General features: G+C 68.2%; 51 protein-coding genes and 1 pseudogene (2 of these 52 cut by a window edge). 35 read left to right on the top strand and 17 right to left on the bottom strand.

Translation table 11 applies throughout. The features are described from left to right. Both ispG and KZX46_RS10320 read right to left on the bottom strand, forming a co-directional pair. Positions 1-88: the beginning of a flavodoxin-dependent (E)-4-hydroxy-3-methylbut-2-enyl-diphosphate synthase gene (gene ispG, locus KZX46_RS10325; RefSeq protein WP_219776505.1), read on the bottom strand. The gene continues 1058 nt to the left of window position 1, outside the view; only the first 88 of its 1146 coding nucleotides appear in the window; the start codon lies at positions 86-88; the stop codon falls past the left edge of the window. A 52-nt stretch (positions 89-140) separates the two neighbouring features. Then, positions 141-1220, bottom strand: coding sequence for a PEPxxWA-CTERM sorting domain-containing protein (locus KZX46_RS10320; protein ID WP_226896213.1), 1080 nt, complete (start codon positions 1218-1220; stop codon positions 141-143). Between the two features lie 120 nt (positions 1221-1340). Here KZX46_RS10320 and dapF point away from each other — a divergent pair, with 120 nt between their 5' ends. The 5 genes from dapF (at position 1341) to KZX46_RS10295 (ending at position 5862) form a co-directional block, all read left to right on the top strand. Next, on the top strand, positions 1341-2132 hold the full coding sequence (gene dapF, locus KZX46_RS10315; protein WP_216709108.1) for a diaminopimelate epimerase: 792 nt from the start codon (positions 1341-1343) through the stop codon (positions 2130-2132). Next, complete coding sequence (mtaB, locus tag KZX46_RS10310; protein WP_219776504.1) at positions 2129-3511, top strand: tRNA (N(6)-L-threonylcarbamoyladenosine(37)-C(2))-methylthiotransferase MtaB; 1383 nt, start codon at positions 2129-2131, stop codon at positions 3509-3511. Before dapF ends, mtaB begins: the two co-directional genes overlap by 4 nt. Continuing rightward, a complete protein-coding gene (gene ftsY, locus KZX46_RS10305; protein WP_219776503.1) occupies positions 3508-4446 on the top strand; it encodes a signal recognition particle-docking protein FtsY in 939 nt (312 codons plus the stop codon). The genes mtaB and ftsY overlap by 4 nt, the downstream gene beginning before the upstream one ends. Before the next feature lie 89 nt (positions 4447-4535). Beyond that, positions 4536-4940, top strand: coding sequence for a hypothetical protein (locus KZX46_RS10300; protein WP_216709105.1), 405 nt, complete (start codon positions 4536-4538; stop codon positions 4938-4940). A 79-nt stretch (positions 4941-5019) separates the two neighbouring features. Next, complete coding sequence (locus KZX46_RS10295; RefSeq protein ID WP_219776502.1) at positions 5020-5862, top strand: formate/nitrite transporter family protein; 843 nt, start codon at positions 5020-5022, stop codon at positions 5860-5862. Here KZX46_RS10295 and greA read toward each other — a convergent pair. The 3 genes from greA to KZX46_RS10280 are packed head-to-tail and all read right to left on the bottom strand — an operon-like array spanning position 5859 to position 9111. After that, the gene (gene greA / locus KZX46_RS10290; protein WP_219776501.1) at positions 5859-6335 is read right to left on the bottom strand and encodes a transcription elongation factor GreA; all 477 of its coding nucleotides are present in this window, start codon (positions 6333-6335) and stop codon (positions 5859-5861) included. The genes KZX46_RS10295 and greA overlap by 4 nt on opposite strands. Continuing rightward, positions 6332-7450 carry a zinc-binding dehydrogenase gene (locus tag KZX46_RS10285; protein ID WP_219776500.1) on the bottom strand — a complete coding sequence of 373 codons (1119 nt, stop codon included), beginning with the start codon at positions 7448-7450 and terminating at the stop codon, positions 6332-6334. Before KZX46_RS10285 ends, greA begins: the two co-directional genes overlap by 4 nt. After that, positions 7447-9111 (bottom strand): formate--tetrahydrofolate ligase, encoded by a 1665-nt coding sequence (locus KZX46_RS10280; RefSeq protein ID WP_219776499.1) that lies wholly within the window; start codon positions 9109-9111, stop codon positions 7447-7449. The genes KZX46_RS10285 and KZX46_RS10280 overlap by 4 nt, the downstream gene beginning before the upstream one ends. A 172-nt stretch (positions 9112-9283) precedes the next feature. Between KZX46_RS10280 and KZX46_RS10275 the strand changes: the two genes are divergently transcribed. The 7 genes from KZX46_RS10275 (at position 9284) to KZX46_RS10245 (ending at position 17355) form a co-directional block, all read left to right on the top strand. Next, on the top strand, positions 9284-9682 hold the full coding sequence (locus tag KZX46_RS10275; RefSeq protein WP_216709099.1) for a GFA family protein: 399 nt from the start codon (positions 9284-9286) through the stop codon (positions 9680-9682). After that, entirely contained in the window at positions 9682-10929 is a 1248-nt protein-coding gene (locus tag KZX46_RS10270) for a dienelactone hydrolase (RefSeq protein ID WP_219776498.1), read from the top strand. The genes KZX46_RS10275 and KZX46_RS10270 overlap by 1 nt, the downstream gene beginning before the upstream one ends. After that, a complete protein-coding gene (locus KZX46_RS10265; RefSeq protein WP_219776497.1) occupies positions 10926-12032 on the top strand; it encodes an acyltransferase in 1107 nt (368 codons plus the stop codon). The genes KZX46_RS10270 and KZX46_RS10265 overlap by 4 nt, the downstream gene beginning before the upstream one ends. A gap of 29 nt (positions 12033-12061) precedes the next feature. Beyond that, positions 12062-13258 carry a toxic anion resistance protein gene (locus KZX46_RS10260; RefSeq protein ID WP_219776496.1) on the top strand — a complete coding sequence of 399 codons (1197 nt, stop codon included), beginning with the start codon at positions 12062-12064 and terminating at the stop codon, positions 13256-13258. Beyond that, complete coding sequence (locus tag KZX46_RS10255; protein WP_219776495.1) at positions 13258-14022, top strand: hypothetical protein; 765 nt, start codon at positions 13258-13260, stop codon at positions 14020-14022. The genes KZX46_RS10260 and KZX46_RS10255 overlap by 1 nt, the downstream gene beginning before the upstream one ends. A 44-nt stretch (positions 14023-14066) precedes the next feature. Next, entirely contained in the window at positions 14067-15197 is a 1131-nt protein-coding gene (locus KZX46_RS10250; RefSeq protein WP_255615548.1) for an NAD(P)/FAD-dependent oxidoreductase, read from the top strand. 61 nt (positions 15198-15258) lie between these two features. Further along, a complete protein-coding gene (locus KZX46_RS10245) occupies positions 15259-17355 on the top strand; it encodes a penicillin acylase family protein (RefSeq protein WP_219776494.1) in 2097 nt (698 codons plus the stop codon). 53 nt (positions 17356-17408) lie between these two features. Here KZX46_RS10245 and KZX46_RS10240 read toward each other — a convergent pair whose 3' ends face one another. The 3 genes from KZX46_RS10240 to KZX46_RS10230 are packed head-to-tail and all read right to left on the bottom strand — an operon-like array spanning position 17409 to position 19901. Then, complete coding sequence (locus KZX46_RS10240) at positions 17409-18734, bottom strand: sorbosone dehydrogenase family protein (protein ID WP_219776493.1); 1326 nt, start codon at positions 18732-18734, stop codon at positions 17409-17411. A 60-nt stretch (positions 18735-18794) separates the two neighbouring features. Continuing rightward, a complete protein-coding gene (locus tag KZX46_RS10235; protein WP_219776492.1) occupies positions 18795-19649 on the bottom strand; it encodes an alpha/beta fold hydrolase in 855 nt (284 codons plus the stop codon). A gap of 33 nt (positions 19650-19682) precedes the next feature. Next, positions 19683-19901 (bottom strand): hypothetical protein, encoded by a 219-nt coding sequence (locus tag KZX46_RS10230; RefSeq protein WP_216709091.1) that lies wholly within the window; start codon positions 19899-19901, stop codon positions 19683-19685. A 164-nt stretch (positions 19902-20065) separates the two neighbouring features. On the opposite strand from KZX46_RS10230, the gene KZX46_RS10225 reads away from it, so the two are divergent. The 4 genes and pseudogenes from KZX46_RS10225 to KZX46_RS10210 form a co-directional block, all read left to right on the top strand. Continuing rightward, positions 20066-25858, top strand: coding sequence for an alpha-2-macroglobulin (locus tag KZX46_RS10225; protein ID WP_219776491.1), 5793 nt, complete (start codon positions 20066-20068; stop codon positions 25856-25858). A gap of 77 nt (positions 25859-25935) precedes the next feature. Continuing rightward, on the top strand, positions 25936-28014 hold the full coding sequence (gene pbpC / locus KZX46_RS10220) for a penicillin-binding protein 1C (protein ID WP_219776490.1): 2079 nt from the start codon (positions 25936-25938) through the stop codon (positions 28012-28014). Positions 28015-28066: 52 nt separating this feature from the next. Beyond that, positions 28067-29143 carry a catalase family protein gene (locus KZX46_RS10215; RefSeq protein WP_219776489.1) on the top strand — a complete coding sequence of 359 codons (1077 nt, stop codon included), beginning with the start codon at positions 28067-28069 and terminating at the stop codon, positions 29141-29143. Then, positions 29130-29297 (top strand): annotated as a pseudogene (locus tag KZX46_RS10210) (plasmid stabilization protein); the annotation flags it as partial. The gene KZX46_RS10215 and the pseudogene KZX46_RS10210, both read left to right, overlap by 14 nt. Before the next feature lie 225 nt (positions 29298-29522). Here the strand turns inward: KZX46_RS10210 and polA are convergent. Then, complete coding sequence (polA, locus tag KZX46_RS10205; RefSeq protein ID WP_219776488.1) at positions 29523-32273, bottom strand: DNA polymerase I; 2751 nt, start codon at positions 32271-32273, stop codon at positions 29523-29525. Positions 32274-32306: 33 nt separating this feature from the next. Next, positions 32307-32708, bottom strand: coding sequence for a hypothetical protein (locus KZX46_RS10200; RefSeq protein ID WP_219776487.1), 402 nt, complete (start codon positions 32706-32708; stop codon positions 32307-32309). Between the two features lie 188 nt (positions 32709-32896). Between KZX46_RS10200 and KZX46_RS10195 the strand changes: the two genes are divergently transcribed. Further along, positions 32897-33292, top strand: a complete 396-nt coding sequence (locus tag KZX46_RS10195; RefSeq protein WP_216709086.1) for a response regulator — start codon at positions 32897-32899, stop codon at positions 33290-33292. 78 nt (positions 33293-33370) lie between these two features. Next, on the top strand, positions 33371-33766 hold the full coding sequence (locus KZX46_RS10190) for a response regulator (protein ID WP_216709085.1): 396 nt from the start codon (positions 33371-33373) through the stop codon (positions 33764-33766). A gap of 35 nt (positions 33767-33801) precedes the next feature. Here the strand turns inward: KZX46_RS10190 and KZX46_RS10185 are convergent, their stop codons facing one another. After that, on the bottom strand, positions 33802-34017 hold the full coding sequence (locus KZX46_RS10185) for a hypothetical protein (RefSeq protein WP_219776486.1): 216 nt from the start codon (positions 34015-34017) through the stop codon (positions 33802-33804). 13 nt (positions 34018-34030) lie between these two features. Here KZX46_RS10185 and KZX46_RS10180 point away from each other — a divergent pair, with 13 nt between their 5' ends. Continuing rightward, a complete protein-coding gene (locus KZX46_RS10180; protein ID WP_219776485.1) occupies positions 34031-36124 on the top strand; it encodes a S8 family peptidase in 2094 nt (697 codons plus the stop codon). 24 nt (positions 36125-36148) lie between these two features. Here the strand turns inward: KZX46_RS10180 and KZX46_RS10175 are convergent, their stop codons facing one another. Then, the gene (locus tag KZX46_RS10175; protein ID WP_219776484.1) at positions 36149-36616 is read right to left on the bottom strand and encodes a hypothetical protein; all 468 of its coding nucleotides are present in this window, start codon (positions 36614-36616) and stop codon (positions 36149-36151) included. Positions 36617-36757: 141 nt separating this feature from the next. Between KZX46_RS10175 and KZX46_RS10170 the strand changes: the two genes are divergently transcribed. Both KZX46_RS10170 and KZX46_RS10165 read left to right on the top strand, forming a co-directional pair. Next, positions 36758-37756 (top strand): D-cysteine desulfhydrase, encoded by a 999-nt coding sequence (locus KZX46_RS10170; RefSeq protein ID WP_219776483.1) that lies wholly within the window; start codon positions 36758-36760, stop codon positions 37754-37756. Further along, positions 37753-38445: an aspartate/glutamate racemase family protein gene (locus tag KZX46_RS10165; RefSeq protein WP_219776482.1), complete on the top strand. Its 693-nt coding sequence runs from the start codon at positions 37753-37755 to the stop codon at positions 38443-38445. Before KZX46_RS10170 ends, KZX46_RS10165 begins: the two co-directional genes overlap by 4 nt. Before the next feature lie 264 nt (positions 38446-38709). Here the strand turns inward: KZX46_RS10165 and KZX46_RS22850 are convergent, their stop codons facing one another. Both KZX46_RS22850 and KZX46_RS10155 read right to left on the bottom strand, forming a co-directional pair. Continuing rightward, positions 38710-39057, bottom strand: coding sequence for an amidohydrolase family protein (locus KZX46_RS22850; protein WP_226896212.1), 348 nt, complete (start codon positions 39055-39057; stop codon positions 38710-38712). Between the two features lie 413 nt (positions 39058-39470). Further along, the gene (locus KZX46_RS10155; protein WP_219776481.1) at positions 39471-40247 is read right to left on the bottom strand and encodes a class I SAM-dependent methyltransferase; all 777 of its coding nucleotides are present in this window, start codon (positions 40245-40247) and stop codon (positions 39471-39473) included. A 240-nt stretch (positions 40248-40487) separates the two neighbouring features. Between KZX46_RS10155 and ffh the strand changes: the two genes are divergently transcribed. The 10 genes from ffh to KZX46_RS10105 all read left to right on the top strand — a co-directional run bounded on the left by ffh (position 40488) and on the right by KZX46_RS10105 (position 48304). Next, on the top strand, positions 40488-41924 hold the full coding sequence (ffh, locus tag KZX46_RS10150) for a signal recognition particle protein (RefSeq protein WP_219776480.1): 1437 nt from the start codon (positions 40488-40490) through the stop codon (positions 41922-41924). 42 nt (positions 41925-41966) lie between these two features. Beyond that, positions 41967-42491, top strand: a complete 525-nt coding sequence (rpsP, locus tag KZX46_RS10145) for a 30S ribosomal protein S16 (RefSeq protein ID WP_219776479.1) — start codon at positions 41967-41969, stop codon at positions 42489-42491. Further along, the gene (rimM, locus tag KZX46_RS10140) at positions 42488-42970 is read left to right on the top strand and encodes a ribosome maturation factor RimM (RefSeq protein WP_219776943.1); all 483 of its coding nucleotides are present in this window, start codon (positions 42488-42490) and stop codon (positions 42968-42970) included. Before rpsP ends, rimM begins: the two co-directional genes overlap by 4 nt. A gap of 30 nt (positions 42971-43000) precedes the next feature. Then, positions 43001-43276 (top strand): hypothetical protein, encoded by a 276-nt coding sequence (locus tag KZX46_RS10135; protein WP_219776478.1) that lies wholly within the window; start codon positions 43001-43003, stop codon positions 43274-43276. Then, on the top strand, positions 43276-43650 hold the full coding sequence (locus KZX46_RS10130) for a type II toxin-antitoxin system VapC family toxin (RefSeq protein ID WP_219776477.1): 375 nt from the start codon (positions 43276-43278) through the stop codon (positions 43648-43650). Before KZX46_RS10135 ends, KZX46_RS10130 begins: the two co-directional genes overlap by 1 nt. Before the next feature lie 58 nt (positions 43651-43708). Beyond that, positions 43709-44440: a tRNA (guanosine(37)-N1)-methyltransferase TrmD gene (gene trmD / locus KZX46_RS10125; protein WP_219776476.1), complete on the top strand. Its 732-nt coding sequence runs from the start codon at positions 43709-43711 to the stop codon at positions 44438-44440. Between the two features lies 1 nt (position 44441). Then, positions 44442-44825 (top strand): 50S ribosomal protein L19, encoded by a 384-nt coding sequence (gene rplS, locus KZX46_RS10120; RefSeq protein ID WP_219776475.1) that lies wholly within the window; start codon positions 44442-44444, stop codon positions 44823-44825. 222 nt (positions 44826-45047) lie between these two features. Continuing rightward, positions 45048-45830: an LPS export ABC transporter ATP-binding protein gene (lptB, locus tag KZX46_RS10115; protein WP_219776474.1), complete on the top strand. Its 783-nt coding sequence runs from the start codon at positions 45048-45050 to the stop codon at positions 45828-45830. Positions 45831-45854: 24 nt separating this feature from the next. Next, complete coding sequence (gene rpoN, locus KZX46_RS10110) at positions 45855-47396, top strand: RNA polymerase factor sigma-54 (protein WP_219776473.1); 1542 nt, start codon at positions 45855-45857, stop codon at positions 47394-47396. A gap of 53 nt (positions 47397-47449) precedes the next feature. Then, positions 47450-48304 carry a glucosaminidase domain-containing protein gene (locus KZX46_RS10105; protein ID WP_219776472.1) on the top strand — a complete coding sequence of 285 codons (855 nt, stop codon included), beginning with the start codon at positions 47450-47452 and terminating at the stop codon, positions 48302-48304. Here the strand turns inward: KZX46_RS10105 and KZX46_RS10100 are convergent. Genes KZX46_RS10100 through KZX46_RS10090 form a run of 3 tightly spaced genes read right to left on the bottom strand, consistent with a single transcriptional unit; the run spans position 48301 to position 51932 of the window. After that, positions 48301-48792, bottom strand: coding sequence for a hypothetical protein (locus KZX46_RS10100; protein WP_219776471.1), 492 nt, complete (start codon positions 48790-48792; stop codon positions 48301-48303). The two genes, KZX46_RS10105 and KZX46_RS10100, sit on opposite strands and share 4 nt — an antisense overlap. Before the next feature lie 48 nt (positions 48793-48840). Further along, complete coding sequence (locus KZX46_RS10095; RefSeq protein ID WP_219776470.1) at positions 48841-49677, bottom strand: alpha/beta hydrolase; 837 nt, start codon at positions 49675-49677, stop codon at positions 48841-48843. Further along, complete coding sequence (locus KZX46_RS10090) at positions 49674-51932, bottom strand: NADP-dependent malic enzyme (protein ID WP_219776469.1); 2259 nt, start codon at positions 51930-51932, stop codon at positions 49674-49676. The genes KZX46_RS10095 and KZX46_RS10090 overlap by 4 nt, the downstream gene beginning before the upstream one ends. Positions 51933-52011: 79 nt before the next feature. On the opposite strand from KZX46_RS10090, the gene mutS reads away from it, so the two are divergent. The 4 genes from mutS to KZX46_RS10070 all read left to right on the top strand — a co-directional run. Continuing rightward, positions 52012-54585, top strand: coding sequence for a DNA mismatch repair protein MutS (gene mutS, locus KZX46_RS10085; protein ID WP_226896211.1), 2574 nt, complete (start codon positions 52012-52014; stop codon positions 54583-54585). Positions 54586-54732: 147 nt separating this feature from the next. Continuing rightward, positions 54733-56082 (top strand): APC family permease, encoded by a 1350-nt coding sequence (locus KZX46_RS10080; RefSeq protein WP_219776468.1) that lies wholly within the window; start codon positions 54733-54735, stop codon positions 56080-56082. Between the two features lie 73 nt (positions 56083-56155). After that, positions 56156-56521: a BlaI/MecI/CopY family transcriptional regulator gene (locus KZX46_RS10075; RefSeq protein ID WP_219776467.1), complete on the top strand. Its 366-nt coding sequence runs from the start codon at positions 56156-56158 to the stop codon at positions 56519-56521. Further along, positions 56518-57255, top strand: the 5' portion of a protein-coding gene (locus KZX46_RS10070; protein ID WP_219776466.1) for a M56 family metallopeptidase. 588 nt of this gene lie beyond the right edge of the window; only the first 738 of its 1326 coding nucleotides appear in the window; the start codon lies at positions 56518-56520; its stop codon lies beyond the right edge, outside the window. Before KZX46_RS10075 ends, KZX46_RS10070 begins: the two co-directional genes overlap by 4 nt.

The following is a 57255-nucleotide window of genomic DNA, read 5'->3' as shown; positions in this document are numbered from 1 at the left end:
TCGGCGCGCCGCCGCCGACGGGGACGTTGCCGACCATGATCTGGCGCGACTGGCGACGCGCGATATCGCGCCAAGGTCTAACGCTCATACTCTGTGCTCCGGTGACATGCCGCCGATATAGAGGCTGGCGGCGTTCCGGCCTAGCCCCGTGCGACGAACCCCTGCGCGAAACCGCGCTCGCGCCGCCGCAGCATGACGCCGGTCAGGCCGAAACCGGCGATCATCATCAGCCAGCTCGCCGGTTCGGGAACCCACGAAGCGACGAAGCCGTGGAGCCCGGTCGGGTCGAGATAATAGCCGGTGACATCGGTCGACTGGTTGATGCCGAAGACGTTGGTGAAGAACGCGCCGGGAACCGCGATCGGCTCGTAGCCGCCGAAGGCCACGTCGAGGACATACGCCGCCGAGGCGAACCCGGTCGGGCTGCATGCGCACGGATAGAGCGAGTTATACGTCGAGTAGAAATTGTCGGTGATGTTGCCGATCGACGACGATGGCGCGCCGAATGGGTCGGTGTCGAGGGCGATGATCGCGGCACCGGCACCGGGGGCGAACACGCCGAGGAACGGGTGGCTGAAATGGTCGGCGCTGTTGTCGAGGTATGTGCCGGTGAACAGGCCGAGGTCGTTGATCGACGTCACCTGCGTACCGTAGCCGTCGAGCGGATCGACATCGACCGCGGTGTAGACCCCGCCGAACTCGATGAAGCCGTGCGCGTATTGCGCGAGCGTGCCGACCGTCGCGGCGGGGTCGGTGGTGTAATAGCCGGTCACCGCGCCGAGGTTGTTGAGTCCGATCGCCTCCGAATACAGCGAGGTGACGCCGAAGGTCGGGTCGAGGTTGGGGTCGATATCGGCATAGCTGCCGTCGGCGCCCGAGCGGACGAAGCCCGTCCCGTGGCCGAGCGAAGTGACCGAAACGCCGGTGACGTCGCCGGCGTTGTCGATCCCCGCCGCGCCGGTCTGGGCGTAGCCGGGGCGGCTGAAGCTGTAGAAACCGCTGCCGTCCTTGTTGACGGTGAAGGCGGTGTAATTGCCCGGGCCGCCGACGCCGTCGTCATTGACGTAATACCCAGCGGCGAGGCCGGCGTCGTTGATCGAGGTGACGACGGTGCCGAGGAGCGACGCACTGCTCGGGCCATCGACGGTGGTGTAATGATAGCCGGCGGTGGCAGGCGACGCGACGGCAAGCGCCACGGCCAGTGCGAATAGCATCTTCATCGTGCAGCCCCCCGCAACGTACCCCCGTCGCTGCCATACTCTATATCTTATGGGTGCGTAACGATCAACCATGATCCCCACGGCTGGCATGGTTGCACCCGAGCCGCTACATCGCGGGCGATGCTCCGCCCTTTCATCAAGATGCACGGCCTCGGCAACGACTTCGTCGTGTTCGACGCGCGCAGCCAGCCGCTGGCGCTGACCCCGGCGCAGGTCGTCGCGGTCGCCGACCGGCACACCGGGATCGGCTGTGACCAGCTGATTGTGATCGAGCCGAGCACCGTCGCGACCGCACTGATGCGGATCTGGAACGGCGACGGCGGCGAGGTCGAAGCCTGCGGCAACGCCGCGCGCTGTGTCGCGACGCTCCTCGGAACGAGCGCGACGATTGCGACCGCAGGCGGCATCCTCGATGCGACTTCGACCGCGGGGAGTGCGAGCGTGACTTACCCGCCGCCGCAATTCGACTGGGACGCGATCCCGCTCGCCTATGCGGTCGACACGCGCGACGTGCCGGTGGCGTGGGACAGCCTCGAACACGGGCAGGCGGTCAACGTCGGCAACCCGCACATCGTCTTCTTCGTCGCCGACGCGAACGCGGTGCCGCTCGCCGACCTCGGCCCTCTGATCGAGCATGACGCGCTGTTCCCCGAGCGCGTCAACGTCGGCGTCGCGCATGTCGTCGACCGGGGCCATATCGTGCTCAGGGTGTGGGAGCGCGGCGCCGGATTGACGCTGGCGTGCGGCACTGGTGCGGTGGCGTGCGCGGTCGCGGCGATGCGGCGCGGGCTGGTCGATCCGCGAGTCATGGTGACGCTGCCGGGCGGCGATCTCACGGTCGAGTGGCACGGCGCGGAGGTGACGCTGGCCGGGCCTGCCGTGACGAGTTTCACCGGGACGATCGACCTGTGAGCGTCCTCAACTTCGGCTGCCGCCTCAACGCCGCCGAGGCCGAGCATATCGAGGGCATCGCCGGATCGGGCGTGATCGTCGTCAATACCTGCGCCGTAACCGCCGAAGCGGTGCGGCAAGCGCGGCAGGCGATCCGCCGCGCCGCCCGCGCGCAGCCCGACGCGCGGATCGTCGTTACGGGCTGCGCTGCGCAGATCGACCCGGCGGGGTTTGCGGCGATGCCCGAGGTGGCGCGGGTGCTGGGAAATGTCGAGAAGCTCGAGCGAGGGAGTTATTCTTTCGCCCTCCCCTCCCCCTCGGGGGAGGGGCGAGAGACGGTGCCCTTGCACCGGCCCGGGGGTGGGGCAGTCCCGCAGCGAGGCGTTTATGGCGACACCGACGATGGACGGGAGACTCATCCGGGTGGTGCGCTCGTGGCGACTGCCCCACCCCCAGCCCCTCCCCCGAGGGGGAGGGGAGCAGTAAGCGAAGGGAGAGTGCGCGTCGCCGACATCATGCTCGCGACGAGCATCTCCCCGCGCGCGCCGACCTCATTCGCCCACCACACCCGTGCCTTCGTCGAAATCCAGACCGGGTGCGACCACCGTTGCACCTTCTGCATCATCCCGTTCGGGCGCGGAAACTCCCGCTCGCTCCCCGCGGCGGCGATCGTCGAACACATCGCCCGGCTGGTCGACGGCGGGGTCAACGAGGTCGTGCTGACCGGGGTCGACATCACCTCGTTCGGCCCCGAGCCGCTCGGCATCCTCGTCCAGCGCATCCTCCGCGAGGTCCCCGCCCTTCCCCGCCTGCGCCTGTCGTCGATCGACTCGATCGAGGTCGACGACGCGCTCGTCGAGGCTGCTGCCGACCCGCGCCTGATGCCGCAATTCCACCTGTCGCTGCAGGCCGGCGACGACCTCATCCTCAAGCGGATGAAGCGCCGTCACAGCCGCGACCAGGCCATCGCGATCTGCGACCGCCTCCGCGCTGTCCGCCCCGGCATCGCCTTCGGCGCGGACTTCATCACCGGCTTCCCGACCGAGACCGAGGCGATGTTCGATCAGACGCTCACGCTGGTCGACGAATGCGGGCTGAGCCAGCTCCACGTCTTCCCCTTCTCGCCCCGCCCCGGCACCCCCGCCGCGCGGATGCCGCAGGTCGCTCCCGCTATCGCCCGCGAGCGCGCCGCCCGGCTGCGTGCACTCGGCGACCTGCGCCGGTCGGCGGCGATGGCGACGGAGATCGGCCGCCCGCAGCGCATCCTCGTCGAGCGCGACGGGGTCGGCGGCCACAGCGAAACCTTCCTCCCCGTGCGGCTCGCCACCCCCGCCGCGCGCGGCAGCATCGTCCGCGTCACCGCGTTAAGCGTGACCGGCGGCAAACTGGATTGCGGATGACCGAAAAAACTAGCTGGCTCTCCCGCCTGACTGCCGGGCTATCGCGGTCGTCGGACAAGCTCGGCGGCAATCTGTCGGGGCTGTTCGGCGCGGTGCCGTTCGGCACGACGACGCTCGAACCGGCGCGGCTCGAAGCGATCGAGGAGGCGCTGATCGCCTCCGATCTCGGTCCGGCGCTCGCGGCGCGGATCGTCGCCGAACTCGGCTCGGGGCAATATGCCCGCGGGATCGACGAAGTGGGGGTCCGTGCGGTCGTCGCCGCCGAGATCGCCAAGGTCCTTGCCCCCGTCGCCAAGCCGCTCGAAGTCATCGCGTTCCCACGCCCGCAGGTCATCCTCGTCGTCGGCGTCAATGGGTCGGGCAAGACGACGACGATCGCCAAGCTCGCGCATCTGTTCGCCGAGCAGGACTATTCGGTGATGCTCGCAGCGGGCGACACCTTCCGCGCCGCGGCGATCGCGCAGCTCAAGATCTGGGGCGCGCGCGCCGGGGTGCCGGTCATCTCGGGCGAGCAGGGCGCCGACGCGGCGGGGCTGGCGTTCACGGCGCTCGATGCGGCGCGGGCGGCGGGGTCGGACGTGCTGATCATCGACACCGCCGGGCGGCTGCAGAACAAGAGCGGCCTGATGGACGAGCTCGCCAAGATCAAGCGCGTGCTGCGGAAGTCGATGCCCGCCGCGCCGCACGACGTCGTCCTCGTCCTCGACGCGACCACCGGGCAGAACGCGTTGAATCAGATCGAGGTGTTCCGCGATGTCGCCGGGGTGACGGGGCTAGTCATGACCAAGCTCGACGGCACCGCGCGCGGCGGCGTCCTCGTCGCCGCGGCGGAGAAGTTCGGCCTGCCGATCCACGCGGTCGGGGTCGGCGAAGGGATTGACGATCTCCGCCCATTCGATGCGACGGTGTTCGCCAAGGCGCTTGCCGGGGGCTGAACGCTGCCAGCTTGCGCGCGGGGGCTGAGCGCGTCACCTTGCGTTAAGCCCCGGGGGCCGAGCGTATCCGGCTTCGAGGAATTTCAACGATGATCCGCCACCTGACGCTCGCCGCCGTGCTCTTCGCCGCTGCGGTCCCGGCCTATGCCGGCGACGGCGCGCGCAATTCGCCGCCGCCGCGCAAGGTTGTCCAGGTCGACGTCTTTGGCACCGATCCGTGCCCGAAGGGTCCGGGCGACGAGATCGTCGTCTGTGCGCGCCTCCCCGAGTCCGAGCGCTACCGCATCCCCAAGCCGCTCCGCCAGCAGAAGGTCGAGCGCAAGGAACAGTCGTGGGTCGCGCGCACCCGCGACATCGAGGAGACCGGCCGGGCACAGCGCCCGAACAGCTGCTCAGCGGTCGGCAGCGGCGGACAGACGGGGTGCTGGGAACAGTTCATGCGCGATGCGGCCGCGCAGAAGCAGGCGGATGCGGCGGCTGCTACTGTGCCGTAAGACTGGAGCCCTCGTGCGAGTATCCGGCGTCCTGCACCTCGCGGCAGGAACGTTGACCCGCCGTAACCGTTCGCTCTCGATGACCAAGCCAAATGACCAGGACGATGACGGCGTCGCGCTGACCCCCGAGGAAAACAGGGCGGTCTCCGAGCGCCGGTCGGGATCGGCGAAGGTCGTCCACGAGGTCATCCGCATCCAAGGCGACGACGAGCTCAACCGCCCGGCGCTGTCGCTGCTGTGTTCGGCTTTCGCCGCCGGTGTCGGCATCTCCGCGTCGGTGCTCGCCGAGGCATTCCTCCACCAGCATCTGCCCGATGCGCAATGGACCCCGCTGGTGACGTCGTTCGGCTATTGCGTCGGCTTCGTCATCGTCATCCTTGGCAACCTGCAGCTGTTCACCGAGAACACGATCACCGTCGTGCTGCCCGTCGCCGTCAAGCCGAGCCTGCATAATTTCGGCCGGCTCGGGCGATTGTGGAGCCTTGCGATCGTCGCGAATCTCGCGGGGACGTTCCTCGTCGCGGCGATGCTCGCGCACCGGATGATCGTATCGCAGGATCAGCTCGACGCCGCGGTCGCGGTCTCGGCGAAGCTGCTCGACAATGATGCCGCAACGACGCTGTTACGCGGCATTCCCGCCGGCTTTCTCGTCGCGTCGATCGCGTGGATCCTACCGAACGCGCGCGGCAGCGAATTCTGGGTCGTGGTGATGGTCACCTACGTCATCGCGGTCGGCGGGTTCAGCCATGTCGTCGCCGGATCGGGCGAGGCGTGGCTGCTGTGGCTGACAGGCAAGGCGTCGTTCGGCTGGGCCGTCGGCGGCTTCATCGGCCCCGCGCTCGCGGGGAACATCATCGGCGGCACCGGACTGTTCGCGGTTCTCGCGCACGGACAGGTGCGCGACGAGATCAAGACCGACTAGCCGATCGAGACGATCTCGATTTCGCCCCCGGCGATAACCGCGGTGTCGCCGACGCTCTTGCCGAGCAGGGCGCGGGCGGCGGGGGCGATGTAAGCGATGCGGCCGGCGGCGGGGTCGGCTTCGTCTTCACCAGTGATGCGGTAGGTCGCGGACGTTCCGTCGGCGCGTTCGAAGGTGACGGTGCAGCCGAAGCGGACTTGATCGCAGTCGGCGGCCTCGATCAGCTGCGCGCTCGCCCGGCGGCTGCTCCAGTAACGCAGGTCGCGAGTGGCGCGTGCCATTGCGGTGCGGTCGGCGGAAATCCCGCCCCCGGCCTGCGCGGCATCGTAAGCGGTACGCGCGGTCGCGAGTTCGGCGTCGAGTTGCGCCAGGCCCGATGCAGTGACGAGGTTCGGGTGCGTTGAGATCGGGCGGTCGGGGAGGTCGGCGGCGACGGCCTCGGCATCGCCCTCCTTCGTGAAGGCGACGCTCATGGCACGAGGATCTGGCGGATCGCGCGGCCGCTCGCGAGTTCGTCGAGCGCGGCGTTGATGCCGGACAGCGGACCTGTCGAGGTCAGCAGCCGCTCGACGGGCAGGCGTCCGGCCTTCCAAAGCGCAATATAGCGCGGGATGTCGCGGCTCGGGATAGCTGAGCCCATGTAGCTGCCCATCAGCGTCTTGCCGTCGCCGACCAGCGACACTGCCGGGATGCTGAGCAATTCCGCGGGGTTGGGCAGGCCGACGGTGACAGTGCGGCCGCCGCGACGGGTGACCTTGTACGCCTCGGCGAGAACCGCCGCCTTGCCGACGGTCTCGATCGCGACATCGGCACCGCGTCCGGTCAGCGCCTTGACCGTTGCTGCGGCTTCGTCAGGCGCGACTGCGGCGGCGGCACCGAGTTCAAGCGCGAGAATGCGTTTCGATTCAACCGGATCGACCGCGATGACCGGCTGCGCGCCGCTCGCGAGGGCGCCGAGCAGCGCCGCCAGCCCGACCCCGCCGAGGCCGTAGACGACGACGCTTTCGCCCGGGCGGACCTTTGCCGAATTGACCACCGCGCCGACCCCGGTCAGCACCGCGCAACCGAAAAGTGCCGCGATTTCAGGGGGGATATCTCGGTCGACCTTGACCGCCGAGCGTTCGTCGACGACCGCATGGGTGGCGAAGCCCGAGACGCCGAGGTGGTGGAAGATATCGGCACCGTGGTCGTGGAGTCGGTGCCCGCCGGTCAGCATCACCCCCGCGCCGTTCGCCGCGGCGGCGGGCGCACACAGATAGCCCTCACCCGCGCCACAGTCCGCACATCGGCCGCACGCTGGGAGGAACGATAGGACAACCCGGTCGCCCACCGCGAAGGCGCTGTCCGCCGATCCGGTGGCCTCGACGATCCCTGTCGCCTCATGCCCGAGCGCCATCGGCGTCGGACGGACCCTGTCGCCGTTGACCACTGACAGGTCCGAATGACACAGGCCCGCGGCGTCGATCCGCAGCAGCAGTTCGCCGGGTCCCGGAGGCGCAAGGTCGAGCTCGGCGAGGCGAAGCGGGCGGCTCGTGGCGTAGGGTGCGGCGGCACCGATCGCGTCGAGGACGGCGGCGGTGATCTTCACGACAGCCCCACGACGAGCCCATCGGCGTCGAGGCCGATACCGTTCGCGGCGGGGACGCGCGGCAGGCCGGGCATCGTCATGATCGCGCCGCAGATCGCAACGACGAACCCCGCCCCCGCCGCGAGCCGGACTTCGCGGACGTCGACGACGTGATCCTCGGGTGCGCCGAGCCGCGCCGGATCGGTCGTAAAGCTGTACTGCGTCTTTGCCATGCACACCGGCAAATGGCCGTAGCCCGCCGCCTCCCAGCGCGCGAGCTGGGCATGGACCGCGGGCGACGCGGTGACGCCGGTCGCGCGATAGATGCCGGTGGCGATCGCCTCGATCTTCTGGAACAGCGGCAGGCCGGCGGGGTACAGCGGCGCGAACCGCGCGGTGCTGCCCTCGGCGAGCGTCGCGACTGCCTCCGCCAACTCGACCGCCCCTGCCCCGCCGTCGGCCCAGTGGCGGCAGACGATCGCCTCGACGCCGTGCGCTGCGGCGGCGGCCTGGAGCGCGGCGGTCTCGGCGTCGCTGTCGCCCTGGAAATGGTTGATCGCGACGACCGCGGGGACGCCGAAGCTGCGGACATTGTCGATGTGCCGCGCGAGGTTGACCGCGCCGCGTGTCACCGCCGCGACGTCCTCGCGACCCAAATCGGCCTTGGCGACGCCGCCGTTCATCTTTGCCGCGCGGACGGTGGCAACGATCACGACTGCCGCCGGGGCGAGGCCCGCCGCGCGGCACTTGATGTCGAAGAATTTCTCCGCGCCGAGGTCGGCCCCGAAGCCCGCCTCGGTCACCGCATAGTCGCCGAGCGCGAGTGCGGCGCGGGTCGCGATCACCGAATTGCAGCCGTGGGCGATGTTGGCGAACGGCCCGCCGTGAACGAACGCGGGATTGCCCTCGAGCGTCTGGACGAGGTTGGGCTTTATCGCATCGCGCAGCAACACCGCCATCGCGCCGTCGGCGGCGATGTCGCGCGCGGTCACCGGGCGGCGGTCGTGGGTTTCGGCGACGACGATCCGCGCGAGCCGCGCCTGCAGGTCGGCAAGATTTTCGGCGAGGCACAGGCACGCCATGACTTCGCTCGCGACGGTGATGTCGAACCCCGATTCGCGCGGAAAGCCGTTCGCTGGGCCGCCGAGCGACTGGACGATGTCGCGCAATGCTCGGTCGTTGACGTCGAGCGCGCGCCGCCACGTCACGCGGCGGACGTCGATGCCGAGCGCGTTGCCCCAGTGGATGTGGTTGTCGAGCAGCGCGGTCAGCAGGTTGTGCGCGGCGGTGATCGCGTGGAAGTCGCCGGTGAAATGAAGGTTGATGTCGACCATCGGCGCGACCTGTGCACGGCCGCCGCCGGTCGCCCCGCCCTTCGCCCCGAAGCACGGCCCCATCGACGGCTCGCGCAGCGCCAGCACCGCGCGGCGTCCGGTCCGGTTCAGCGCATCGGCGAGCCCGATCGACGTCGTCGTCTTGCCCTCCCCCGCAGGCGTCGGGTTGACCGCGGTGACGAGGATCAGCTTGCCGCGCGGCGGCTGCGTCGCCAGCCAGTCGAGGTCGATCTTCGCCTTGTCGCGGCCGTACGGCTCGACCGCGGCGGCGGGAACACCGAGCCGACCGGCGACTTCGGCGATCGGCAACAGGTCGACGGTGCGGGCGATTTCAAGATCGGTGGGCATCGCCAATCCCTAGCGGCTGCGGCGGCCCGCTGCCAAGCGTCGCGGCGATCCCGGTCGAGATGACGCGGCAGCGCGGCCGCCCGGCGGCCTGCCGTCGTGACAACGACACATGGGGTGGGTATCGCAGCATGACTCGGGTCGCGGCGGCGTGATCGACAGCAGGGGAAGATCGATGCCGGTGGCGCAATGCAGCTGTGGTGGCCTGACCGCCACGGTCGACGCCTATTCGCCGGTGGTCGCGGCGTGCCATTGCCTCGCGTGCCAGCGCCGGTCGGGGTCGCCCTTCGGCACCGCCGCTTACTTTCCGGTCGAGGCGGTGACGATCACGGGTGAGCGTCGCGAGTGGACGCGCGCGACCGCGAGCGGATCGACCGCAACGACGAGTTTCTGCCCGACGTGCGGTGGCACCATCGCGCTCGCGCTCGCGCGGCGTCCCGAAATGATCGGCATTCCGATCGGGACCTTCGCCGATCCGCACTACCCGTCGCCGATCCGGTCGGTCTGGGAAGAGGATAAGCACGACTGGGTCGAGGTCACCGCCTTCCAGCATTTTCCGCAAGGGTCCCAGTGATGCGTTCGCTTATCGTCGCCGTCGCGCTCACGATCGCAGCGCCCGCTGCTGCACGATCGCCGAGCATCCCCGTTGCCGACGCCCCTGAACTTGCCGCGCTGGGGCCGTCGGCGGTCGGGCTCGAGCATGTCACGGTAACGACGCCAGCGGGGCGCAGTCTCGATATCATGCTCTGGTATCCGGCGACGCCGGCCCCAAGCGCGAAGACCGAGACCTATGCCCGGACCCTGACCCCCGACGACTTTCCGCCGCTCGCCGTGACGACCGAGGGGATCGCGGTCCCGGGCGCACCCGCCAAGCCGGGCCGCCTGCCGCTCGTCATCATCAGCCACGGCTTCGGCGGCTGGGCCGGGGGCATGACCTACCTCGCCGAGAACATCGCGTCGAAGAACTACATCGTTGCGGCGATCGACCATGCCGACGGCCAGGGTGGCGTCAACGGCGGCGGCGCGGCGGGGCGGCTCAAGCGCGTCGCCGGCACGATCATCAACCGCGCGCGCGACCAGGAGGCGGTGCTGTCCGCCCTTGCCGCGCGCGCCGCCGACCCCAAGGACGCGATCGGCCGCCGGATCGATGCCAGCAACATCGCCGTCATCGGCTATTCGATGGGCGGCTTCGGCGTGCTCGCGACCGCGGGCGCGGCATACGACAAGAACGCCCCGACCGTCGCCCCGCTCGGCGGGCGGCTCGATGACCAGACTGTCCGCGTCGTCGATCCGCGCCTGAAGGCGATCGTCGCGATCGCGCCATGGGGCGGCCAGCCGGCGTTCCGGTCGTGGACGCCCGAAAGCGTCGCCGCGATCAAGGTGCCGTCGCTGTTCATCGCCGGGGATCACGACGACGTCGCGCAATATCCCGACGGCATCCGCTGGCTGTACGACCATGCGACCGGGTCGAACCGCTGGCTGCTCGTCTACCGCGAGGCGCGGCACAATACCGGCGGCAACCCGCCGATGCCCGAGACGCGCGACCGCCCCGACATGGCCGAAAGCTTTGCCGAGCCGGTGTGGCGGGCCGAGCGGATCAACGCGATCAACCAGCATTTCATCACCGCCTTCCTCGACCGCTTCCTCAAGGGCGACGCGAAGCACGGCGCGTATCTCGACGTCCCGACGGTCGACGGCGACGCGGCGACGTGGGCGGATGCGCCGCGCGGTTACGCCGGACCGGCGCAGACGACCTACTGGCCCGGCTTCCAGCGCCGCTGGCTCCTCGGCCTCGAACTCCACCACGACGCGGCGAAGTGACAGGGGGCGATTCACGGGCTGACAAGCGCACGTTCCACACCCTCGACGGGCTGCGTGGCATCGCGGCGCTCGCAGTGGTGTTCCGGCATATCCCCGAGAATGCGATCGGGAACCTGACGCCCGAAAGCTATCTCGCGGTCGATTTGTTTTTCATCCTCAGCGGCTTCGTCCTCGCGCACGCCTATGAGGCGCGGCTACGAGCGGGGATGGGGATCGTCGATTTCTTCGCCGCCCGGCTGATCCGGCTCTATCCGCTCTACCTCGTCGCGAGCCTGATCACGCTGCTGATCGTCTTCGTCCCGGCAATGCCCGGCCATTACCACCCGCCCGCCCCGACGCTGCGCGACATCGTCTTTGCGCTGTTCTTCGTGCCGCAGATCGATGCGGCGCAGCCCAACCTCAGCCTGTATCCGCTTGTCGGACCGGCATGGTCGCTCGCCTTCGAACTGGCGGCGAACCTCGTCTTCTCGGTCGTCGCGCCTTACCTCGGCAAGTGGCTGCTCGCCTTGATCGTTGCCGCCGGGGCGGCCTTGCTGATCGCCGCCGCGTGGTATTTCGACTCGATCGACGTCGGCTATATGCAGGCAAACGTCTGGGGCGGAATCGGACGAGTCGGCTTCGGCTTCTTCGCCGGGGTCGCCGCATACCGGCTGTGGCGCGCCGAGGCGCTGCCGTGGCTCCGGATCCCGCCGTGGGCGGCGATCGGCGTCGTCGTCGCGATCTTCGCGGTCGAGCCGGCTCAATATCAGGCCCTGCGCGATACCGTGGCGATTCTTCTAATGCCTGCGCTCGTCCTCGCCAGTGCACGAAACGAGCCGGGGCGTTGGCTCGCGCGGCCGTTCGCGATCGCGGGCGGCGCGTCGTACGGCATCTACGTCCTCCACAAACCGATCGAGTCTTGGTTCGAGACGCTGCTGCCGTGGCGGCGCGTCCTCGTCTACGACGGGCTTGGATCGTGGGGAGCAGTCGCGCTCGTCGCTTTGGTCTTCGTTACGGCGCTTTTGCTCGACCGGTTTTACGACCGCCCTGTCCGTCAACGCCTGACCGCCATGTGGCGCGGTGTGCGAGAGGACTACCACAGCGCGCCGCGAGTGCTTAGATAGGCGCACGAACACGCCCGAGGGGACCTGTGATGGCCAGCGAAGCACCGATCGTCCTGACGCCGCCTGTGCCCGTCGCACCGGTTGCCGCCTCGCGTGCCGGCGGGCTGGTCCCGGTCAGCGACAAGGCGGCGAGCGAGTTGGACGCGCGCGCCGAGGCCTTCGTCACCGACCTCGTCGCTTTGGACGCCGCCTCCCCCGAGTTCGGCCGCAAGGTCGACGAACTGACGGCATTGGGCGCGAAGCAGATCGCCGACGCCGCCGGGCAGACCAACCGCTTCCTCGACAAGCCGGTCCGCGCGATGGACAAGGACACCGGCATCGGCAGCGACCTCACCGCGCTGCGCCAGACCGTCGAGGATCTCGACCCGTCGAAGCGCGGCAAGCTGACGAGCCGCAAGAAATTGTTCGGCCTGATCCCCTTCGGCGGCGACAAGCTCCGCGACTATTTCGACAGCTACAAGTCGGCGCAGTCGCACATCTCGACGATCCTCGAGCGGCTGAAGGACGGCAAGGACGAGCTGCTGACCGATAACGCCGCGGTCGACGTCGAGCGGGCGAACCTGTGGACGACGATGGGCAAGCTCGAGCAGATGGTCCACGTCTCGAAGACGCTCGACGCCAAGCTCGAGGACAAGGCGAACGAGCTTGACTACACCGATCCGGCGAAGGCCAAGGCGATCCGCGAGAGCGCGTTGTTCTACGTCCGGCAGCGCACGACCGACCTGCTCACCCAGATGGCGGTTTCGGTGCAGGGCTATCTCGCGCTCGACCTCGTCAAGAAGAACAATGTCGAGCTGATCAAGGGTGTCGACCGCGCGTCGACGACCACCGTCGCCGCGCTGCGCACCGCGGTTACCGTCGCGCAGGCGCTAACCGCGCAGAAGCTCGTGCTCGAACAGATCGGTGCGCTCAACACGACGACGGCGAAGATGATCGACGGCACCGGCGAACTCCTCCGCACCCAGACCGGGGTCATTCACCAGCAGGCGGCCAGTTCGACGATCCCGATCGAGACGCTCCAGCGCGCGTTCCAGAACATCTACGCGACGATGGACGCGATCGACACGTTCAAGGTCCAGGCGCTTGCGTCGATGAAGACCACGGTCGATACGCTCGGGGTCGAGGTCGAGAAATCGCGCGGCTATATCGCGCGTTCGGCCGGGCAGGCGCAGTTGAGCAGCCCGGCGGCGGCAACCCAGATTTCTTCGTCGTTCGCCCCCGTCTGATGGCGAAGTTCCGCGACTTCGAGGAGCGGATGGAGCGTTTCGACGAGGTGATGTCGCGCATCCCGATGCTCCAGCCGATTAGCGATATCCTGCGCGAGGGCCGAGCCGGGCGTGATGTCCGGCGGCGGCGGGCGCAGCGCAAGGCGCAGCGCATCGGCCAGAAGGCAATGCGAATGGCGCTGACCGTCATCGCGGTGCTCGTCGGTTCGGTGATGTGGGGACTGCTCGTCGGGCCGATCGGGATCGGCGCGTTCATGGCAGTGATCCTTGCGACGATCTGTCTGCTGATCGCGCTCGGCACCTATCCGCGCGATACCGCGCCCGAACCGGTCAAGCTCGCCACCGCCAAGCCCGCCGTGCTGCCGGCGCAGGTCGATGCGTGGCTCGACGCCAAGCGCCGGTCGCTGCCGCTGCTTGCCGCGCCGAAGGTCGATGCGATCTCGGCGCAATTGGCGGCGCTCGGACCGCAACTCGCGAGCGTTCCGGCAGGCGACCCGACCGCGCTCGAGTTGAACCGCCTCCTCGGCAAGCACCTCCCCGAACTCGTCGACCGCTACGAGAAGGTCGCGCCCGCGCAGCGAAAAACGGCGACCGTCCCTGGAGGCCCGACGATCGAGCGGCAGCTGGTCGATGGCCTTGGGCTGATCGAGGCCGAACTCGTGCGGGTCAACGACCGGCTCGGCGCCGACGACCGCGACGCGTTCCTTGTCCAGGGCAAGTTCCTCGAAAACCGCTACGGCAAGGACGGCACGCTCGGATCGTGACGCTTGCATTCGACGTCATCGTCCTCGGCGCCGGAGCCGCCGGCATGATGGCCGCCGCGACCGCCGGCGCACGCGGGAAGCGCGTCCTCCTCCTCGACCACGCCGACGAGCCGGGGAAGAAGATCCTGATTTCGGGCGGCGGACGGTGCAACTTCACCAACATCGGCGCGACCCCCGACCGCTTCCTGTCGGCCAACCCGCATTTCGCCCGCTCGGCGCTCGGGCGCTACACCCCGGCGGACTTCGTCGCGCTCGTCGAGAAGCACGGCATCGCCTATCACGAGAAGACGCTCGGGCAGTTGTTCTGCGACGGGTCGGCCCGGCAGATCGTCGCGCTGCTCGTCGACGAATGCGATGCGGCGCACGTCGAGACGCGGCTCGGCCACCGCATCAGTGCGGTCGACCATGACGGCGGCGGCTTCCGCGTCGCCACCGATCACGGCGACTTCACCGCCTCCGCTTTGATCCTCGCCACCGGCGGCCCGGCGATCCCCAAGCTCGGCGCGACCGGCTTCGCCTATGACGTCGCGCGCAAGTTCGGCTTGAAGATCGTCGAGCCGCGCCCTGGCCTCGTCCCGCTGACGTTCAGCACCGACCTGCTCGACCTGTGCCGCGGCTTGAGCGGGGTCGCGGTCGACGCCGTCACCTCGATCGGCAAGACCGTATTCAAGGAGGCTCTGCTGTTCACCCACCGCGGCCTGTCGGGTCCGGCGATCCTGCAGATCTCGTCCTACTGGCACGGCGGCGCAGTGACGCTCGATCTCGCCCCCGGGGTCGACGTCGGCGCGTGGCTGCGCGACCGCCGCCGCACCCGACCGCGCGCCGAGGGAGCGACGTTGCTCGGCGAGTTGCTCCCTTCGCGGCTGGCGAGCGCGCTGAGCACGCGGCTAGGGCTCGGCGGCACGCTCGCCAATCTCAACGACCGCGCGCTCGACGCGGCGGCGGCGGGGGTGTCGGCGTTCAGCGTCGTCCCGACCGGCACCGAGGGCTTCGCCAAGGCCGAGGTCACGACGGGCGGCATCGACACCGCCGGGCTGAGTTCGAAGACAATGGGCGCGAGCGCGGTGCCGGGATTGTATGCGATTGGCGAGGCGGTCGACGTCACCGGCTGGCTGGGGGGGTATAATTTCCAGTGGGCGTGGGCGAGCGGGGTCGCGGCGGGCAACGCGGTTTGAGTTGACCGGCTAACTATGGCTTAACCCGGCAAAGGCCCGGCGAGGTCATGGGGAGTAAGCGATGCGTGTCTGGCAGAAATCGGCGGTCGGGCTGGTCGTGTTCCTCGTCCTCGTCGCGATCGGGTTGATCGTCTGGGAGCCGCTAACCGCCGCCTCCCCGGCCCCCGACACCAAGGTCGCGCACGACGCGCGCATCCGCCGCGACAGCTTCGGCGTCCCGCACATCGACGGCAAGACCGACGCCGACGTCGCCTACGGCCTCGCCTACGCCGAAGCCGAGGACGACTTCCACACGATCGAGGAGCTGCTTGCCGCGATTCGCGGGCGGTCGGCGGCGATCAGTGGGGCGGAGGGGGCGAAGATCGATTATGTCGGCGCGCTGATCGACGCGCGCGGCACCGCGGCGGCGAAGTACGACACGCTGTCGCCCGCGACCCGCGCGCTCGTCGAGGCGTATGCCGCCGGGATCAACCGCTACGCCGACACCCACGCGAGCGAGGTTCGGCTGTCGAACCTGTTCCCCGTCACCGGCCACGACGTCGTCGCGGGGTTCGCGCTGCGCTCGCCGTTCTTCTTCGGGCTCGACCGGACATTGGGCGCGCTGAGCGCCGACAAGCTGCCACCGCGCGACGCCTCCCCGGCGAGCGAGCGCGGCTCGAACGGCTTTGCGGTGACGGCGGCGCGGTCGACCGACGCCACGACGCGGCTGATCTCAAACTCGCACCAGCCGTGGACCGGCGGGGTCGCGTGGTACGAGGCGGTGGTCCATTCGGGCGAGGGCTGGGACTTCGCCGGGGCGCTGTTCCCCGGCGCGCCGTTCGTCCTGCTCGGGCACAACAAGACGCTCGGCTGGACCAACACCGTCAACCGTCCCGACCTGATCGACACCTACAAGCTCGTGATGAGCACCGACGGCACGCACTACCGCTACGACGGGCAATGGCTGCCGCTCGAGACGCACCGCGTCTGGCTCCGCGTCCGCTTCGGCCCGTTCGTCCTGCCGGTCCCCAAGACGATCGCTCGGTCGCGGCAGGGGCCGGTCGTGACCAACAAGTTGGGCAGCTTCGCGGTGCGCTACACCGGCTTCGGCGACGTCCGCCAGATCGAGCAATATTACCGGCTCAACAAGGCGCGTGATTTCGGCGAATGGCGCGCGGCAATGGCGATGCAGGCGGTTCCGGCGACCAACTTCATCTATGCCGACGCCGCGGGGCACATCGCGATGGTCTATAATGCGCTGTTCCCGCACCGCACGCCCGGGTTCGACTGGCTTGGCGTCCTGCCCGGCGACACCTCGCGTGACGTCTGGACGGGCTACGAGCCCGTCACCGCCGACCCGATCGTGGTCGACCCGAAAAGCGGCTGGGTGGCGAATTCGAACAACACGCCGTTCGTCGCCACCGGCGCGGGCGATAATCTCGACCCGAGCAGCTTCCTGCCCGCACAGGGCATCGAGACGTACATGACCAACCGCGCCTACCGCTTCCGCGACCTGTTCGCCGGGGTGGGGGCGGCGAAGATCAGCCGCGAGGACCTGCTGCGGATCAAGTTCGACAAGGGCTATTCGCGCCAGTCATGGGCGGGGACATGGCTGGCGCGGGTGCTCGCGGTCGACCCGAGGGGCGATGCCAATCTGGTGAAGGCGCAGGCGCTGCTGCGGACATGGGACTGGAAGCTCGACGGCGCGAACGCGGCCGACACGCTGGCGATGTTCGTCCTGTCGTCGGCGGCGGGACAGGGCTATCGCGGCGACCCGCTACCCGATGCGCATGAAAAGCTCGCCGCCGACGTCGCCTTCCTGATGACGCACGCGCACCGGCTCGACCCGCCACTGGGCGACATGCTGCGGGTTATTCGCGGGACGACCAACGTGCCGATCCTCGGCGGGCCGGAGGAACTGCGCGCGGTATATTCGAAGATTGACGACAAGCGCGGCAAGCGCGTTGCCGATCTCGGCGACAGCTACATCATGCTCGTCGAGTGGAAGGACGGGCAGGTCCATTCGGAGTCGATCAGCCCGTACGGGGCGGCGATCGAACGCCCCGGGTCGCGGCATTACAGCGACCAGAGCGCGATGTTCGCGGCGGAAAAGTTCAAGCCGGTGTGGTTCAGCGAGGCGGAACTGGCGGGGCACGTCGAGCGGGATTATCGGCCGTGACGTCTAACTCCTCCCCCGAAGACGGGGGAGGAGTTAGACGTGTCGCATCTCCCTTACCGACTCGCGGTCTGCGCCGCCCCGGTCACGCGCCAGACCTTGTTGCCGACGTCGTCGGCCACCAGCAGCCCGCCCTTTGCATCGATCGTCACTCCGACCGGGCGGCCCTGTGCCTTGCCGTCCGCCGTCAGGAACCCGGTCAACACATCGACCGCTGGGCCGCTCGGCTTGCCGTCGGCGAACGGCACGAAAATGACCTTGTAGCCGCTGAACGGCTTGCGGTTCCATGAGCCGTGCTGGCCGACGAACGCGCCGTCGGCATACGCCGCGGGCAGTGCCGAATCGCCCTTGGCAAAGGTCAGCCCGAGCGAGGCGGTGTGCGGCCCGAGGGCATAGTCGGGCTTGATCGCGCGGGCGACGAGGTCGGGGCGCTGGTCCTTGACGCGGACGTCGACGTGCTGGCCGTAATAGCTGAACGGCCAGCCGTAGAAGCCGCCGTCGGTAACGCTCGTCATATAGTCGGGGACGAGGTCGGAGCCGATCTCGTCGCGCTCGTTGACCGCGGTCCACAATTTGCCCGACGCCGGCTCCCAGCCCATCCCGTTCGGATTGCGCAGGCCGCTGGCGAAGATACGGTGGGTCCCGGTCTTGAGGTCGATCGCCCAGATCGCGGCGCGCCCGGTCTCGGCGGCGAGGCCGTTGTCGCCGACGTTCGAGTTCGACCCTACCGTCGCGTACAGCGTCGCGCCGTCGCGGCTGGCGAGGATGTTTTTGGTCCAGTGGTGGTTGATCAGTCCGGCGGGCAGGTCGACGACCTTGGTGCCCGGAGCCGTGATCGTGGTCGCGCCCGGCGTATAGGCGAACTTGAGCACCGCGTCGGTGTCGGCGACATAAAGGTCGTTGCCGACCAGCGCCATGCCGAACGGCGAGTTGAGCCCTTTGAGGAACACGGTCTTGACGTCGGCGACCCCGGTCCCCTTCGTGTCCCGAAGCAGGGTAATACGGTTCGGGCTCGCCACCGTCGCCCCGGCGCGGCCCATGATCAGCCCCTGGACCCAGCCCTTGATACCCTTGCTATCCTCGGGCTTCGGCGGCGAATTCGTCTCGGCGACAAGGACATCGCCGTTCGGCAGGACGTACAGCCAGCGCGGATGATCGAGTCCCTCGGCAAAGGCAGCGACCTGCAGCCCGGGACCCGCCACCGGCTTCGCGCCTGCTGCCCACCGTTGGACCGAGGCGACGTTGACCGTCGGCAGCAAGGTCGCGTTCGGCGCAGGCAGCGACGGGTTGGCCCCCATCCCCGACGCGACCGGGAGGGTCGCCTTCTCGCCGCACGCCGACAGGGCCAGCGCCGCGAGGGCGATCGGATAGAGATGGCGCATAATCGAGGGTCCCGTCGGTGTGGAGGTCAACGCCACGCCACCATCGCCGTTCCGGGCAGTTCAGGCAAAGCCGAGGATCGCATCAGCCAGTTCGGCCGTCCGATGGAGCGGGAGGAAATGGTCGACTCCGTCGAAGCGCGTGACCGTCACCCCCGGCAGCGCTGCAATCGCCGCCGCATCGGTCGGGTTGACCGTGCTGCGTTCGGTGCCGTGGAGCACGGTCAGCCCGCCGCGCCATCCGGTCACCGCCGCCTCGAGCCGGGGTGACACCGCGGCGAAGGTGGCCGACTCCCACGCCGGTGCGCAGGCAAGTTCGACCTGCCCGTCGTTGCGGTCACGCAAACCCCCGTCGAGATACGCGTCGAGCGCGCCGTCGGGCCATGAAGCAAAGACCCCGCGTCCGTCGTACGCCGCGCGAATCGCATCGCGCGACGGCCAGACGGCGCGGCGGCGGAGCGCCTGTTCGGCGAGCGGATTGCCCCCGGGCCGCGCCGGGTTCCAGTCGGCGGCGGCGGCGAACACGACGAATGCAGGTTCGGCCATGACGACCGCGCGGACGGTGCCGGGCATCCTCGCCGCGCACTCCATGCTGACCGTCGCCCCCATCGAATGCCCCGCGAGGATCAGCACCGGCGGCACCGGCAGGACCGCGAGCAGCGCGGCGAGATCGTCGGCATAAGTCGCCCAGCTCGTCATGTCCGCCGGATCGGCCGCGAGCCGCGTCGCGCCATGCCCGCGCGAATCGCTCGCGACGACGTTGACGTGGGGAGTCAGGCGATCGAACAGCGGGTGGTAGAGCGCCGCGCACATGCCGGTCGCGTGGGCGAAATGAACCAGCGGTGCCGCCGGACCGGCCGCAAACGACTCGATCGTCGCCACGGTCCCGAGGACTGTTTCACGAAATTTATGCTGCATCGGCGCGGTTATGCCAGATGCGCGGTCCGGCTCCTAGCGACTGGCCTCACGCTGAAGATAAGTGTTCGCCGTCGGATGCGCCGCGGGCGGCAAGAGCACGAGACGGCGCGCGCCGACCCACACTTCAACAGCGCTCCCGTTGCCGAAGCCGCGCGCATGAACCACGGCAGCCTCGTCGCTGGGCAGGCGAAGCACCTGCGCGGTGTCGACGACGCCACCAGCGTTCAGCTTGAAGAACCGGTAGTCCAGCATTCGATCCCCACTCAAAAAGTGGCCACGCGATTAAATTTTATAGTAAACTTCTATTTACGTTGAAGCAACAGGCAGCGTCGGCGTCGCGAACTTTCATTTCCGGCGCGATATGACATTCCGGCGAAGGACTTGCCGCCGATGCGCGCCTCCGGCATCGTACGGTTATGGCGGGACGTTGGCGTACGGCGGTGGTGGCGATGGGGGTGGCCGTGTTCGGCGCGCTGCTCACCGGGCGTGCCGGCGGCGACCCGCCACCCACAGTCGCGGCGTTTGCCCCCGCCGGATCGGTCGAACGCGTCGAGCAGATCAAGCTCCGCTTTGCCACCCTGATGGTCGCGTTCGGCGACCCGCGCCTGCCCGCCCCGGTTGCGGGAAACTGCAGCGAAGGCGCGACCGGCCGCTGGGTCGACGCGCAAAATTATGCGATCGATCTGCCCGCGCCGCTCAGCGGCGGGCGCCGCTGCACCTACGACCTGACGCCGGGGATCAAGGATGCGCGGGGCGCGGAGCTGACCGGGCAAAAGCGCTTCGTCTTCGATACCGGCGGCCCGAACATCCGCGTCGCCGTCCCCAACGACGGCGCCGGGCAGATCGAGGAGGACCAGGTCTTCCTTCTCGCACTCAATGCTGCACCGACCCCGGCGTCGGTGACCGCCGGTGCGTCGTGCATTATCGACGGCGTCGGCGAAGCCGTGCCGCTCGACATCCTGCCCGACGCGACGCGAGCAAAGATCACCGACGGCGCCGAGCAGGATTACCGGATGCGCCGCTTCCTGCTCCGGGCCGGGGCGATCGCGCCCGAAGCCGATTCGGGCGAGACGCCGCAGCCCAAGGCCGTCGTCGTCGCCGCGCAGTGCCGCCGCGCGCTGCCGTCGGGCGGTCGCGTCGCGATCGTATGGAATGCCGGCATCCGCACCGCCGACGGTCTCGCCACGCTCCGCCCGCGCCGCCTCGACTTCACCGTCCGCCCGGCGTTCAGCGCGCGCTTCGAGTGCAGCCGGGCTAACCCCGCCGCCGCGTGCTCGCCGATCGAGCCGATGACGGTGCGCTTTGCCGGGCAGGTCCCTGCCGCCATCGCCCGCGGCGTCAAGCTGGTCGACGCGAGCGGCAAGGAGCTCGCCGCGACGCCGATCAAGGACCACGTCCAGACCGTCGATTCGGTCGAGTTCAAGGGCCCGTTCGCGGAGCGCACCAAGTTCCGCGTCGTCATGCCCGCCAACCTTGCCGACGACGCCGGGCGCCCGCTGGTCAACGCCGCGCGCTTCCCGCTCGACGTCGCCACCGATGACGCCCCGCCGCTGGTCAAGTTCGCTTCGACCTTCGGCATCATCGAAGCAGCCGAGGGCGGCGTTCTGCCCGTCACAGTCCGCGCGGTCGAAAGCAGGCTCGGCGGCAGCGACGCGGGGCCACTCGGCGGGCGCGACGTCTCGGTCACCACCGATGCCGCGGTCGCCGCCTGGCTGGTGCGGCTCAACGATGCCGAGGAACGGACGCAGGACGAGGAGCCGATCGCCGGGACCGACCGGGTCAAGCGCATCGAAACCACCCGCAACACCCCGCTGATCGCTGCCGCCGCCCCCGCGCGCCATTTCACGATCGACCGTCGCGACCCGCGCGCGTTCGAGGTTGTCGGCATTCCGCTGTCGGGGCGCGGCTTCCACGTCGTCGAGCTTGCCTCCCCCCGGCTCGGCGCGGCGCTGCTCGGCCGCGGCGAGACGCGCTATGTCGCGACCGGCGCGCTCGTCACCGACATGGCGGTCCACTTCCAATGGGGCCGCGGCCGCAGCCTTGCGTGGGTCACCCACCTTGCCGACGCCAGCCCGGTTGCGGGAGCGAAGATCGCGGTGCTCGACAGCTGCACCGGCAAGCTGTTCTGGCAGGGGATGACCGACGCGAGCGGCCGCGCCGCGATCGGCGACGTCCTCCCCGAGCCCTCGTCGTACGGCAATTGCAAATACGGCCCCGCCGCGCTGATGGTCAGCGCCCGGACCGCTGACGATTACAGCTTCACCCTGACCGACTGGAACAAGGGCATCGCGCCCGGTGATTTCAGCCTCGACACCGGCTACGGCTTCGACCGCACCGCATGGCACACCGTGTTCGATCGCACGCTGTTCCGCGCCGGCGAGCGGGTGTCGATGAAGCATATCATTCGCGCGCGGACCGATGCGGGTTTCGCCCCCGCCGACCACCTCGTCGACCCGACGATCATCATCCGCCACCTCGGCTCCGACCAGACCTACGAGCTCGACACCCAGATCGGAGCCGACGGCATCGGCGAGAACGCGTGGTCGATCCCCGCCGCCGCCGCGCTCGGCGAATATTCGGTCGAGATCGGCGAGCGCGGCAGCAGCCAGCGCCACGATTCGGGGCACTTCACCGTCGAGGAATTCCGCCTGCCGACGATCCGCGCGCGGGTCGAGGGGCCGCGCACCCCGCAGGTCGCGCCGACGCAAGTCGCGATCGACCTCAGCCTCGCCTATCTGTCGGGCGGCGCGGTCAACAAGGCCCCGGTCAAGCTGCGCACCCTCGTCCAGCCACGCGACCTGACGATCGCCGACTATCCCAAATACAGTTTCACCGGCGAGGACATCGTCCCCGGCATTGTTCGCCTCGACGGCAGCGACGAGCCCGGCACCCCGACCGCGACCCGCGCCCGCGTCGACCCGGTGACGCTGTCGCCGAACGGCACCGCGCGGATCACGATCGACAAATTGACCCCGGTGACGGTGCCGTCGACCCTCGTCGCCGAGATGGACTACGACGACGCCAATGGCGAGGTCGCCACCGCCAAGGGCTCGGTCAGCCTCGACCCCGCGAGCGTCCGGATCGGCATCGCCAAGGACGGCTGGATCGCCAAGTCCGACGACGTGCGGTTGAACCTCGTCGCGCTCGACCTCGCCAACAAGCCCGTCCGCGGGCAGAAGATCAGCGTTCAATTGTTCAGCCGCGAGACCTATTCGTACCGCAAGCGGCTTATCGGCGGCTTCTACAGCTACGACAACAGCCGCGAGACGAAGAAGATCGGCGGCGGCTGCAGCGGCACCACCGACGACAAGGGGATGCTCGGCTGCAAGATCGACGCCGGGGTGTCGGGCGAGGTCATCGCCCTCGCCACCGCGACCGACGGTGCAGGCCATGTCGCCCGCGCGACGCAGTCGCTGTGGCTCGCGGGCGACGACGACTGGTGGTTCGGCGGCGACAACGGCGACCGCATGGACGTCGTCCCCGAGGCCCCCGAATATGCCGCCGGGGGAACCGCGCGGCTCCAGGTGCGGATGCCGTTCCGCGAGGCGACCGCGCTCGTCAGCGTGCTGCGCGACGGCGTGATCGACAGCTTCGTGACGACGCTGTCGGGCAAGGACGCGGTCGTCGAGGTCAAGCTCAAGCGCGGCTATGCCCCCGACGTCTATGTCTCGGTCCTCGCGGTGCGCGGGCGAGTCGCCGGCTGGCGGCTGTGGCTCGCCGACCTCGCGCGCCGCTGGAACCTGCCGTGGATCAGCCGCGAAGCCGCCTCGCCGACGAGCCTCGTCGACCTCGCCAAGCCGTCGTACCGCTTCGGCATGGCGAAGATCCGCGTCGGCTGGGACGACCATCGCCTCGCGGTCAAGGTGGCGACCGACGCCCCGAGCTACGCCGTCCGCAAGGTCGCGCAGACGGTGGTGCAGGTCACCCCGCCGAAGGGCCGCACCCTCCCCGCCGGGAGCGAGATCGCCTTCGCCGCTGTCGACGAGGCGCTGCTCCAGCTCCACGGCAACGACAGCTGGGACGTGCTGACCGCGATGATGGCCGACCGCCCGCTCGCGGTGCTGACCTCGACCGCGCAGACGCAGGTCGTCGGCAAGCGCCATTACGGCCGCAAGGCGGTCGCTGCCGGAGGCGGCGGCGGCGAGGGTGAGGGCGGCACCGTCCGGCGCGACTTCAACCCGCTGCTGCTGTGGCGCGGGCGCGTGCCGCTCGATGCGCAGGGCCGCGCCGCAATTCCGGTGACGCTCAACGACTCGCTCAGCGCCTTCCGCCTCGTCGCGATCGCCACCGGCGGCAGCGACCTGTTCGGCACCGGCAGCGCGGTGGTCCGGACGACGCAGGACCTCCAGTTGCTCGCCGGGGTGCCGCCGCTGGTCCGCGAGGGCGACCGCTACACCGCGACGGTCCTTGTGCGTAACGCGACCAACAAGCCGTTCCGCGTCACCGTCGGCGGTAGCGCCGGGGCCGCCCCTTTAGCGAACCGAATCGTCGACGTCCCCGCGGGCAATGCGACGACGGTGGCGTGGGACGTCGCCGCGCCCGCGACCAGCGGACCGGTCGCGTGGGCGATTAACGCGCAGGCAACGACCGGGGCAAAGGACGCCGTGCGCGTCGCGCAGTCGGTCATCCCCGCGGTGCCGGTCGAGACGCTGCAGGCGACATTGCTCCAGGTCGACAAGCCGCAGTCGTTCCCCGTCGCCCTCCCCGCCGGCGCGCTCCCCGGTCGCGGCGGGATCGACGTCGCGCTCAGCCGCTCGCTCGGCGGCTCGCAGCCGGGGGTCCGCGCGTACATGGCGGCGTACCCATACGACTGTATCGAGCAGCGGCTGTCGGTCGCCGTCGCCACCGGCGACCGGGCAAAGTGGGACGCGACGACGGCGTTGCTCCCCGCATATCTCGACCGCGACGGGCTCGTCCGATTCTTCCCCGCCGACTGGATCGCGGGCGACGATTCGCTAACCGGCTATATCCTGCGGCTGTCCGCCGAGAGCGGCTGGCCGCTGCCCGACGACGCGCGGGGCAAGATGATCGCCGGGCTGACCGGCTTCGTCGGCGGCAAAGTCGCGCGGTCGCATGAGAACGTCCTCGTCGTCGAGAAGGGCAAGGGCATCGTCGGCACCGCAAGCTTCGACGGCGAAGGCGCATCGCGGCGGCTCGGCGCGGTCGCGGCGCTGCTCAGCGCCGGCGCGGCGACCCCGGCTATGCTCGAGCCGCTGTCGGTCGCCCCCGATGCGTGGCCGACCGCGACGCTGATCGACTGGGTCACGGTTCTCCGTCTGCCCGGCATTCCCGACGCCCCGGGCAAGCTCCAACAGGCGCTCAACGTCCTCCGCGCCCGGCTCGACCTGCAGGGGACGCGGCTGACGATCACCCGCGCCGACGACCAGTGGCAGCTGCTCAGCTCGCCCGACCTGACTGCGGCACGGCTGCTGCAGGCGGTCGTCGGCCTGCCCGACTGGAAGGCCGACGTCCCCCGCATCGCGCGCGGGCTGATGCTCGACCAATCGCGCGGGCATTGGGATTCGACCCCGGCGAACGCGATCGGGACACTGGCGATGCGCGGCTTCGCGGCGGCGTTCGAGGGGGCGCCGGTCAGCGGCACGACGACCGCCGCGCTCGGAACCGCGTCGCACGCCTTCGCCTGGACCGCCGCCGCGCCGCCGCTCGCGACCCTGCCGTGGCCGAGCGGATCGGCGCCGTTCACGCTGACCCACGCCGGGACCGGCGCACCATGGGCGATCGTCACATCGCGCGCCGCGGTGCCGCTAACCGCGCCGCTCGCCAGCGGCTTTGCCGTCCGGCGATCGGTCGCGCCGGTGACACAAGCCGTCGCGGGACACTGGAGCCGAGGCGACGTGATGAAGGTCCGCGTCGAGGTGACCCCGCGCGCGCCGCTGCAATGGGTGGTGATCAACGACCCGGTCCCGGCGGGCGCGACGATCCTCGGCGGGTCGCTCGGCGGGCGCAGCGAGATCCTCGCGACCGAGGCGACGACCGGGGTCCAGCCGACCTTCGTCGAGCGCCGCACCGACGCGGTCCACGCGCATTACGAGAGCATGCCCAAGGCGATGGTCGCGTATGAATACACCGTCCGGCTGAACAGCGCGGGCGTGTTCCGCCTGCCGCCGACGCGGGTCGAGGCGCTGTATTCGCCCGAGATGATGGCGCTGGTCCCGAACGCCCCGGTCGAGGTGGCGGCGCGGCCTTGAACGAAGCGGGGAACGTTCCCCCTGCCCCTCCGTCATCCCGGCGAAGGCCGGGACCCATCGCGCCCCGGGCTCGACTCGTGGCGCGATGGGTCCCGGCCTTCGCCGGGATGACGGCGTTACTGGTGATCATCCTCACCACGCCCCGCACCCTCCCCGACTACCCCGCCGTCCGCGCCGGGTGGCACACCTCCGAAGCCCGTCTCCTTGCCCGCGACGGGCGCGTCCTCGATATCGTCCGCGCCGACGCTTCGACCCGCCGCCTCGGCTGGATCCCGCTCGACCGCATCGCCGCGCCGCTCGTCGCCGCCGCGGTCGGGGCCGAGGATCGGCGTTTCTGGAGCCACCACGGCGTCGACTGGCGCGGGGCGGGCGGAGCCTTGCGCGACCGATTTCGCGGGCGGACCAGCCGGGGGGCGAGCACGATCACGATGCAACTCGCGGCGATGCTCGACCCGGGGCTGGGGTCGAGCGGCAGCCGGTCGGCGTTGCAAAAGATCGCGCAGGCGCGCGCCGCCCTCGCGCTCGAACGCCGGTGGAGCAAACGCGAGATCCTCGAGGCGTGGCTCAACCTCCTCCCCTTCCGAGGCGACCTCGTCGGAATCGACGCGGCGGCGCGGGCGCTCGCGGGTAAGCCCCCGGAGTCGCTCGACGACCGCGACGCGCGTATCCTCGTCAGCCTTCTCCCCGCGCCGCGAGCGAGCCCCGCCGCCGTCGCCCGCCGCGCCTGCGCCGCGAGCACGATCCCCTGCGCGCAGATCGAGGCGCGGACCGCCGAGATGCTCGGCCCGCGCAGCCCCCTGCCCGACCCCGGCCTCGCTCCGCAAGTCGCCGCACAGCTGCTCGCACCGGGCCGCACGACCGTCCGCACGACGATCGACTTCGAGTTGCAGACATTCGTCCGCGCTACTCTCGACCGGCAGCTCGCGTCGCTGTCGGCGCGCAACGCCCGCGACGGCGCGGCAATCGTCGTCGACAACGCCAGCGGCGACATCCTCGCCTATGTCGGCTCGGGCGGCCCCGAATCGCGGTCGGGTGCGGTCGACGGCGCGCGAAGCCCGCGCCAGGCGGGATCGTCGCTCAAGCCGTTCCTGTATGAACTCGCGATCGAGCGGCGGCTGCTGACCGCGGCATCGATCCTCGACGACGCTCCCGTAGACCTCGACACCGCATCGGGGCTGTACATCCCGCAGAACTACGACCGCAATTTCCGCGGCCCGGTCAGCGTGCGGTCAGCACTCGGCAACTCGCTCAACGTGCCGGCCGTCCGCACCCTGCTGCTCGTCGGCGTCGACTCCTTCCGCGACCGGCTGTTCGATGCGGGGTATCGCGGCATCTCGCGCGACGGCGACTATTACGGCTTCAGCCTCGCGCTCGGGTCAGCCGAGGTCACGCTGGTCGAACAGGCCGCCGCCTTCCGTGCCCTCGCCCGTGGCGGACTGTGGTCGCCGCTCCGCCTCGAACCCGGCACCGCCATCGCCGACCGCCGCGTCATGGCCGCCCCCGCGATCGCGATCGTCGCCGACATCCTCAGCGATCCCGCCGCGCGGACCGCAACCTTCGGCCCCGACAACGGCCTCGCCTTGCCGTTTCCCGCCGCGGTCAAGACCGGCACGTCGAAGGCCTTGCGCGACAATTGGTGCATTGGCTTCACCAGCCGCTTCACCGTCGCGGTCTGGGTCGGCAATTTCGAAGGCGACAGCATGGCGGCGGGGGTATCGGGCGTCGTCGGCGCAGCCCCGACGTGGCGCGAGATCATGCTCCACCTCCACCGCGACGTCCCCGCCGTGCCTTTCGCCCGCACCGGCACCGTCGCCCGGGCGGTCAGCTTCGTCCCCGCAGTCGAACCGCCGCGGACCGAGCTGTTCGTCCCCGGCACCGAATTGTCGGTCGTCCGCGTCGCCGCGCAGCAACAGCGCCCGCGCATCGTCGCCCCCGCCGACGGCACGGTGATCGCGCTCGACCCCGATATCCCGCCTGCCCGCCAGCGCATCGCGATCATCGTCGCGGGAACGGGGGTTGCCGGGGCCGGCAGCGTCGCGATCGACGGCCGCGATCTGGGCAGCGCGCGCCTTTGGAGCCCCGTTCCCGGCACGCACCGCATCACGCTGAGCGACGGAACGCGGCTGCTCGACCATGCCCGGATTACGGTACGCTAGCGGAACCGCCTCCACAGCGGGCGGTTGGATGATCGACCCGAGGAGATACGTTATGCCCGCCGTCCGCTTTACCCCGTCCGTCGAGACCCCCGCTGCCGACGAAGCCGAGACGATCGCCGGGCTGACCGAGGCGATGGAGTCGATTTCGGCAACGACCTTCAAGGACGAAGCCAAGGCGATCCGCGCGGTCCACGCCAAGAGCCACGCGCTGCTCGAAGGCGAACTTACCATCTTTGGCGGGCTGGCCCCCGAACTCGCGCAGGGGCTGTTCGCCAAGCCCGGCACGTACAAGACGTCGATCCGCCTCTCGACGTCGCCCGGCGACCTGATGGACGACCACGTCTCGACCCCGCGCGGCATCGCGATCAAAATTCACGGAGTCGACGGCGACCAACTGTCGGGGAGCGCGACCGACACGACGCAGGACTTCCTGATGGTCGAAGGGCCGACGTTCGCCGCCGCGACGCCGAAGGACTTCCTCGGCACGGTCAAGATGCTCGCCGCGACAACCGACAAGGCCGAGGGGCTGAAGCGTGCGTTCTCCGCCACCGCGCGCGGGATCGAGGCGCTGCTCGAAGCGGTCGGCAGCAAGTCGGGAACGCTCGTCGCTCTCGGCGGGCACAAGCTGACCAACCCGCTCGGCGAGACTTTCTACACTCAGGTGCCGGTCCGTTACGGCGACTATATCGCCAAGCTCGCGTGCGTGCCCGTCGGCGCGCTGGCGGAGTTGAAGGATGCCAAGGTCGAGTCCGACCATCAGAACTTCCTGCGCGAGGCGATCGGCAAGACGTTCGCCAACGGCGGCGGCGAATGGGAAATCCGGGTCCAGCTATGCACCGACCTCGAGAAGATGCCGATCGAGGATGCGTCGGTCGAATGGCCCGAGGATGCCAGCCCGTACGTCACCGTCGCTCGGTTGCGCGCGGCCGCACAGCCGTCGTGGAGCATCGACCAGGTCCATGCGATAGACGACGGCCTCGCCTTCTCGCCGTGGCACGGTCTCGCCGCGCACCAGCCGCTCGGCGGCGTCATGCGCGCGCGAAAGTCGGTCTATGCCACGCTGCAGGGCGAGCGGTCGGCGCGCAGCGGCTGCCCGTTCAGCGAGGAGGCGCGCCATGCCGCAGGGTGACAAGGACGCGTACACCGACAAGCAGAAGCGCAAGGCCGAGCATATCGAGGAGAGCTACGAGGCCAAGGGCGTGCCCGACAAGGAAGCCGAGGCGCGGGCGTGGGCGACGGTGAACAAGCAGGACGGCGGCGGGAAGAAGAGCGGGTCGGGGCGGAAGGCCTAGCTTCGCTCTTTCGCGCACGCGGGGCGGATCAACTACTCATCCCTGTCCTACACCCCGGCCTTCGGCATACCCTCCTACCGTCGAGTCGCTACTGGGCGGCGGGAGCAGTGTTCTCATCGTAAGTATTGCCGGGTCGCGACACCGGCGGAAACGCGCGCGCAAAACACCCGCTTCGTGCGGACTTCGTGGACTTCCATCTTCCCGAAGGCCACCCCCTCAGTGCGCGTCGCCCCAACTGACCCCGGTCCCGATCTCCACCCCGAGCGGAATCGACAGGTCGACCGCGGGGGTGTGCGAGTGCGCCATCGTTGCGCGGATCACCGCCGTCGCCGCCCCGACCTCGGCGTCGGGAACCTCGAACACCAGTTCGTCGTGGACCTGGAGGAGCATCCGCGTACCGGTCAGCCCGGCCGCCGCAAGCGCTCCCGGCATCCGCGCCATCGCGCGCTTGATGATGTCGGCGGCGGTCCCCTGAACGCGGGCGTTGACCGCCTGGCGCTCGGCATTCTGGCGCTCGCCCATGACCTTCGACGCGATCATCGGGACGTTCGCCTTGCGCCCGAACAGCGTCGTGACGAAACCGTGGTCGCGGGCGAAGGCGATGGTTTCGGCCATGTAGTTGCGGATGCCGGGGAAGCGGCTGAAGTACAGGTCGATGTAGCGCGCCGCCTCGCCGCGATCGATGCCGAGGCGCTGCGCCAGCCCGAACGCCGAGATGCCGTAGATGATCGAGAAGTTGATCGTCTTGGCGCGGTTGCGGGTGTCGCGCGTGACCTCGCCGAAGACCTCCTGCGCGGTCAGGTTATGGACGTCGCCGCCCTCGGCATAAACCTGCTTCAGTTCGGGGACGTCGGCGATGTGCGCGACCAGCCGCAGCTCGATCTGGTTATAGTCGGCCGCCATGATGACGTGCCCCGGCTCGGCGACGAAGGCGTAGCGGATCCGCCGGCCCATCTCGGTGCGGATCGGGATGTTCTGGAGGTTGGGGTCGGTCGACGACAGCCGCCCCGTGCTCGCATTGGCGAGGCCGAAGCAGGTGTGGACGCGCCCCGTCGCGGGGTTGATCTGCGCCTGGAGCGCGTCAGTGTAGGTCGACTTGAGCTTGGTCAGCTGGCGCCAGTCGAGCACCCGCGCGGCGATGTCGACGCCGCTCGCGGCAAGGCGTTCGAGCTCGGTGACGTCAGTGGCGAAAGCGCCTGTCTTGCCCGACTTCTTGCCCGAGGCATGGCCGAGCTTGTCGAACAGCACCTCGCCAAGTTGCTTGGGCGAACCGATCGTGAACTTGTGACCCGCCATGTCGTGGATCTGCGTTTCGAGCCCGGCGATCTCGATCTCGTACGCCGCCGACAGGCCCGCGAGGGCAGCGCGGTCGACCTTGATCCCGGCCATCTCCATGTCGGCGATCACCGGAATCAGCGGCGCGTCGACGGTCCGGTAGATGGTCGTGACCTCCTCGCGCCACAGCCGCGCGGCGAACTTGCCGTGGAGCCGCAGCGTGACGTCGGCATCCTCGGCGGCGTATTCGGTGGCGCGGTCGAGCGCGACATGGTCGAAGCTGATCCGCGACTTGGCGGTCCCGGTCAGCTCCTTGACGGCGATCGGGGTGTGGCCGAGGTGGCGGGTCGACAGGTCCTCGACGCCGTGGTTCCACCGCCCAGCATCGAGCGCGAAGCTCATCAACATCGTGTCGTCATATGGTGCGATCTCGGCCGCCCCATGACGGCGGAAGACGATCATGTCGTATTTGAGGTTCTGGCCTACCTTGAGGATCGCCGGGTTGGCGAACACCGGGCCCAGCCGCTCGATCACCGTCGCGCGGTCGAGCTGGTCGACGGGTTCGGCGAGCAGGCCATCGCCGATCTTGTGGCCGACCGGGATATAGCAGGCGAGGCCGGGTTCGAGCGCGATGCTCAGCCCAACGAGGTCGGCGCGGACCGGGTCGAGGTCGGTGGTCTCGGAGTCGACCGCGACGACCCCGCGCCGCGTCGCCTCCGCGAGCCACCAGTCGAGCCGGTCGAGCGTCGTGACGCACTCGTACTTCTTGTGGTCGAACGGCGCGGCGGGGGCGTCCTCGACGACCGGGGCATGCGCCGCCTCGACCTCGCGCCCGAGCTTCGCCAGCAGGCTGCGGAAGCCGTGCTTGGCGAGGAACGCCGCGAGCGGGGCGTGCGGCGGCTCGCGCAGCGTCAGCTCGTCGAGGGGGATTTCGAGCGGCAGGTCGTCCTTCAATCGGACGAGTTCGCGCGACAGGCGGGCCATATCGGCCGACGCTGCGAGGTTGTCGCGCAGCTTGGGCTTCTTGACCTCGTCGAGCCGCGCCAGCATCGCCTCCACCGTGCCGAACTGCTGGATCAGCTCGGCCGCCCCCTTCGGCCCGACGCCGCGGACTCCGGGGATGTTGTCGACGCTGTCTCCCATCAGCGCGAGGACCTCGCCGAGCTGCTCGGGGGGAACACCGAACTTCTCGATCACATCCTCGCGGTTGACCCGGCAGTTCTTCATCGTGTCGTACAGGTCGAGCCCCGGCTGGACGAGCTGCATCAGGTCCTTGTCCGACGACACGATCGAGACGTCGAAGCCGGCGGCGATCGCGGCCAGCGCGTAGCTCGCGATGATGTCGTCGGCCTCGAAGCCCGGCTGTTCGAAGCACGGGACCGAGAAGGCGCGGACCGCGTCGCGGATCAGCGGGAACTGCGGGATGAGGTCGTCGGGCGGCGGCGGACGATGCGCCTTGTACTGGTCGTACATGTCGTTGCGGAAGGTGATGCTGCCGGCGTCGAAGATCACCGCGAGGTGGGTCGGGGCCTCCGCCTTATTGAGTTCCTCGATTAGCTTCCACAGCATCGTCGTGAAGCCATAGACCGCGTTGACCATCGTCCCGTCGGGGTTGGTCAGCGGCGGGAGCCGATGATAGGCGCGGAAGATATAGCCCGAGCCGTCGACGAGGTAGAGGTGCTGCTTTGCCATCGCCGACTATGTAGGCCGGGAGCGCCGCGCGGGCTAGCGGGTGCGGTACCGTTGGCGGCCGAACTGGGTATTGTCATACGAGAACGACGCGGTGCTGTCGCCGCCGAGCGAGGTGTTGACGGTACCGAATACCTCACGCTCGCCGTTCGAGCCGAACGCGACACCGGCCTCGCCGTGGAGCTTCTTGTCGCGCGGCCGGTCCTCGCCGGGGAGCTGGAGCGCAGGGTCGAGCCGCGCGGTCGCCAGCGCCTCGGCGGCGCGGTTGCGCTCGGCCCCCGCCTCGATCGCCGCATCGGCATCGGCGGGCGACAGGCGATGCTCGACCGGCGGGCCTGCGGTGGAGTCGGCAGGCACGACCGGCGTCACCGGATCGGCGATTGCTGCGACAGATGCCAGCATCAGGACGGCGGCGCCGGACAGGACAGACAGGTTCATCGTCCGATCCTATCACGCCCGGTCGATGACCGCACGGTGAACGTTCGCCTCTCCCGGATGGTAGTTTTGCTGAAAACATTGGTTGATTTGTCACTAATGCGATATGCCGCGCCCGATTGGTTCGATTGACGGGTGAATTCAGTGGTCGAGTCGCATGTGTCTCATAATGCTTGTCGGATCTTGACTTGATGGCGTCTTCTCTCACGCTCCTCCTCGTCGACGACGAGATCCTGATCACCGAGATGGTCCACGACGCGCTCGAAGACGCGGGCTTTGCCGTGATCAGCGCCAATGACGGCGACCGGGCGATGGCAGTCCTCAACGACGAGACCCACGCGATCTGCGGCATTATCACCGACATCAACATGGGCGATACCGCCGACGGCTGGTCGGTGGCGCGCCGTGCCCGCGAACTCAATCCGGACCTGCCGGTGGTCTATATGACCGGCGGTGTCGCCCACGAATGGGCGGTGCACGGCGTGCCGCGCAGCATTTTGGTGAGCAAGCCCTTTGCCACGGCGCAGATCATCACCGCGATCGCCAGCCTGCTCAACTCCCCCGCTCCCCCCGCAGCAGGTGTCTGACGAATTGTTTCGGGTCGGTATGAAACTGTACGATGCCCGGACTGTTGTTTTAAGGATCCGTCATCTGGGCGGGATGTCGTGGAAAACATCGTGCCCAATGCGACAACAATTCTAGTCGTCGACGACGAAGCGCTGATCGCGGACATGGTCTGCGATGCGCTGACAGATAGCGGCTTCGAGGTCGTCGTTGCCAACGACGGCGGCGAGGCGCTCTCGATGATCGCGATGAACCCGCACATCCATGCCCTGGTCACCGATATCAACATGGGCGCCGGCGCCGATGGCTGGCACGTCGCCCGATGCGCGCGTGAAGCCTGCCCGTGCATTCCGGTGGTCTATACGACCGGAGGTGCGGCGCACGAGTGGGTTCGACATGGTGTCAACGGCAGTATCCTTGTCGTCAAACCGTTCCATGTCGACCGCATCGTTTCGGCGCTAAATCAATTACTTAACGGTTTGCCAACCACACATTAATCGTGACCGCCTAGTCTGCGTGCGCCATGCTAGAGCTAGGGCAACGCGAGGTGGGCAACTGTGGCGCTACGATCGACGGGCAGGGGTGCAGCGCATGTGTCGATCGCCGCTTTGGCGTCGGCGATGTTGCTGTCTGGCTGTGGCGGCAGCGATGTCGCGACGCCAGCGACAATCGCTCCGCCTGTTGCCCCGGTCACCGTTCCGGTCACCACGCCCCCGCCCGTGACGACGCCAGCGCCGACTCCTACCATCGTTCCATCCGATTTGATCGCGTCACCCCGCCCCGCTGCGCGGTCGGTCAATGACACCGCCGAATACCGTGCCAACTATAATTCGTACGAGCTGATCGGGGCGCTCTACGCCGCCGATGCGGGGCTCACCGGCAAGGGTGTCACCGTCGGCATCGTCGACGGCGGCTTCACCACCAGCGACAGTGAACTCGCCGGGAGGCAGTCCGCGTTGAGCAAGGACTTCGGCAACATCCTGACCAAGCAGGCCGACGGCAGCTATGCCGCCACCGCCCGCAACGACATCGGCCTCAACCCGTCATCGCTCCACGGTGCGATCGTCGCCGAATTGCTCGCCGCCAACCGTGATGGACAAGGCAGTGTCGGGGTCGCGCCGCAAGCGAGTGTCGCCCTCCTGCGGATCGACGACAGCAAGACCGACATGCCAAACGCCGATGGCTCGCCGAACGAGGAGCTATCAGGGGCAAACATCGCCGCTGCGATCAACTATGCCGCAAGCGTCAAGATTCCGGTGCTGTCGGTATCGCTCGGCATCGACGGCGGCGCGTCGCCGTCACTGACCGCCGCGATCAACCGCTTCGCCAGCGTCGGCGGATTGTTCGTGATCGCCGCCGGAAACAGTGGCTCGGCCAATCCCGAATCGATCCAGCTTGTATCTTCCGCCAACCGCGGCAGCTGGATTTCGGTCGGCGGCCTGTCGAACTCGTTGACGGCCTTCACCCTCGATCCATCGTCGGGGCAGGCCGGGACGCTTGCCGACCGCTATATCACCGCGCCGTACGACAATATCGCTGCCGACCCGGCGAACGGCGGCGGCTTCTACAAGTTCACCGGCACCAGCGGCGCGGTGCCGCTGGTCGCGGCGACGGCGGCGCTGATCCTGCAGAAGTGGCCGCAGCTGTCGGGCAAGGACGCCGGCAACGTGATCCTCGCGACCGCGCGCGATATCGGCGCGCCCGGGACCGATCCGGTCTTCGGGCGCGGGTTGCTCGACATCAAGGCCGCGCTTTCCCCGGTCGATCCGGTTCTGGTGACGCAAACCGGGACGACGACACCGATCGCATCTGCCAGCCTCGCTCTGCCTTCGGCGACAGGAACCGGGTCGATCACCAAGCTGCTCAGTCATGCCGTGATCCTCGACGCCTTTGGGCGCGACTTTACCGCCGACGCGCGCGGCATCGTCCGGTCGTCGAGCAACATCGGCGCGGTCGCGGGGCTGACACGGACGATCCGCCGCAACACCTCTGGCACATTGGCCTTCAGCGTGACCAGCGACATCGAATATGCGGGCGGCCCGGTTCGCGAGGGTGAACCCGTCGCGCGGCTGGCAGGAACCGAGATCAGAGTTCGGACGGGCGGGACCGAGATTGCCTTTACCCAGGGCTATGCACCGTGGACAGGGAGCGCCGTTGCGGGACTTGGGGCACCGTCGTTGGCGCTCGCGGCGTATGCCGGGGCGGTGACGACAGGGGCGCGGACGATCGTTCCCTTTGGCGACGGCGCGCTAACCTTCGACGCCGGCACCGGCGGATCTCGTGCCGTGCGCAACATCGCCACTGCCAGTGTCGATGCCGCCGGCGTTGGCTGGAGCAATGGCCGATGGAGCCTCGGCGGCGGGGTCATCAGCGAAAACGGTGCGGTATTCGGCAGCCGTTCGACTGGTGCGCTACAACTCGCGAGCGCCACGACGACCGGCTTTGGCGAGGCGCGCTATATCCGGTTGGCGGGTCGCTGGTCGTTCACCGGCTACGGCTCGATCGGGGTGACCGCGCTGCGCGACGCGACGAATTCACTCCTGACCGCGCCGTCGACCTTGGTCACCTCGCGCTTCGGCATCGAGGCGGGGCGCAACATCGGGATCGCGCGCGTGACGGTCGGCGTCGCCCAGCCGCTCAACGTCGAAAGTGGCGGCGCCACGCTAACGCTCGGCAACGGCTATGATCTCGATTCACGGTCGCTGACGTTCGCAGCCAACCCGGTCGACCTGCGCGGGAACCGCCAGTTCCTTGCGCAGGCCGAAGTCGATTTCGGCTTGGTCCGGATCGGTTTCGTCCAAGGGATGCGCCGCCCCGAGACCGGGGTCGTCACCTCGATGGGGTGGCACTTCTAGCTGAAGGCCGACCCCGATCCCCAGTTAGTTGTGCGGCCGTCCGCCGCCATGCCCCTGCTGGCCCTGCGGCCGCCCGCCACCCTGCCGCGCCGACTGGCGGAAGCTGCGGTACGATGCACCGCGGTCCGCCATGTACGCGCGGTCGCGGCGCGCATCGAACTGACGGCCTTGATAAAGGTGGTTGCCGCGGAACTCACCGCGATGCTGCCAATGGTTACGTTCGTCGTCGTTCCACGCCCGGCGACGCCCGCCGCGGTCGAACACGTAAATGCCCGTGCCAGGGTAATAATAGTCGTTGTAGAAGCCGTAGCCGGGGTAGCCGACGCCGCCGTAATAGTCGCCGCCGTAACCCAGCGGTCCCGAATACCCACCGGCATAAGCGACGCCGCCGCCATAGCCCCCGCCGCCATACCCGTAACCGTCGGCGCACGCACCGAGCGTGGCGACAGCACCGCCGATGAGGGCAACGCGCAGCAATTTGAAGATGGTCATGAGGGCGATCCTGATGGTGTAGTACTGTAACAATCGCGCCCGCGTTTCCGTTCCGTACGCAATGGGACAGGGGTCGGCGCAGGCGTCTCCGCGTCATCGACGGGGATGACGGCGCGGCGCGAAGGGGCTAACCCTGACGCCATGAACCTCGCCCGCTTCCCCCGCCGCCGTTACACCCCCAACGCCACGCCGATCGAGCCGATGCCGCATCTGTCGGCGCACCTCGGCGGTCCCGAGCTTTGGATCAAGCGCGACGACCTGCTCGGCCTGTCGGGAGGCGGCAACAAGACCCGCAAGCTCGAATTCCTCGTCGCCGCTGCACTGGCGCAGGGAGCGGATACGCTCGTTACGGTCGGTGCGGTCCAGTCGAACCACTGCCGCCTAACGCTGTCGGCGGCGGTGCGCGAAGGCATGAAGTGCCGCCTGATCCTCGAGGAGCGTGTCCCCGGCAGTTATCATGCCGACGCCTCGGGCAATAACCTGTTGTTCGACCTGCTCGGGGTCGAGAGCGTCACCGTCGTCCCCGCCGGAACCGACCTCGCCGCCGCGATGCAGGGCGAGCTCGACGATCTCGAGAGCACGGGCCGCAAGGGCTATGCGATCGTTGGCGGCGGGTCGAACCCACTGGGCGCGCTCGGCTATGTCGCGTGCGCCGAGGAGCTGCTCGCCCAGTCGTTCGAGATGGGCGTCGCCTTCGACCACATCGTGGTCGCCAGCGGGAGCGCCGGGACCCACGCCGGGCTCCTCGTCGGACTGACCGCGGCCAACGCCGGAATCCCGCTCACCGGCATCAACGTCCGCCGCCCGCAGGCCGAGCAGGAGGGCAACGTCCACAAGCTCGCCGTGGCGACGGCGGAGTTCGCCGGGTTCACTGGCGGTATCGCGCGCGACTCGGTCGTCGCGCTCGATCGCTGGGTCGGACCGGGCTACTCAATCCCGACTCCTGCAATGGTCGAGGCGGTCCGCCTGCTCGCGTCGACCGAGGGCGTGCTGCTCGACCCGGTCTATACCGGCAAGGCGATGGCGGGGCTGATCGGCCTCGTGCGCGACGGCCACTTCAAGCCGACCGACCGCGTCCTGTTCGTCCACACCGGCGGCGCGCCGGTGCTGTTCGCTTATCGCGACGTGTTGGCGGCATGACCAAAACCGTCGGCGTCATCGGCGGGATGGGACCGGCGGCAACGCTCGACTTCCTCGTCAAGCTCCACCACGCCACCGGCGCGGTCGAGGAGAGCGACCACCTTCGCGTCATCACCGACAACAACCCGCGCCACGCCGACCGTAACGCCGCGATGGTCGCCGACGGCCCCTCGCCCGCCGGACTGCTCGCCGAGACAGCGCGCGGGCTCGCCGCCGCCGGGGCCGAGTTCCTCGTCATGCCGTGCAATGCGGCGCATAGCTGGGCCGTCGACATCATCGCCGCGACCCCGCTGCCGTTCGTCAGCATGATCGACGTCGCGGTCGCCACCGTCGTTGCCGCCGTGCCCGAAGCCCGCACCGTCGGCCTGCTCGCGGTCGAGGCGACGCAGGCCTCGCGCATCTATCATAATGGCTTCGAGGCCGCCGGCATCGCGGTAATCGCCCCCGACATGGCGGCGTTCATGCCGCTGATCTACGCGGTCAAGCGCGGCGACACCGGCCCAGCCGTCCGCGCCGCGATGGCCGCGCAGGCGCAGTTGCTCGTCGACGCCGGTGCCGACGTTATCCTCGCCGCGTGCACCGAAGTCCCGCTGGTGTTCGCCCCCGGCGACATCGCGGCGCCGGTCGTCAGCGCAACCGACGCGTTGGTGCAGGCGACACTGGCGGCTGCAAGAAGCCTGTCCGGTTAATTCGGACGCTAAGGTCACGTTAAGTTCACACTAAAGCACATTGTTTTTCGCGTTCTCGCTTTCGGTCGCGACCGTCATCCAGCAATGAGAAAGAACCCGCGCCTCTCGCCCGGTGGCGTTGCCGGGTGAGCATACTCGACACATGGGACTGTAGGACAGGCGCTTCTCGCGCATCGTCGCTTGCCGCGCGGCTCGACTGGGCCTCCGCCCCATCGCCTATAATTCGGTCCTCGGCGTACGCTCAGCGCCGCAGACTGTCCGCCGTCATTTCGGCAATCCGCTGATACCACTCGCCTGCCGCAGCGCGGCTCCGTCGAGGCAATACCCGTCGAGAAACACCGTCTCGACATGACGCAGATTACCGAGGTCCTGCGAAACGTCGCCGTCGACAAGGATGATGTCCGCCGTCTTGCCGGGCGCAATCGAGCCGGTTCGATCGTCCATCCCGGTTATCCGCGCCGGGACGATCGTTGCGGTCTGCAGCGCCTCGCCATTGGTGAGGCCAACCTGCTCGTAGAGTTCGAGTTTGCGGCCCAGTTCGAGCCCATGGCCATCGGTCCCGGCGACGATCCGCACGCCGGCCTGATGCAGCTTGCCGACCAGTCCGACCATCTTGGCAAAGCTCTGCGAAATCGTCGCGGGTCACATCCCGAACAACGGATAGCTGCTGGTCTTCCACCCGCGCGCGACAGACGGCGGCGCGATGTCGGCGAACGCCGCATTCAGGGGAGATGGCGCTGCCGCCGGAGGTCATCAGCGGCTCCCAGACCGTCAGTGTCGGGTCGATGATCGTGCAGCGCTTGGCCAGCTCGGCGTAAAATGCCGTCATCATCGGCAAGCAGCGACGCAAGGATCGTTCGGCGCATTGTGTAGTTCCTGGAGAATGCGCTCATACTGGATTGTCGTATCTGCCATCGCACAGGTTGCGATACCCGGCAGCAGGTTAGCGGCGGCGGCGTTCCGTCTGGACCGAAACCACTGCGCGGCGGAAAGTTTGTGGCGGGCGTCAGATTTCTTCCAACGTTTCAAACAGGAAAACGGACCGCCCACATATCCTGATCGACCACGTTCGGTGTGGTCGCTCTGTGAGCGACGATCTCGCTGCCCTTGGTGAGCACGTCGCGGACATATCGGGCGCTCTCGTAGCTGGCGTATGTCCGACCACCCTCGCGGCTGTCCGTGCGCACGACGAGTTGTCCGGCGTCGTAGCTCGACAGCTCGTCAGGGCGCAGACTGAGCCGGCATCCATCGCTCATCGTGGTGAACAGGAACAACCCTCCCGGACGCACGATTCGCTTCATTTCGGCAAACCACGCTACATGCGCGGCTTCGGACAGATGTGTGAATACCGACCAGCAATAAACTGCGTCGAAGCTTGCGTCGGCGAAGGGAGCGCGCGGCATCAGGTCGTTGCGTACAAACGTTCCGCCAAGATTTTCAGCACACCAGGCCACCATTCGCGGGTCGTAATCCATTCCTGTCATCGTGTACGGCATGTGCCTTATCACGCGCCCAACGCCGCAACCCCATTCGGCTACGTTGACGGCTCCAGGCAGATAGGTATCGATCAGACCGATAAAGCGATCAGCCGAATCTTTGCCGCTTATGTAATATCCCTCATGGTCAACGCCCGACGTTGTCTCGTACAGAAGCCGATCAGGCGGCATTTTAAGTGTCGGATTGACTCCATGGAACGTCGCGTTCCTTGCGACAGTGCCGCGCCGGACATATTGAAAACGCGCATTATCGGCGTGCCTGACCATGCCCATGGTTCTAAGTGCGGCAACTACGAACTGCTTCAAGACAATATCCCCATATCACGCAAAGCAGCAGACGATTCCGCCAGCGTAACGGTAGAGTAAGTGAAACATGACGTAAAGTTATATGCGATGACTATTTGAGCGATTTGACCGTGCGGGCCGTTTGCCCTAGAAGCAGCCGAAGATTGCCACCGGGCGATCGAAACAAAGCGTCCACGGACGTACGCCGGCCAGCGAAGACTCGCTCGCCGGCGGTTTGTCCGTTTGGAGTAAACGAGCCGCATGTTCGATAGTCTCTCCGATCGCCTCGCGGGCGTGTTCGACAAGCTCCGCGGCCGTGGAGCACTGACCGAGCTCGACGTGCGTGCGGCGATGCGCGAGGTGCGGATCGCGCTGCTTGAGGCCGACGTCGCGCTGCCGGTGGTCAAGGACTTCATCGACTCGGTCACCGCGCGCGCGATCGGCGCCGAGGTCACGCGGTCGGTCACGCCCGGCCAGCAGGTCGTCAAGATCGTTCACGACGCGCTGGTCGAGATGCTCGGCAGCGACGCCGCCCCGCTCAACCTCGGCGTCACCCCGCCCGCCGTCATCATGGTCGTCGGCCTGCAGGGGTCGGGCAAGACGACGACGACCGCCAAGCTCGCCAAGCGCCTGACCGAGAAGCAGGGCAAGAAGGTGCTGATGGCGTCGCTCGACGTCCAGCGCCCCGCCGCGCAGGAACAGCTCCGCGTCCTCGGCGAACAGACCAGTGTCGCGACGCTGCCGATCGTCGCCGGGCAGCAGCCGGTCGAGATCGCCCGCCGCGCGCGGACCGCCGCCAAGCTCCAGGGCTTCGACGTCCTCCTCCTCGACACCGCCGGACGGCTCCACGTCGACGCCGCGCTGATGGCCGAGATGAAGGCGGTCGCCGAAGCCGGGACGCCTGACGAAATCCTCCTCGTCGTCGACAGCCTGACCGGACAGGACGCGGTCAACGTCGCGACATCGTTCTCGAGCGAAGTCGCGCTGACCGGGATCATCCTGACGCGGATGGACGGCGATGCCCGCGGCGGCGCGGCACTGTCGATGCGTGCGGTCACCGGCAAGCCGATTAAGTTCGCCGGAACCGGCGAGAAATTGGACGCGCTCGAGGAGTTCGTTCCCGACCGCGTCGCCGGACGCATCCTCGGCATGGGCGACGTCGTCGGCCTCGTCGAGCGCGCCGCCGAAAGCTTCGAGGCCGCGAGCGCTGAAAAGCTCGCCGCGAAGATGGCCAAGGGCCAGTTCGACATGGACGACCTGCGGATGCAGCTCGTCCAGATGAAGAAGATGGGCGGCCTCGGCGCGCTCGCGGGGATGCTGCCTGGCATGGCCAAGGCCAAGCAGGCGATGGCGTCGGGCGCGGTCGACGAGAAGGTGCTCGGGCGGATGGAAGCGATGATCTGCTCGATGACGCCGAAGGAGCGGACCAAGCCCGACCTGATCAACGCCAAGCGCAAGATCCGCATTGCCAAGGGCGCGGGCACGACGGTGCAGGACGTCAACAAGCTGATGAAAATGCACCAGGAAATGGAGGGCGCGATGAAGCGTCTCCGCAAGATGGGCGGCATGAAGGGCATGGCGGCGATGCTCGGCAAGATGGGCGGCGGCGCGGGCGGCATGGCCGGCCTAGCGGGTATGCTCGGCGGCGGCGGCCAGGGCGGCCTGCCCGGCAACTTCAACAAGCTCAACAAACGCTAGAATTCGAACCAGACTCTTACAGATCGAAGAAGGAAGACCGGAATGTCACTCGCAATCAGGCTCGCTCGCGGCGGGATGAAGAAGAAGCCCTATTACCGCATCGTCGTCACGGACAGCCGCAACGCCCGCGACGGCAAGTTCCTTGAGAAGATCGGGACGTACAACCCGCTGCTCAACAAGGAAAACCCCGAGCGCGTGAAGCTCGACGGCGAGCGCGCGACGCACTGGTTGTCGGTCGGCGCGCAGCCGTCGGACCGGGTCGCCCGGTTCCTCGATGCTGCCGGCATCCGCACCCGCGCCGCCCGCTCGAACCCGAACAAGGGTGTTCCCGGTGACAAGGCCAAGGAGCGTTCCGACGCCGCCGCCGCCAAGCAGGCCGAGCTCGATGCAGCGACCGCCGAAGCAGCCGAGGCCGCCAAGATTGCCGCGGCAGCGCCGCCCGAGCCGGAAGCCGTTGCTGAAGTCGAAGCTCCGGCCGAAGCCGCTGCCGAAGCGCCCGCCGATGCCGAAGTTCCGGTCGATGCGGCGACCGAGACCGACGCCTCGCCCGCCGGTCCCGCCGTCTGAGTACGACGATCACCCTCGCCGCCGTTGCCGGAGCACACGGCATCGGCGGCGAGGTTCGCCTCAAGCTGTTCGGCGATACGCCCGATGCGTTGAAGCGATACAAAAGCTTCGACGCCGCCGGGCGAACGCTGACGCTCAAGTCGCTGCGCCCCGACAAGGGCGGAGCCATCGCACGTTTTGCCGAGATCGCCGACCGTAACGCCGCGGAGGCTCTGCGCGGAACGGTGCTGACCGTCCCACGCGACACGCTCCCGCCGCTTGCCGAGGGCGAGTATTACCACGCCGACCTGATCGGGCTGGCGGTGTTCGACACCGAAGGCGCTGCGATCGGCACCGTCATCGCAGTCGAGAACTTCGGCGCCGGGGACATCCTCGAGATCGAAAAGCCCGATCGCAAGACCTTCATGGTTCCGCTGACCCCGACGGCGGTGCCGGAGATCGGCCACCGGGTCTTAATTGACCCGGCCTTCGTCGATTAGTATATACGTCGCGTATAGACGGAGGCGGCTGTGGCGACGACCAAGGTGTTCAAATCGGGCAACGCCATGGCGGTCCGCCTCCCCGCGTCATTCAACGCAGTCGCCGGAACTCCAGTCGAGGTGCGGGAGGTGCAGGGCAAATGGATCGTCGAGCCGGTCACAGCCGCGCCGCGCAAGTTCAACATCGACAAGGTCTGGGGCTGCGCCAAGGGCTCAGGACTTGCAATGGACCCGGATCGTTCGTTCGTCGAACGCCCGTTGTTGTGGGACGACCCCAAATGGCGAGCGAAGCATCTGCCTGACTAATGCGCTATATGCTCGACACCAACATCCTGATCGCGGTCGCGCTTGCCACCGAGGACGCCGCGCGTCGGCGGCTCGCTGACCTCGACGAAGGAGATGCGGTGACGTCGGCGATAGCCTACGCCGAAGTTCTCTACGGATCGCGGCGAGGAAAGCCGCCTGCCCTTACTCATCTTGCGACATTGATCGAGGAGGTCGCGGTCATGCCCTTCGATCACGCTGCCGCCTCGGTTTACGCTGATCTTCCGTTCAAGCGAGCGAGCTACGATCGACTGATTGCGGCCCATGCACTGGCACTCGGCCTGACCGTTGCAACCGCCAACATCGCCGATTTCGCCGACGTTCCCGGCCTCATGGTCGAAGACTGGTCGCGGTGAGCGAAACTCTCACTCGCATCGTCAAAATTGTGGCCGATTGCAGTGGATCGTTCGCGCCATGACCTGGTCCGCCACCATCCTGACCCTCTACCCCGAGATGTTCCCCGGGCCGCTCGGGCATAGCCTCGCCGGGCGCGCGCTTGCCGAGGGTATCTGGAGCCTCGACGCCCGCAACATTCGCGACTTCACCACCGACAAGCACCGCACCGTCGATGACACCCCCGCTGGTGGCGGTCCCGGCATGGTCCTGCGTGCAGATATCCTGTATGGGGCGCTGCGTGGCGTCGGCGGCACCGGCCCGGTTCTGGCTCTATCTCCGCGCGGCCCGTCCCTCACGCAATCGCGCATCCGCGACCTCGCGAGCGGCCCCGGCGTGCGGCTGATCTGCGGGCGGTTCGAGGGCTTCGACGAGCGGCTTTTCACCGGTCCCAACGCGGTCGAGCCGATCAGCATCGGCGACTATATCCTGTCGGGGGGCGAGCCGGCGGCGCTGGTCCTGGTCGATGCTTGCATCCGGCTGCTTCCCGGCGTAATGGGCGCGACCCAGAGCGGGGACAGCGAGAGCTTCGAAAGCGGCCTTCTCGAGTACCCGCACTACACCCGGCCCGCAACGTGGGAAGGGCAATCGATCCCCGAAGTCTTGCGATCGGGGGATCACGCGAAGGTCGCCGCATGGCGACAGGCGCGGTCCGAAGAGGACACACGGCTAAGGCGGCCGGACCTGTGGGAGCGCTATCGTGGCGCTCGGGGTCGGTCGCCCTCTGGCGCGCGAGATGATGAAGGAGAATGAGATGAATCTCATCCATACGCTCGAGGCGGAGCAGATCGCCAAGTTCCTCGAGACCAAGAAGATCCCGCTGTTCCGTGCCGGCGATACGCTGCGCGTCGGGGTCAAGGTCGTCGAAGGCGACCGCAGCCGCGTCCAGAACTACGAAGGCGTGTGCATTGCCCGGTCGAACCGCGCGATGGGCAGCAGCTTCACCGTTCGCAAGATCAGCTTCGGCGAAGGCGTCGAGCGGGTCTTCCCGCTGTACTCGCCGAACATCGATTCGATCGAAGTCGTCCGCCGCGGTGTCGTTCGCCGCGCCAAGCTTTATTATCTGCGCGGCCGCTCGGGCAAGTCGGCGCGCATCGTCGAAAAGCGCGACGCGCGTCCCGGCGCGGGCGCAGCCTGATCCGACAGCCCGCGCGCTGTGAAATCAGCGCGCGGAGTTGGGCGTGACCCGGGCAGCTATGCTCGCCGTTTGCGGCAACGTAAGAGCGGATCTCTGCCGGTCGCACGCCTTGAAAAGTCTGTCCGGCTGTGACCGAATCGGCTGCGCTTTATTCCCGGCTTTGCAACCGCTCCGCCTTCGGTTAAAAATGTTTATGCACGTTTCGCGCCAACTGCACCGGAGATGAAAGTGGCGGATGTCGAAGTCATCGAGCGGGAGTCGGTGGATAGCGCCGCTGCGTCGCGCGATGGTCTCGCCGTCGTTGCGATCGGCAAGAAATACGACAAGCGCGTTGTTCTCCGCGACGTCTCGCTGACGGTTAACCGCGGCGAGGTCGTCGGGCTGCTCGGCCCGAACGGCGCGGGCAAGACAACGTGCTTTTACTCGATCATGGGACTGGCGAAGCCCGACCAGGGCCGTATCCTGCTCGACGGAACCGACATCACCAGCCTGCCAATGTACCGGCGCGCAGCGCTTGGGCTCGGTTATCTGCCGCAGGAAACCTCGATTTTCCGCGGCCTGACGGTGGCGCAGAACATCCTCGCGGTGCTCGAGATCGTCGAGCCTGACAAGGCGACGCGCGCCGCACGGCTCGAACAATTGCTCGACGAATTCCACATCACCCGGCTGCGCGACGCGCCGGCGATGGCATTGTCGGGCGGTGAGCGGCGGCGCTGCGAGATTGCCCGGGCGCTGGCCGCGCGCCCGTCGATCATGCTCCTCGACGAGCCGTTCGCCGGTATCGACCCGATATCGATCGCCGACATCCGCGGCCTCGTCGTCGACTTGCGCGATCGCGACATCGGCGTGCTGATCACCGACCATAATGTCCGCGAGACGCTCGATATCGTCGATCGCGCGTGCATCATCTACGACGGCCGCGTCCTGTTCGAGGGTACGCCCGAGGCGTTGGTTGCCGACGAAACGGTACGGCGCGTCTATCTCGGCGAAGGGTTCAGCCTCTAGGGGCTTCGGCTCCGGGGCAGCGCCATGAGCATCGGTCCCCGCCTCGACCTTCGTCAGAGCCAGTCACTGGTCATGACGGTCCAGCTCCAGCAGGCGATCAAGCTGCTAGCGCTGACCAACGTCGAGCTCGAAGCGTATATCGGCGGCGAGCTCGAAAAGAACCCGTTGCTCGACGCAGGCGATACGGGATCCATTGCCGCCGCGCCAGCCGCCACCGCCGAACCGGCGACCACCGATCAGCTGATCGCCGCGGGAAACGGGGCCGCCGATGCTCCGCTCGATGTCGACTTCACCGCCGAGACCTTCCACCACGACGGTCCGACCGACAGCGTCACTGATGGCGGCTTCCAGCAAGGCGGCAGCTTCGACGGGGCGGGCGCGATCGGCAACGGCGGATCGGGTGACGGCGAAGGCATCGACTTCGACGCGATGGCGGCGGCTGAGCCATCGCTGATCGACCTGCTGATCGAACAGGCGGTCGCGGCGTTTGCCGATCCCGTCGACCTTGTCATCGCGCGCCACCTGATCGACCAGATCGACGATGCCGGATATCTGACCGGAAGCAGCGTCGAAGAGATTGCCGACCGGCTCGGTACCGATCCAGCGGCGGTCGAACGCGTCCTTGTCGTCATCCACTCGTTCGATCCGGTCGGCGTCGGGGCCCGGACCTTGCGCGAATGCCTGATCGTCCAGGCGCGCGAGGCCGACCGCCTCGACCCTGCGATGGCGGCGTTGCTCGACAATCTGGAGACGCTCGCGCGCGGCGACATGGCGACGCTGCGTCGCGTTTGCGGGGTCGACCAAGAAGACCTGTCGGACATGATCCGCGAATTGCGCGGGTATAATCCCAAGCCCGGCCTGCAATATGGCGGCGGCGAGCGGGCGCAGAGCGTCGTCGCCGACGTCTTCGTCCACCGGCTGGCGAAGGGCGGATGGGTCGTCGAGCTCAACAGCGCAACCCTTCCCCGCGTCCTCGTCGACCGCGGCTATCACGCCCAGCTGAGCGCCGCGCCGACGGGGCACGACGCGCATTCGAAGGAGCGCGCACGCGAGGCCAAGGTGTTCCTGTCGGACTGCCTCGCGAGCGCGAACTGGCTGGTCAAGGCGCTGGACCAGCGCGCGCGGACGATTATCAAGGTCGCGACCGAGCTGGTGAAGCAGCAGGAGGCGTTCTTCGAACACGGGGTCAATTACCTCAAGCCGTTGACCCTGCGCGCGATCGCCGAGGAGATCGGCGTCCACGAATCGACCGTCAGCCGGGTGACATCGAACAAGTATCTCGCCTGCGATCGCGGCCTGTTCGAGCTCAAGTATTTCTTCACCAGCGGCATCCAGTCGAACGACGGCGGCGAAGCCTCGTCGGCGCTTGCGGTCAAAAACCGGATATCACGCCTGATCGCCGTCGAGCCCCCCGCAGTGCCGCTGTCGGACGACAAGCTCGTCGTCCTCCTCCGCGCCGAAGGCTTCGACATCGCGCGGCGAACCGTGATGAAATACCGCGAGGCGATGGGGATCGGGTCGAGTGTTGCGCGACGGCGGGCGAAGCTGCTTGAAGCGGCGGCCTAGAACTATCGTTGGTGTGATGCGTATAAGAGTACGATCCCGCACGGAGTAGAGACATGGCCCATTCACATGCCGAAATCACTGCTTCAGTCGGGCGGGATGGTGCAAACCGCCCACACGACGTCCGCATTATCCAGCAATTGATCAACGATCACCGGCCGCCGGAAATTCAGCGGCTCGCGGTCGATGGCGTGCCGGGGCCGCAGACGATTGCCGCGATCGTCGCGTGTCAGACCACCATCGTGCATCTCAGCCACCCGGACGGCAGAGTCGACCCGCAAGGCCGGACATTGGGGGCGTTGAACCGGCTCGAGGCACCGACGCATCCGGTTCAACACCCGAAGCACCCGGCCAGCCACGCAGCGGCGGCAGCGCCCACGAAGCCTGCGGCTCCGGCCGCCGCCACGTCACCGGCGAAGCCAGCCACGCCTGCGGGGCCTGCAACGCCTGCTAGCGCAGCCACGACAGCGGCAATTCCCGGCTATCCGTCCGAAGTGATTTCAGCGGCGCAGGCGGCGCAGACGGCAAATCACATCCCGGCATCGGTGACGATGGCCCAGTGGGCGCTCGAAAGCGGCCACGGCGCGCATATGCCCTCCGGCAGCAACAATCCGTTCGGCATCAAGGCAGCCGGCAGCCAGCCATTCGTCGAGGCGCGGACGCGCGAAGTCGTACACGGGCGCAGCATCTATATCATGGCGCACTTCCGCAAGTTCGACACGCTTGCCGACGCCTTCATCAAGCACGGTGAACTGCTAGCTAATGCCAAGCCCTACGCCAATGCCCGGGCCCAGCTGCCCGACGCCGACAAGTTCGCCGACGCGCTGACGGGCGTCTACGCCACCGATCCGAATTACGGCACGCTCCTCAAGCAGATCATGAAGGGCGCAAATCTGTACCGCTATAACTAGCCGAGGGTGTGGAAGCAGGCGTTGAGGCGCGCCGCGATCGGCCGCCACTTCGCCGCCTCTGCGGCCGGATAGGTCAGTTCGAACGATTTGCTCTGATCGCCGACGTGGAACGACTTGGCGTAAAATTCGCTCGTCGGGGTGCTGCCCGAGACGACGAACCAGCCGGGCTTGATGACGCGGTAGCTCGTGGTGCCGCCTGCAGCGAGGCGGGTAGCGGTCTGGTCGGCGGCCGCCTTTACCGAGGTCGCCATCACGTTGTTCGAGCCGAATACGAGCAGCTTTGCTCCATCCTTTGCCGTGAAGGCACGTCCGTCGCTGTCGGGCGCCTCTGGCTGCGGGGTCAGTGCGTCGGCCGGGTAGCAGGTCGAATAATTATAACGGACGTTGGTGTACGTCTTCCAGGCATGCTCCGCCGGCACTGCCTGCGTCGGAGCGCAAGCGAAGACGCCGACACCGGCCAGCAGCGATAGAACGGCAGACCGGATCATAACCAACTCGCTTGAATAAGGACCGATGTTCCAACGCGCCGAAAGCGGTCAGGTGCCGGGAAAATCATCGAAACCTGTGCTGGGATCGCGCCCGATCGACGTGTTCGGGACCAACGCTGGCGGGAAATTGAGTGCGAGCCAATCCTCGACGATATCGCCGACCCGCTCCTCGACCGCGCCCCACCACAGCCAGTGGCTCGCGCCGGGGAGCTCGTGATAGTCGATCGGCCCGGCGATCCGGCGCGCGGTCGCCCGGGCGATCGCGGATGGGGTGATGCGGTCGCGGTCGCCGGTGACGATGAGCGCGGGCATCATCAGCCGGGTGTGGTCGACCTGGGTCGAGCCGGTCCGAGCGAGGAACGGCAGCGCCATCTCGAACAGCACGCGTCCCGAATCCCAGACGAGCGCGGCGATCTCGGCATCGGCGATCGGTGCCGGCACCTCGTTGTAGATCCCCCAGCGCGCATGGTCGGCATCAATCTTCGTCGGCCGCTCCCACCACTTCGGCTTGATGATGACCTCCATCATCGTCCGGATCGGGGAAATCGCCGGGACGTTGGTCGACGCCGTCGCGGCGGGCGAGAACAGGATCAGCCCCGGCGCGCCAACCCGCGCCGCGACCGCCTGCGCGAGAAAACCACCCATCGAATGTCCGGCGATCACCGGCGGCTCGGGGAGCAGCGCGATTTCGGCAACGAGGAAGGCGATATAATCCTCGACGGTTATCGTGCCGAGTTCGGGCGGCGGCGCGAGGTCGGGCGCGCGGTCGTGGAACGGCAGCGCCGGAGCGTAGGTCGGGCGCCCGGTTACCGCGAGCCGGGCGCGAAGCCGGTCGAACACCGACGGCGTGCTCCACATGCCATGAACGAAAAAGACCGGCGTCACTGCACCACGCCGGACGCGGCGAGCACCGCCATCGTCACAAGCTCGCTCGCCCCGCTGATCATCGGCGCGATCTGCACCGCATGCGACATGCCGACGAGGAGCGGTCCGATCATCCGCCCGCCGCCGAGCTCCTTCAACAGCTTGGCGGAGATGTTCGCCGACTGGAGGCCCGGCATGATCAGGATGTTGGCCGGCTCCGACAGCCGCGAGAACGGATAGCGGCTCGCCATCCGCGGATTCAGCGCGACGTCGGGCGACATCTCGCCTTCATACTGGAAGCCGACCTGCCGCGAATCGAGCAGCTTGATCGCGTCGCGGGTGTGCTTGAGGAACTCGCCCGGCGGATTGCCGAAGTTCGAGTAACTGAGGAATGCAACGCGCGGCTCCTGCCCCAGCCGCCGGGCGACGGCGGCGGTTTGTTCGGCGATATCGGCGAGCTGCTCAGCGGTCGGGCGTTCGTGGACCGTGGTGTCGGCGATGAAGATCGTCTCCGACCGCCCGACGTACATGTGGATGCCGAACGGGGTATGTCCCTCCGCCGGGTCGAGCACCGAGCGCAGCTGGCGGAAGGTCTCGGCGAAATTGCGGGTGACGCCAGTAACCATGGCGTCGGCCTCGCCCATCGCCAGCATCAGCGCCCCGAAGATGTTGCGCTCGTGGTTGACCATCCGCTGGACGTCGCGGAGCAGGTGCCCGCGGCGCTGCTGGCGGGCGTAGAGCATCTCGACCATCCGCGGCACGAGTGTCGAGCTGGCGCTGTTGTGGATTTCGAAGTCGTCGGGATCGGCACCGATCCGCGCCAGCCCGGCACGGACCGGCTCATCGCGCCCGATCAGGATGGGTGTCCCATAGCCATTGGTGCGGAAGCTGACCGCCGCGCGCAGCACGACTTCCTGCTCGCCCTCGGCGAAGACGACGCGCTTGGGGTGGCTGCGTGCCGCCTCAAAGCTGCCTGCGAGGACGGCGTTCGTCGGGTTGAGGCGTGAGCGCAGTTCGAGGCGGTACGCGGCCTCGTCGAAGAACGGCTTCTTGGCGATCCCGCTCGCCATCGCCGCCTTCGCCACCGCGACCGGGATGTTCTCGATCAGCCGCGGGTCGAACGGTGCCGGGATGATATAGTCGGGGCCGAAGTTGCGCGCCTTGCCGCCGTACGCCGCCGCGACCTCGTCGGGCACCTGCTCGCGCGCGAGGTTGGCGAGCGCGTGCGCCGCCGCGAGCTTCATTTCCTCGTTGATCGACGTTGCGCGAACGTCAAGCGCGCCGCGGAACAGGTACGGGAAGCACAGGACATTGTTGATCTGGTTCGGATAATCCGACCGCCCGGTGGCGACGATCGCATCGGAGCGGACTGCGGCAACCTCCTCCGGCGTGATCTCGGGATCGGGGTTGGCCATCGCGAAAATGATCGGATTGGGGGCCATCGACGCGACCATCTCGCGGCTGAACGCACCCTTCTGGCTCAGACCCAACGCGAGGTCGGCGCCAACCATCGCTTCGCTCAGCGTCCGGGCGTCGGTGACCGCGGCGTGCGCCGACTTCCACTGGTTCATGCCGGTCGTGCGACCCTGGAAGATGACACCCTTGGTGTCGCACATGATCACGTTTGTCACGCCGAGCAGCTTGATCAGCTCGGTGCATGCGATCGCCGAAGCGCCCGCGCCGTTGACCACCATCTTGATGTCTTCGGGCTTGCGGCCGGTGAGGTGAAGCGCGTTGATTAACCCGGCGGCGGCGATGATCGCGGTGCCGTGCTGGTCATCGTGGAACACCGGGATGTTCATCCGCTCCTTGAGCGTCGTCTCGATGATGAAGCACTCGGGGGCCTTGATGTCCTCGAGATTGATACCGCCGAAGCTCGGCTCCATCAGCTCGACGGCGTCGATGAAGCGCTCGACGTCCTCGGTCTTGAGTTCAAGATCGATCGAATCGATGTCGGCGAAGCGCTTGAACAGCACCGCCTTGCCCTCCATCACCGGCTTCGACGCGAGCGCGCCGAGGTTGCCGAGGCCAAGGATCGCGGTGCCGTTCGAGATCACCGCGACGAGGTTGCCCTTGATCGTATAATCGTACGCGGTGTCGGGATCCGCGGCGATCGCCAGCACCGGGATCGCGACCCCGGGCGAATACGCCAGCGACAGGTCGCGCTGCGTCGCCATCGGCTTCGACGCGATGATCTCGATCTTGCCGGGCCGCCCGGCCGAGTGGAACAGCAGGGCCTCGCGGTCGAACGACGGACCGGTGGTTTCTTCGGACATCGTCAATTCCCTTTACTCCGACAGACCCTATAGGCGCGGGTCCGTGACGGGCAAGCAGTCATCGGCTAGGAGCAGTCCGATGAGCGAAGCCTCGCCGATGATGGCGCAATATCTGAGCATCAAGGCGCAGGCGGCAGGCTGCCTGTTGTTCTTCCGCATGGGCGACTTTTATGAGCTATTCTTCGACGATGCGGCGAAGGCGGCGGCGACGCTCGACATCGCGCTGACCAAGCGCGGGCAGCACCTCGGGCAGGACATTCCGATGTGCGGCGTGCCGGTGCACGCGGCCGAGGCGTACCTGATGCGGCTGATCCGCGCCGGGCATCGCGTCGCGATCGCCGAGCAGATCGAGCCCCCCGCCGAGGCGAAGAAGCGCGGTGCTAAGAGCGTCGTCGCGCGGGCGATCGTCCGGGTGGTGACGCCCGGCACGCTGACCGAGGACACGCTGCTCGATGCGCGGCGGAGCAACTATCTCGCCGCGGTCGCCCCGGTGGCGGGAGCGGTCGGCATTGCGTGGTGCGATGTCTCGACCGGCATTTTCCGGACGCTGACGACTGCGGTGGATGGGCTTGATGCCGAACTCGCGCGGATCGCCCCGGCTGAGGTCGTGGCTCCTGAGGGGTGGAGCGGCGAGGCGACATTGCGCCCCATCGCCGAGTTCGAGTCGCGGGCCGCGAACAAGCGACTGTGCGACCGATTTGGTGTCGCGACGCTCGATGGCTTCGGCAGCTTTGCGCGTGAGGAAGTTGCAGCGGCGGGGGCGTTGCTCGCGTATCTCGAGACGGCCGGGGCGGGGACACTGCCGCTGCTGACGCCGCCGGTGCCGTCGCCGCAGGCAGGCGTGATGGCGATCGACGCAGCGACGCGGAGCAGTCTCGAGATCAGCCGCAGCGTCGTCGGCGCGCGGGCCGGGAGCCTGCTCGACGCGATCGACCTGACGGTGACTGGCGCGGGCGCGCGGATGCTCGCCGACGACCTTGCCGGGCCGTTGACCGACGCCGCCGCGATCGGTGAACGGCTTGATTTCGTTGCGTGGTTCGTCGGGTTGCCGATCGTCCGGGGGCGGACGCGCGACGCGCTCAAGGCGGGTGCCGATCTCGAACGCGCACTGTCGCGGCTTGCGCTCGATCGCGGATCGCCGCGAGACCTCGCGGCGATCCGCGACGGGCTGACGATCGCGCTGGCGCTCAAAGAAGCCCTCGGCTCGGCACAATCGATCGACATTCCGCCGCTGCTGACCGCGACGCTCGGCCGGATCGGGGCGCACGGCAGCACGATCGAGGCGTTGCGCGCGGCGCTCGTCGCCGAACCGCCGCTCGACATGGCGCATGGCGGGTTCATCGCCCCCGGTTTCGACGCCGCGCTCGACGAGTTGCGCGCGGCGGCGAGTGACGGGCGGCGGCTGGTCGCGGCGCTCGAAACTCGGCTGCGGAGCGAGACCGGGGTCGCCGCGCTCAAAATCCGGCACAACGGTGTCCTCGGCTATCACATCGAAGTCGCGGCGCGGAACGCCGATCCGCTGCTGGCTAACCCCGGCTTCACCCACCGCCAGACGCTCGCCGGGACGGTCCGCTTCGGTTCGACCGAACTCCACGGCCTCGCGACGAGGATCGCGCAGGCGGGGGATCATGCGCTCGCGGCGGAGGCGGCGCATTTCGCGACGTTGCGTGAGACGGTGCTGGGTCATTCGCGTGAGATCGCGGCGACGGCATCGGCGCTGGCCCGGATCGACGTTGCCAGCGGGCTCGCCGAACTGGCAGTGCGTGAGAATTGGGCGCGACCGAGCGTCGACGACAGTTGCGCCTTCGACGTCGCGGCGGGGCGGCATCCAGTGGTCGAGGCGGCGACGCGGGCGGCGCGGCAGACCTATGTCGCGAACGACTGTGACTTGGGCGAAATCAATCGCTTATGGCTCGTCACGGGTCCGAACATGGCGGGCAAGTCGACCTTCCTCCGCCAGAACGCGCTGATCGCGGTCCTCGCCCAGGCGGGGTCGTTCGTGCCCGCGGCGTCGGCACATATCGGGGTCGTCGACCGGCTGTTCAGTCGTGTCGGAGCGTCGGACAATCTCGCGCAGGGGCGGTCGACCTTCATGGTCGAGATGGTCGAGACCGCCGCGATCCTGTCGACCGCGACCAACCGTAGCCTCGTCATTCTCGATGAAGTCGGTCGCGGCACCTCGACCTACGACGGGCTGGCGATCGCGTGGGCGGTGCTCGAGGCGGTCCACGATGCCTTGCGCTGCCGCTGCCTGTTCGCGACGCATTATCATGAGCTTACGACGCTCAGCGCACGCCTCGACGCGCTCGCACTCGTCACCGTCAAGGTCCGCGAATGGAACGGCGAATTGGTCTTCCTCCACGAGGTCGCGAGCGGTGCCGCCGACCGCAGCTATGGGCTCGCGGTGGCCAAGCTTGCCGGGCTGCCGGCCCCGGTCATCGCCCGGGCGAAGGAGGTTTTGGCGCGGCTCGAAGCCGGAAAAGCGCGGACCGGGGGGCTTGCTGCCGACCTGTCCGACCTGCCGCTGTTCGCTGCCGCACCGCCGGCGCCGAAGGCCGATGATCTGAGGGTGCGATTGGGGTCGATCAGCCCCGATTTGCTGTCGCCACGGGAGGCGCTCGACCTGCTTTACGAACTGAAGGGGCTCGCCTGAGCCGCGGCTCGGCACACGCGCACCCGGCCCGCACACGCCCGCACGTCGTCCGATCCGCACCGCCGCACTGACGCCCCCCGGACACGGCTTGCCACCGCCCGCCCCTTCCCGCACCTTGGTGCCGGGCAACGGCGAGGGCGCACACGGATGGACACGACGATCGGCGTTCAAGGTCCGGGCGGCATCGTACCCCCCGGCGAAGTCATGCGCGATCGCGGGTTGATCCGCGGGGTCGGCCTCGCCGCGTTCACTGCCGCGATCGTCAACGGCGTCGTCGGTGCGGGGGTGTTCACCCTGCCCGCGGTGATGGCGCTCAACATCGGACCGCGCGCGCCACTCGCCTTCCTCGTCTGCGCGATCGCGATGGGCGCGGTGGTCTGGTGCACCGCCGATGCCGGGCGGCGCGTGCCGACCTCGGGGGGCATCTACGGCACCGTCGAGGCGGCGTTCGGCAAGCGCGCGGGGTTCGTCACCGGCTTCGTCGGCATCTGGCTATCGAGCGTCTTGTCGTGCGGCGGCATCGCGGCGGCATTCGCGGCAATCTGCGGAACGGCGGTCCCGGCGCTGGCGAGCGGCCTGCCCCGCGCGGCGCTGATCTGCGGGGTGATGGCGGTCCTCGCGCTGGTCAACCTGCGCGGGGTCGGCTTCGCCGCGCGCTTCATCACCGTCACGACGCTGGTCAAGCTCGTCCCGCTCGCGCTGTTCGTCGGCGTCGGCGTCTGGTTCATCGACCCCGTGAAGCTCCACGCCGGGGTCGCAGCGAGCGGGGATGGGCTGGGCGGCGGCTTCGGCCGTGCCGTCATCTTCGCGCTGTTCGCCTTCTCCGGGATGGAGACCCCGCTCAGCGCGTCGGGCGAGGTCGCCGACCCGCGCCGCAACGTGCCGCGCGCGATCGTGCTGGCGATGAGCTTCGTCCTGCTGCTGTACATCGCGGTGCAGGTCGTCGCGCAGGGCCTACTTGGCGCCGCACTCGCGCATTCGGCGACGCCGCTGGCGAGCGCGATCGCCACCGTCCGCCCCGAACTCGGCATCGTTTTGCTGGCGGGCGCGGGCGCGTCGATGCTGATCTGGATCGGATCGGACCTGCTTGGCGCACCGCGCGTCCTGTTCGCCTTTGCCCGCGACAAGCTGCTCCCCGCCTTCCTCGGCACGGTCGGCGCGAAGAGCCACGTTCCGGTCATGGCGATCGTCGTCCACACCGTCCTCGTCTGCATCCTCGCGGTTAGCGGCACCTTCGAGGCGCTGGCGATCCTGTCAGGGCTGGCGAGCACATTCCTGTATTCGATGGCGTGCAGCGCGGCGTGGCGGCTCGATGCGCGCGGGGTCGGCGGCAGTGGCGGACGGCGCGGGGTGATCCCGGTCGCGGCGGCGATCGGCGTACTGGCGATGGTGACGATCGCGGTCCAGGCGAAGCCGGTCGAGCTGTTCGGGCTCGCCGCGGCGGTGGCGATCGCGCTGGGCCTCTATTCGGGACGGCGGATGTTCGCGGGGTCTTAGCTCGCGCACCGACAGGCCGTTGACTACAAGCGTAGACGTGATAACTACGTCTGTAGTCGACAGGAGCCGAGTCGTGGCCGAACGTATCAGCGATGCCGAATATGCCGTCATGTCGGTGCTGTGGGAGCAGAGCCCGCTGACCGCGCACGAGGTTGCCGGGCGCGTTCCCGAGCGCGGCTGGTCGGTCAACACCGTCAAGACGCTCCTCGCGCGGCTAGTTGCCAAGCAGACGATCGCGCACGAGGCCGACGGGCGGCGCTACCTCTATCGCCCGCTCGTCCAACAGGCCGATTATGTCGCGGTCGAATCGCGGCGGCTGATCGATCGGCTGTTCGGCGGCAAGCTGACCCCGCTCGTCGCGCACCTCGCCGAGCGCAACGCGCTGAGCGCCGAGGACATCGCCGAGATCGAGGCGCTGCTCAAGGAGATCAAGGCGTGAGTGCGGTCGCCGACTGGGCGGGCGGCGCGTTGCTTGGGTCGACCGTGCTGATGATCGCGGTCCTCGCCGTCCGTGGCGGAGTTCGCCGCGTGATCGGGCCGCGGCTCGCTTACGCGCTCTGGCTGCTCCCGCTGCTCCGGATGATCGTCCCGCCGCTGCCTGCCGGCCTGTTCGCGGCGATCCCTGTCGCGACTGGCAGCGCCAAGCTGTCGATCCTGTTCGTCGGCGCGCATGGCGCAGGCTTGTGGCGCGACCCATCGAGCGGCTGGCAGGCCGCGACGCTGTTGCTGGCGGCGTGGGCCATCGGCGCGGTCGTCGTGTTCGGATATTATCTCGTCCGCTATTTGCGCTTCCGTCGCACCCTGCTCGCGTCGGCGGTCGACGTCGGTGAGCGCGGCTCGGTCCGCATTGTCGCGAGCGCCGTCGATGGCCCGCTCGCGTTTGGAGTGGTCCACCGCACCATCGCCGTGCCGCTCGACTTCACCACGCGCTTCGATCCGCGCGAGCAGAACCTCGCCCTCGCACATGAATGTGCCCACCACGCCCGCGGCGATCTGGTCGCGAACTGGGCGGCGCTCGCTGTCTTGGCACTGCACTGGTGGAACCCGGTCGCTTGGGTCGCCATCCGCGCCTTTCGCGACGATCAGGAATTCGCCGTCGACGCGCACGTCCTCGCGCGCTGCGATGCCAGCGCCCGCCCGGCCTATGCCCGGGTACTCGCCAAGGCGGCCGGG

It is taken from the genome of Polymorphobacter sp. PAMC 29334 (genome assembly GCF_019431245.1).
Taxonomy (GTDB): domain Bacteria; phylum Pseudomonadota; class Alphaproteobacteria; order Sphingomonadales; family Sphingomonadaceae; genus Polymorphobacter_B; species Polymorphobacter_B megasporae.
This window is presented reverse-complemented; position numbering and strand designations above follow the sequence as displayed.

Bases quoted from the DNA above. Each gene is read 5' to 3' on its own strand.
- rplS (WP_219776475.1), top strand. From the start codon at position 44,442: ATGAATCTCATCCATACGCTCGAGGCGGAGCAGATCGCCAAGTTCCTC.
- dapF (WP_216709108.1), top strand. From the start codon at position 1,341: ATGCTCCGCCCTTTCATCAAGATGCACGGCCTCGGCAACGACTTCGTC.
- KZX46_RS10200 (WP_219776487.1), bottom strand. From the start codon at position 32,708: ATGAACCTGTCTGTCCTGTCCGGCGCCGCCGTCCTGATGCTGGCATCT.
- rpoN (WP_219776473.1), top strand. From the start codon at position 45,855: ATGAGCATCGGTCCCCGCCTCGACCTTCGTCAGAGCCAGTCACTGGTC.
- KZX46_RS10245 (WP_219776494.1), top strand. From the start codon at position 15,259: ATGCGTGTCTGGCAGAAATCGGCGGTCGGGCTGGTCGTGTTCCTCGTC.
- KZX46_RS10080 (WP_219776468.1), top strand. From the start codon at position 54,733: ATGGACACGACGATCGGCGTTCAAGGTCCGGGCGGCATCGTACCCCCC.
- KZX46_RS10300 (WP_216709105.1), top strand. From the start codon at position 4,536: ATGATCCGCCACCTGACGCTCGCCGCCGTGCTCTTCGCCGCTGCGGTC.
- KZX46_RS10270 (WP_219776498.1), top strand. From the start codon at position 9,682: ATGCGTTCGCTTATCGTCGCCGTCGCGCTCACGATCGCAGCGCCCGCT.
- KZX46_RS10100 (WP_219776471.1), bottom strand. From the start codon at position 48,792: ATGATCCGGTCTGCCGTTCTATCGCTGCTGGCCGGTGTCGGCGTCTTC.
- KZX46_RS10250 (WP_255615548.1), top strand. From the start codon at position 14,067: ATGATGGCCGCCGCGACCGCCGGCGCACGCGGGAAGCGCGTCCTCCTC.
- ffh (WP_219776480.1), top strand. From the start codon at position 40,488: ATGTTCGATAGTCTCTCCGATCGCCTCGCGGGCGTGTTCGACAAGCTC.
- KZX46_RS10235 (WP_219776492.1), bottom strand. From the start codon at position 19,649: ATGCAGCATAAATTTCGTGAAACAGTCCTCGGGACCGTGGCGACGATC.
- KZX46_RS10165 (WP_219776482.1), top strand. From the start codon at position 37,753: ATGACCAAAACCGTCGGCGTCATCGGCGGGATGGGACCGGCGGCAACG.
- KZX46_RS10170 (WP_219776483.1), top strand. From the start codon at position 36,758: ATGAACCTCGCCCGCTTCCCCCGCCGCCGTTACACCCCCAACGCCACG.
- KZX46_RS10280 (WP_219776499.1), bottom strand. From the start codon at position 9,111: ATGCCCACCGATCTTGAAATCGCCCGCACCGTCGACCTGTTGCCGATC.
- KZX46_RS10130 (WP_219776477.1), top strand. From the start codon at position 43,276: ATGCGCTATATGCTCGACACCAACATCCTGATCGCGGTCGCGCTTGCC.
- KZX46_RS22850 (WP_226896212.1), bottom strand. From the start codon at position 39,057: ATGGTCGGACTGGTCGGCAAGCTGCATCAGGCCGGCGTGCGGATCGTC.
- lptB (WP_219776474.1), top strand. From the start codon at position 45,048: ATGAAAGTGGCGGATGTCGAAGTCATCGAGCGGGAGTCGGTGGATAGC.
- KZX46_RS10185 (WP_219776486.1), bottom strand. From the start codon at position 34,017: ATGGTAGGAGTCGGCGCTGGCGTCGTCACGGGCGGGGGCGTGGTGACC.
- trmD (WP_219776476.1), top strand. From the start codon at position 43,709: ATGACCTGGTCCGCCACCATCCTGACCCTCTACCCCGAGATGTTCCCC.
- KZX46_RS10215 (WP_219776489.1), top strand. From the start codon at position 28,067: ATGCCCGCCGTCCGCTTTACCCCGTCCGTCGAGACCCCCGCTGCCGAC.
- KZX46_RS10320 (WP_226896213.1), bottom strand. From the start codon at position 1,220: ATGAAGATGCTATTCGCACTGGCCGTGGCGCTTGCCGTCGCGTCGCCT.
- ftsY (WP_219776503.1), top strand. From the start codon at position 3,508: ATGACCGAAAAAACTAGCTGGCTCTCCCGCCTGACTGCCGGGCTATCG.
- KZX46_RS10275 (WP_216709099.1), top strand. From the start codon at position 9,284: ATGCCGGTGGCGCAATGCAGCTGTGGTGGCCTGACCGCCACGGTCGAC.
- polA (WP_219776488.1), bottom strand. From the start codon at position 32,273: ATGGCAAAGCAGCACCTCTACCTCGTCGACGGCTCGGGCTATATCTTC.
- rpsP (WP_219776479.1), top strand. From the start codon at position 41,967: ATGTCACTCGCAATCAGGCTCGCTCGCGGCGGGATGAAGAAGAAGCCC.
- KZX46_RS10295 (WP_219776502.1), top strand. From the start codon at position 5,020: ATGACCAAGCCAAATGACCAGGACGATGACGGCGTCGCGCTGACCCCC.
- KZX46_RS10195 (WP_216709086.1), top strand. From the start codon at position 32,897: ATGGCGTCTTCTCTCACGCTCCTCCTCGTCGACGACGAGATCCTGATC.
- KZX46_RS10090 (WP_219776469.1), bottom strand. From the start codon at position 51,932: ATGTCCGAAGAAACCACCGGTCCGTCGTTCGACCGCGAGGCCCTGCTG.
- greA (WP_219776501.1), bottom strand. From the start codon at position 6,335: ATGAGCGTCGCCTTCACGAAGGAGGGCGATGCCGAGGCCGTCGCCGCC.
- KZX46_RS10225 (WP_219776491.1), top strand. From the start codon at position 20,066: ATGGCGGGACGTTGGCGTACGGCGGTGGTGGCGATGGGGGTGGCCGTG.
- KZX46_RS10240 (WP_219776493.1), bottom strand. From the start codon at position 18,734: ATGCGCCATCTCTATCCGATCGCCCTCGCGGCGCTGGCCCTGTCGGCG.
- KZX46_RS10255 (WP_219776495.1), top strand. From the start codon at position 13,258: ATGGCGAAGTTCCGCGACTTCGAGGAGCGGATGGAGCGTTTCGACGAG.
- KZX46_RS10175 (WP_219776484.1), bottom strand. From the start codon at position 36,616: ATGACCATCTTCAAATTGCTGCGCGTTGCCCTCATCGGCGGTGCTGTC.
- KZX46_RS10260 (WP_219776496.1), top strand. From the start codon at position 12,062: ATGGCCAGCGAAGCACCGATCGTCCTGACGCCGCCTGTGCCCGTCGCA.
- mutS (WP_226896211.1), top strand. From the start codon at position 52,012: ATGAGCGAAGCCTCGCCGATGATGGCGCAATATCTGAGCATCAAGGCG.
- KZX46_RS10230 (WP_216709091.1), bottom strand. From the start codon at position 19,901: ATGCTGGACTACCGGTTCTTCAAGCTGAACGCTGGTGGCGTCGTCGAC.
- KZX46_RS10105 (WP_219776472.1), top strand. From the start codon at position 47,450: ATGGCCCATTCACATGCCGAAATCACTGCTTCAGTCGGGCGGGATGGT.